At 40.5% G+C, this 57,671-nt stretch carries 62 protein-coding genes, 1 pseudogene and 2 riboswitches (1 of these 65 running past the window's edge); of the genes and pseudogenes, 18 read left to right on the top strand and 45 right to left on the bottom strand.

Annotated elements, in window-relative coordinates; all coding sequences use genetic code 11:
• A protein-coding gene (locus tag FGG79_RS19425; protein ID WP_138781395.1) for a CBO0543 family protein crosses the window boundary here: on the top strand, window positions 1–443 show its 3' portion. The gene continues 70 nt to the left of window position 1, outside the view; 443 of the gene's 513 nt are visible here — the last part of the coding sequence; its start codon lies off the left edge, out of view; it ends in the stop codon at window positions 441–443.
• A gap of 496 nt (window positions 444–939) precedes the next feature.
• Here FGG79_RS19425 and FGG79_RS19415 read toward each other — a convergent pair whose 3' ends face one another.
• The 6 genes from FGG79_RS19415 to FGG79_RS19390 all read right to left on the bottom strand — a co-directional run bounded on the left by FGG79_RS19415 (window position 940) and on the right by FGG79_RS19390 (window position 8,753).
• Window positions 940–3,057, bottom strand: coding sequence for an ATP-dependent Clp protease ATP-binding subunit (locus tag FGG79_RS19415; RefSeq protein ID WP_138781393.1), 2,118 nt, complete (start codon window positions 3,055–3,057; stop codon window positions 940–942).
• A 716-nt stretch (window positions 3,058–3,773) separates the two neighbouring features.
• The gene (locus tag FGG79_RS19410) at window positions 3,774–5,825 is read right to left on the bottom strand and encodes a catalase (protein WP_138781391.1); all 2,052 of its coding nucleotides are present in this window, start codon (window positions 5,823–5,825) and stop codon (window positions 3,774–3,776) included.
• 241 nt (window positions 5,826–6,066) lie between these two features.
• On the bottom strand, window positions 6,067–6,771 hold the full coding sequence (locus FGG79_RS19405; RefSeq protein ID WP_138781389.1) for a hypothetical protein: 705 nt from the start codon (window positions 6,769–6,771) through the stop codon (window positions 6,067–6,069).
• On the bottom strand, window positions 6,768–7,505 hold the full coding sequence (locus FGG79_RS19400; protein ID WP_138781387.1) for a hypothetical protein: 738 nt from the start codon (window positions 7,503–7,505) through the stop codon (window positions 6,768–6,770). The genes FGG79_RS19405 and FGG79_RS19400 overlap by 4 nt, the downstream gene beginning before the upstream one ends.
• Window positions 7,492–8,367 carry an ABC transporter ATP-binding protein gene (locus FGG79_RS19395; protein ID WP_346764097.1) on the bottom strand — a complete coding sequence of 292 codons (876 nt, stop codon included), beginning with the start codon at window positions 8,365–8,367 and terminating at the stop codon, window positions 7,492–7,494. The genes FGG79_RS19400 and FGG79_RS19395 overlap by 14 nt, the downstream gene beginning before the upstream one ends.
• Window positions 8,368–8,372: 5 nt before the next feature.
• A complete protein-coding gene (locus FGG79_RS19390; protein ID WP_138781383.1) occupies window positions 8,373–8,753 on the bottom strand; it encodes a GntR family transcriptional regulator in 381 nt (126 codons plus the stop codon).
• Between the two features lie 198 nt (window positions 8,754–8,951).
• On the opposite strand from FGG79_RS19390, the gene FGG79_RS19385 reads away from it, so the two are divergent.
• The 4 genes from FGG79_RS19385 (at window position 8,952) to FGG79_RS19370 (ending at window position 13,177) form a co-directional block, all read left to right on the top strand.
• On the top strand, window positions 8,952–9,587 hold the full coding sequence (locus tag FGG79_RS19385; RefSeq protein WP_171051010.1) for a DUF4004 family protein: 636 nt from the start codon (window positions 8,952–8,954) through the stop codon (window positions 9,585–9,587).
• 25 nt (window positions 9,588–9,612) lie between these two features.
• Window positions 9,613–10,404, top strand: coding sequence for a polymer-forming cytoskeletal protein (locus FGG79_RS19380; RefSeq protein ID WP_138781379.1), 792 nt, complete (start codon window positions 9,613–9,615; stop codon window positions 10,402–10,404).
• 168 nt (window positions 10,405–10,572) lie between these two features.
• Window positions 10,573–11,871 (top strand): alkaline phosphatase family protein, encoded by a 1,299-nt coding sequence (locus tag FGG79_RS19375; protein WP_138781377.1) that lies wholly within the window; start codon window positions 10,573–10,575, stop codon window positions 11,869–11,871.
• 31 nt (window positions 11,872–11,902) lie between these two features.
• Window positions 11,903–13,177 (top strand): MFS transporter, encoded by a 1,275-nt coding sequence (locus FGG79_RS19370; protein ID WP_138781374.1) that lies wholly within the window; start codon window positions 11,903–11,905, stop codon window positions 13,175–13,177.
• A gap of 41 nt (window positions 13,178–13,218) precedes the next feature.
• Here the strand turns inward: FGG79_RS19370 and FGG79_RS19365 are convergent, their stop codons facing one another.
• The 5 genes from FGG79_RS19365 to FGG79_RS19350 form a co-directional block, all read right to left on the bottom strand.
• Window positions 13,219–13,854, bottom strand: a complete 636-nt coding sequence (locus tag FGG79_RS19365) for an FMN-dependent NADH-azoreductase (protein WP_138781372.1) — start codon at window positions 13,852–13,854, stop codon at window positions 13,219–13,221.
• 125 nt (window positions 13,855–13,979) lie between these two features.
• Window positions 13,980–14,123 (bottom strand): hypothetical protein, encoded by a 144-nt coding sequence (locus FGG79_RS21935; RefSeq protein WP_171051009.1) that lies wholly within the window; start codon window positions 14,121–14,123, stop codon window positions 13,980–13,982.
• A 110-nt stretch (window positions 14,124–14,233) separates the two neighbouring features.
• A complete protein-coding gene (locus FGG79_RS19360; protein WP_138781370.1) occupies window positions 14,234–14,770 on the bottom strand; it encodes a DUF3189 family protein in 537 nt (178 codons plus the stop codon).
• A 134-nt stretch (window positions 14,771–14,904) separates the two neighbouring features.
• On the bottom strand, window positions 14,905–15,423 hold the full coding sequence (locus tag FGG79_RS19355) for a ferritin (RefSeq protein ID WP_138781368.1): 519 nt from the start codon (window positions 15,421–15,423) through the stop codon (window positions 14,905–14,907).
• A gap of 84 nt (window positions 15,424–15,507) precedes the next feature.
• Window positions 15,508–16,446, bottom strand: a complete 939-nt coding sequence (locus FGG79_RS19350) for a DMT family transporter (protein ID WP_138781366.1) — start codon at window positions 16,444–16,446, stop codon at window positions 15,508–15,510.
• Window positions 16,447–16,766: 320 nt separating this feature from the next.
• Here FGG79_RS19350 and FGG79_RS19345 point away from each other — a divergent pair, with 320 nt between their 5' ends.
• Both FGG79_RS19345 and FGG79_RS19340 read left to right on the top strand, forming a co-directional pair.
• A complete protein-coding gene (locus tag FGG79_RS19345; protein WP_138781364.1) occupies window positions 16,767–17,105 on the top strand; it encodes an ASCH domain-containing protein in 339 nt (112 codons plus the stop codon).
• Window positions 17,106–17,115: 10 nt separating this feature from the next.
• Window positions 17,116–17,562 carry a hypothetical protein gene (locus FGG79_RS19340; protein ID WP_138781363.1) on the top strand — a complete coding sequence of 149 codons (447 nt, stop codon included), beginning with the start codon at window positions 17,116–17,118 and terminating at the stop codon, window positions 17,560–17,562.
• Window positions 17,563–17,869: 307 nt separating this feature from the next.
• Here FGG79_RS19340 and FGG79_RS19335 read toward each other — a convergent pair whose 3' ends face one another.
• A complete protein-coding gene (locus FGG79_RS19335; RefSeq protein ID WP_138781361.1) occupies window positions 17,870–18,271 on the bottom strand; it encodes a potassium channel family protein in 402 nt (133 codons plus the stop codon).
• A gap of 255 nt (window positions 18,272–18,526) precedes the next feature.
• Here FGG79_RS19335 and FGG79_RS19330 point away from each other — a divergent pair, with 255 nt between their 5' ends.
• Entirely contained in the window at window positions 18,527–18,808 is a 282-nt protein-coding gene (locus FGG79_RS19330; RefSeq protein WP_240794338.1) for a hypothetical protein, read from the top strand.
• Between the two features lie 54 nt (window positions 18,809–18,862).
• On the opposite strand, the gene FGG79_RS19325 is transcribed toward FGG79_RS19330, so the two are convergent.
• The gene (locus tag FGG79_RS19325) at window positions 18,863–19,237 is read right to left on the bottom strand and encodes a glyoxalase superfamily protein (RefSeq protein ID WP_240794337.1); all 375 of its coding nucleotides are present in this window, start codon (window positions 19,235–19,237) and stop codon (window positions 18,863–18,865) included.
• Between the two features lie 159 nt (window positions 19,238–19,396).
• Here FGG79_RS19325 and FGG79_RS19320 point away from each other — a divergent pair, with 159 nt between their 5' ends.
• Window positions 19,397–20,122 (top strand): TerC family protein, encoded by a 726-nt coding sequence (locus FGG79_RS19320; RefSeq protein WP_138781359.1) that lies wholly within the window; start codon window positions 19,397–19,399, stop codon window positions 20,120–20,122.
• A gap of 97 nt (window positions 20,123–20,219) precedes the next feature.
• Window positions 20,220–20,924, top strand: coding sequence for a DUF421 domain-containing protein (locus FGG79_RS19315; RefSeq protein ID WP_138781357.1), 705 nt, complete (start codon window positions 20,220–20,222; stop codon window positions 20,922–20,924).
• Window positions 20,925–20,961: 37 nt separating this feature from the next.
• Here the strand turns inward: FGG79_RS19315 and FGG79_RS19310 are convergent, their stop codons facing one another.
• The gene (locus tag FGG79_RS19310) at window positions 20,962–22,011 is read right to left on the bottom strand and encodes an NAD(P)/FAD-dependent oxidoreductase (protein WP_138781355.1); all 1,050 of its coding nucleotides are present in this window, start codon (window positions 22,009–22,011) and stop codon (window positions 20,962–20,964) included.
• A 182-nt stretch (window positions 22,012–22,193) separates the two neighbouring features.
• Here FGG79_RS19310 and FGG79_RS19305 point away from each other — a divergent pair, with 182 nt between their 5' ends.
• From FGG79_RS19305 to FGG79_RS19290, 4 genes are all read left to right on the top strand, one after another.
• Window positions 22,194–23,039, top strand: coding sequence for an ABC transporter ATP-binding protein (locus FGG79_RS19305; protein ID WP_138781353.1), 846 nt, complete (start codon window positions 22,194–22,196; stop codon window positions 23,037–23,039).
• Entirely contained in the window at window positions 22,990–23,916 is a 927-nt protein-coding gene (locus FGG79_RS19300; RefSeq protein WP_138781351.1) for an iron-hydroxamate ABC transporter substrate-binding protein, read from the top strand. Before FGG79_RS19305 ends, FGG79_RS19300 begins: the two co-directional genes overlap by 50 nt.
• Window positions 23,917–23,982: 66 nt before the next feature.
• Entirely contained in the window at window positions 23,983–24,990 is a 1,008-nt protein-coding gene (locus tag FGG79_RS19295) for a FecCD family ABC transporter permease (protein WP_138781481.1), read from the top strand.
• Window positions 24,987–25,994, top strand: coding sequence for a FecCD family ABC transporter permease (locus FGG79_RS19290; protein WP_138781349.1), 1,008 nt, complete (start codon window positions 24,987–24,989; stop codon window positions 25,992–25,994). Before FGG79_RS19295 ends, FGG79_RS19290 begins: the two co-directional genes overlap by 4 nt.
• Window positions 25,995–26,126: 132 nt before the next feature.
• Here the strand turns inward: FGG79_RS19290 and FGG79_RS19285 are convergent, their stop codons facing one another.
• The 5 genes from FGG79_RS19285 to FGG79_RS19265 form a co-directional block, all read right to left on the bottom strand.
• Entirely contained in the window at window positions 26,127–27,110 is a 984-nt protein-coding gene (locus FGG79_RS19285) for a bile acid:sodium symporter family protein (protein ID WP_138781347.1), read from the bottom strand.
• The gene (locus FGG79_RS19280; RefSeq protein ID WP_138781346.1) at window positions 27,107–28,504 is read right to left on the bottom strand and encodes an FAD-binding oxidoreductase; all 1,398 of its coding nucleotides are present in this window, start codon (window positions 28,502–28,504) and stop codon (window positions 27,107–27,109) included. The genes FGG79_RS19285 and FGG79_RS19280 overlap by 4 nt, the downstream gene beginning before the upstream one ends.
• Before the next feature lie 224 nt (window positions 28,505–28,728).
• A complete protein-coding gene (locus tag FGG79_RS19275; RefSeq protein WP_138781344.1) occupies window positions 28,729–29,829 on the bottom strand; it encodes a threonine aldolase family protein in 1,101 nt (366 codons plus the stop codon).
• Between the two features lie 72 nt (window positions 29,830–29,901).
• Entirely contained in the window at window positions 29,902–31,290 is a 1,389-nt protein-coding gene (locus FGG79_RS19270; protein ID WP_138781342.1) for a bifunctional metallophosphatase/5'-nucleotidase, read from the bottom strand.
• A gap of 127 nt (window positions 31,291–31,417) precedes the next feature.
• Entirely contained in the window at window positions 31,418–31,888 is a 471-nt protein-coding gene (locus tag FGG79_RS19265) for a DinB family protein (protein WP_138781340.1), read from the bottom strand.
• A gap of 102 nt (window positions 31,889–31,990) precedes the next feature.
• Window positions 31,991–32,092, top strand: a riboswitch (purine riboswitch).
• A 76-nt stretch (window positions 32,093–32,168) separates the two neighbouring features.
• Between FGG79_RS19265 and ade the strand changes: the two genes are divergently transcribed.
• Window positions 32,169–33,911, top strand: a complete 1,743-nt coding sequence (ade, locus tag FGG79_RS19260; protein ID WP_138781338.1) for an adenine deaminase — start codon at window positions 32,169–32,171, stop codon at window positions 33,909–33,911.
• Window positions 33,912–34,072: 161 nt separating this feature from the next.
• Here the strand turns inward: ade and FGG79_RS19255 are convergent, their stop codons facing one another.
• The 4 genes from FGG79_RS19255 to FGG79_RS19240 all read right to left on the bottom strand — a co-directional run bounded on the left by FGG79_RS19255 (window position 34,073) and on the right by FGG79_RS19240 (window position 37,371).
• Entirely contained in the window at window positions 34,073–35,587 is a 1,515-nt protein-coding gene (locus FGG79_RS19255) for a flotillin family protein (RefSeq protein ID WP_171051008.1), read from the bottom strand.
• 184 nt (window positions 35,588–35,771) lie between these two features.
• Window positions 35,772–36,140, bottom strand: a complete 369-nt coding sequence (locus FGG79_RS19250; RefSeq protein ID WP_138781336.1) for a DUF1761 domain-containing protein — start codon at window positions 36,138–36,140, stop codon at window positions 35,772–35,774.
• Between the two features lie 13 nt (window positions 36,141–36,153).
• Window positions 36,154–37,092, bottom strand: coding sequence for an AraC family transcriptional regulator (locus FGG79_RS19245; protein ID WP_138781334.1), 939 nt, complete (start codon window positions 37,090–37,092; stop codon window positions 36,154–36,156).
• A 24-nt stretch (window positions 37,093–37,116) separates the two neighbouring features.
• On the bottom strand, window positions 37,117–37,371 hold the full coding sequence (locus FGG79_RS19240; protein ID WP_138781332.1) for a zinc ribbon domain-containing protein: 255 nt from the start codon (window positions 37,369–37,371) through the stop codon (window positions 37,117–37,119).
• Between the two features lie 83 nt (window positions 37,372–37,454).
• Window positions 37,455–37,645: riboswitch (cobalamin riboswitch) on the top strand.
• Window positions 37,646–37,796: 151 nt separating this feature from the next.
• Between FGG79_RS19240 and FGG79_RS19235 the strand changes: the two genes are divergently transcribed.
• Window positions 37,797–38,270, top strand: coding sequence for an acyl-CoA thioesterase (locus tag FGG79_RS19235; RefSeq protein WP_138781330.1), 474 nt, complete (start codon window positions 37,797–37,799; stop codon window positions 38,268–38,270).
• Window positions 38,271–38,537: 267 nt separating this feature from the next.
• On the opposite strand, the gene FGG79_RS19230 is transcribed toward FGG79_RS19235, so the two are convergent.
• The gene (locus tag FGG79_RS19230) at window positions 38,538–40,508 is read right to left on the bottom strand and encodes a beta-propeller fold lactonase family protein (protein WP_138781328.1); all 1,971 of its coding nucleotides are present in this window, start codon (window positions 40,506–40,508) and stop codon (window positions 38,538–38,540) included.
• A 12-nt stretch (window positions 40,509–40,520) separates the two neighbouring features.
• On the bottom strand, window positions 40,521–42,596 hold the full coding sequence (locus FGG79_RS19225) for a hypothetical protein (protein WP_138781325.1): 2,076 nt from the start codon (window positions 42,594–42,596) through the stop codon (window positions 40,521–40,523).
• Window positions 42,597–42,856: 260 nt separating this feature from the next.
• Here FGG79_RS19225 and FGG79_RS19220 point away from each other — a divergent pair, with 260 nt between their 5' ends.
• Both FGG79_RS19220 and FGG79_RS19215 read left to right on the top strand, forming a co-directional pair.
• The gene (locus FGG79_RS19220; protein ID WP_138781323.1) at window positions 42,857–43,519 is read left to right on the top strand and encodes a VC0807 family protein; all 663 of its coding nucleotides are present in this window, start codon (window positions 42,857–42,859) and stop codon (window positions 43,517–43,519) included.
• 131 nt (window positions 43,520–43,650) lie between these two features.
• A complete protein-coding gene (locus FGG79_RS19215; protein ID WP_138781321.1) occupies window positions 43,651–43,836 on the top strand; it encodes a hypothetical protein in 186 nt (61 codons plus the stop codon).
• Between the two features lie 411 nt (window positions 43,837–44,247).
• Here the strand turns inward: FGG79_RS19215 and FGG79_RS19210 are convergent, their stop codons facing one another.
• The 20 genes and pseudogenes from FGG79_RS19210 to FGG79_RS19115 form a co-directional block, all read right to left on the bottom strand.
• Window positions 44,248–44,595, bottom strand: a complete 348-nt coding sequence (locus tag FGG79_RS19210) for a VOC family protein (protein WP_138781477.1) — start codon at window positions 44,593–44,595, stop codon at window positions 44,248–44,250.
• 157 nt (window positions 44,596–44,752) lie between these two features.
• Entirely contained in the window at window positions 44,753–45,388 is a 636-nt protein-coding gene (locus FGG79_RS19205) for a hypothetical protein (RefSeq protein WP_138781319.1), read from the bottom strand.
• Between the two features lie 106 nt (window positions 45,389–45,494).
• Window positions 45,495–46,136: a serine hydrolase domain-containing protein gene (locus FGG79_RS19200; RefSeq protein WP_240794336.1), complete on the bottom strand. Its 642-nt coding sequence runs from the start codon at window positions 46,134–46,136 to the stop codon at window positions 45,495–45,497.
• A gap of 495 nt (window positions 46,137–46,631) precedes the next feature.
• A complete protein-coding gene (locus FGG79_RS19195) occupies window positions 46,632–47,123 on the bottom strand; it encodes a hypothetical protein (protein WP_138781317.1) in 492 nt (163 codons plus the stop codon).
• A 165-nt stretch (window positions 47,124–47,288) separates the two neighbouring features.
• Window positions 47,289–47,822 carry an HAD-IIIA family hydrolase gene (locus FGG79_RS19190; RefSeq protein WP_138781314.1) on the bottom strand — a complete coding sequence of 178 codons (534 nt, stop codon included), beginning with the start codon at window positions 47,820–47,822 and terminating at the stop codon, window positions 47,289–47,291.
• A 26-nt stretch (window positions 47,823–47,848) separates the two neighbouring features.
• Window positions 47,849–47,944 (bottom strand): annotated as a pseudogene (locus FGG79_RS19185) (PadR family transcriptional regulator); the annotation flags it as partial.
• Between the two features lie 146 nt (window positions 47,945–48,090).
• A complete protein-coding gene (locus FGG79_RS19180; protein ID WP_138781312.1) occupies window positions 48,091–48,462 on the bottom strand; it encodes a VOC family protein in 372 nt (123 codons plus the stop codon).
• Entirely contained in the window at window positions 48,459–48,698 is a 240-nt protein-coding gene (locus FGG79_RS19175; protein WP_138781310.1) for a hypothetical protein, read from the bottom strand. The genes FGG79_RS19180 and FGG79_RS19175 overlap by 4 nt, the downstream gene beginning before the upstream one ends.
• 24 nt (window positions 48,699–48,722) lie before the next feature.
• Window positions 48,723–49,622, bottom strand: a complete 900-nt coding sequence (locus FGG79_RS19170) for a hypothetical protein (RefSeq protein WP_171051007.1) — start codon at window positions 49,620–49,622, stop codon at window positions 48,723–48,725.
• A 109-nt stretch (window positions 49,623–49,731) separates the two neighbouring features.
• Window positions 49,732–50,169 (bottom strand): VOC family protein, encoded by a 438-nt coding sequence (locus tag FGG79_RS19165; RefSeq protein WP_138781306.1) that lies wholly within the window; start codon window positions 50,167–50,169, stop codon window positions 49,732–49,734.
• A 181-nt stretch (window positions 50,170–50,350) separates the two neighbouring features.
• Window positions 50,351–50,779, bottom strand: a complete 429-nt coding sequence (locus tag FGG79_RS19160) for a nucleoside kinase (RefSeq protein WP_138781304.1) — start codon at window positions 50,777–50,779, stop codon at window positions 50,351–50,353.
• A gap of 241 nt (window positions 50,780–51,020) precedes the next feature.
• The gene (locus tag FGG79_RS19155; protein ID WP_138781302.1) at window positions 51,021–51,548 is read right to left on the bottom strand and encodes a hypothetical protein; all 528 of its coding nucleotides are present in this window, start codon (window positions 51,546–51,548) and stop codon (window positions 51,021–51,023) included.
• Window positions 51,549–51,717: 169 nt separating this feature from the next.
• Entirely contained in the window at window positions 51,718–52,005 is a 288-nt protein-coding gene (locus FGG79_RS19150; RefSeq protein ID WP_138781300.1) for a hypothetical protein, read from the bottom strand.
• Window positions 52,006–52,234: 229 nt separating this feature from the next.
• Complete coding sequence (locus FGG79_RS19145) at window positions 52,235–52,774, bottom strand: GNAT family N-acetyltransferase (RefSeq protein ID WP_138781473.1); 540 nt, start codon at window positions 52,772–52,774, stop codon at window positions 52,235–52,237.
• Between the two features lie 146 nt (window positions 52,775–52,920).
• The gene (locus tag FGG79_RS19140; RefSeq protein ID WP_138781298.1) at window positions 52,921–53,724 is read right to left on the bottom strand and encodes a hypothetical protein; all 804 of its coding nucleotides are present in this window, start codon (window positions 53,722–53,724) and stop codon (window positions 52,921–52,923) included.
• Between the two features lie 180 nt (window positions 53,725–53,904).
• A complete protein-coding gene (locus FGG79_RS19135) occupies window positions 53,905–54,705 on the bottom strand; it encodes an alpha/beta fold hydrolase (RefSeq protein ID WP_138781296.1) in 801 nt (266 codons plus the stop codon).
• Window positions 54,706–54,881: 176 nt separating this feature from the next.
• The gene (locus tag FGG79_RS19130) at window positions 54,882–55,115 is read right to left on the bottom strand and encodes a YczI family protein (protein ID WP_138781294.1); all 234 of its coding nucleotides are present in this window, start codon (window positions 55,113–55,115) and stop codon (window positions 54,882–54,884) included.
• Between the two features lie 193 nt (window positions 55,116–55,308).
• Window positions 55,309–55,812 carry an amino acid oxidase gene (locus FGG79_RS19125; RefSeq protein WP_138781292.1) on the bottom strand — a complete coding sequence of 168 codons (504 nt, stop codon included), beginning with the start codon at window positions 55,810–55,812 and terminating at the stop codon, window positions 55,309–55,311.
• Window positions 55,813–55,960: 148 nt separating this feature from the next.
• Entirely contained in the window at window positions 55,961–57,208 is a 1,248-nt protein-coding gene (locus FGG79_RS19120) for an MFS transporter (RefSeq protein ID WP_138781290.1), read from the bottom strand.
• Window positions 57,205–57,468: a hypothetical protein gene (locus tag FGG79_RS19115; RefSeq protein ID WP_138781288.1), complete on the bottom strand. Its 264-nt coding sequence runs from the start codon at window positions 57,466–57,468 to the stop codon at window positions 57,205–57,207. Before FGG79_RS19115 ends, FGG79_RS19120 begins: the two co-directional genes overlap by 4 nt.
• Window positions 57,469–57,671 lie beyond the last annotated feature (203 nt).

The following is a 57,671-nucleotide window of genomic DNA, read 5'->3' as shown; positions in this document are numbered from 1 at the left end:
AAGATTTCTACCCAACGATCCAATTTTATATCATTTGTAATCTCCTATATAACGTAATTTTTTATAAACATACATTATGGGAATATAAGGCGGTGACGGTAGACTGGTTGAATCATACGTTGATTGACCTGGTCTTCACCTTTTTCATCATTCCGGTGGTTATTATGATATTTCTTCGTTTCTATCCCTATGGGAAAAAGAAATTCCTTTACATTTCATGCTGGATAATCTATTTTACCTTCCTGGAATATTTATTTTTGAAAAAAGGGCTGTTCCTCTATGAAAATGGATGGACGATAGGATGGTCGGCCATATTCAATATCATCATGTTTTCAATTTTGGGATTGCATCATAAAAAACCGCTTTTTGCACTCATACTATCGGTTCCAATCATCGCCATGCTACTATGGATCTTCCATCCATCTTTTCATGATTTAAAGTGAGGGTGTTTCTATGAATTCTTTCTCTGCACCTGAATTTATTTTCCTGGTTTCAGCTGTGTATGCAACCATGGCTATTTATCTCATGATCTTGAAACGGAAAAAGTAAAGCATGTTGATAGATCCTAAAAGAGGCAATATAAAGGGGCTGAGACATAACCAAATCAATATAATCGAAAGACGAACAATCAGGATATAAGACCATGTTAGGGTTTCTTGTGACACCGCTGTTGATTTCCGTGCAAGACTTCGCTTTCCTCGGGGCGGAAGGCGAGCCTCCTCGTCGCTGACGCTCCTGCGGGGCCTCACCTATACCGCTTTTCCCGCAGGAGTCTTCGTCTTGCACTCCAATCAACAGCTAGAACCAGTTAAATACACTGTGTATGCTTTTAAAATAACATTAAAAAATCCGAACGTTTTCGATTTTCATGAAAGAATATCGAATAATCGTTCGGATTTTTCTTCGGCTAAAACCCTTTTGTCCCAGCCTCTTTATATGTTATTTCACAATGATCTCACCATTTTCCACTGCCACAGCTATATCGGTCACCCCTTCTTCATCAAGAAGTAAATCGGCAATCTTATCTTCCAATCTTTCCTGAATCACACGACGTAATGGACGCGCGCCAAATTCAGGGTGATAGCCAAGTTCAACAAGTTTGTGCTTCGCTGCTTCATCGACGGTCAGGTGAATCTCTTGTTCCTTAAGTTCGATCTGCAATTCATTCAGCATGAGCTCAAGAATCTGGAGGAGTTCATCTTTTTCCAGAGATTGAAATTCAATGATACTGTCGAAACGATTCAGGAACTCAGGTTTAAAGTAAGCTCCGAGTGATTGTAGAATAGTTGTTTCCTTTATCGCATCTGTGCCTCCAGTGTTAAACCCGACGACTGCTTCCTTCTTGTCTGTCACCCCTGCATTACTTGTCATGATGATCACAGTCTCTTTAAAGCTGACCGTTCTCCCTTGACTGTCAGTAAGACGTCCATCCTCAAGTATTTGCAGGAACATATGCTGAACATCTGGATGTGCTTTCTCAATCTCATCTAATAAAATGATGGAGTAAGGATTTCTTCTCACCTTCTCCGTGAGTTGACCGGATTCCTCATGACCTACATAACCTGGAGGGGAACCAATCAGTTTAGAAACAGAGTGCTTTTCCATGTACTCACTCATATCTAATCGAAGCATTGAATCCTTAGATCCAAACATTTCTTCAGCCAGAGTTTTCGTTAATTCTGTTTTCCCTACCCCGGTTGGTCCGACGAATAGGAACGTCCCGATTGGACGATGCTTCGCTTTAAGTCCTGCACGACTCCGGCGGATTGCTTTTGCCACTTTCTTCACCGCTTCTTCCTGTCCAATCACCTTATGGGACAAGTTATCTTCCAGTGTTTTCATTCGGGTTCGATCGTCACTTTGCAGTTTTCCAACAGGAATGCCTGTTTTCGATTCGATGATGGTTTGGATCAGTTCTTTTTCAACAACCGCTTTGGAATCAGAAGAACCTTCACCGATTTGTTTTTCAATGTCTGTTTCCTGATCACGAAGGATGGCTGCTTGCTCGTAATTCTCCTCTTTCGTTGCTTGTTCTTTTTTCACCCGTACTTCATTTAGTTTCTTATGCAGAGCCGTCTGATCTTTTCCTTCTGAAAGCAGGTTGACTTTTGATCCTGCTTCATCCATTAAATCAATGGCTTTATCCGGTAAGAATCGATCTTGAATATATCTGTCGGAAAGTTTCACACAAGCCTCCAATGCTTCTTCTGTAAAATTCACTCCATGATAATCTTCATATCGATCTTTCAATCCTTTCAATATTTCAATGGCTTCAAGAGGGGTCGGCTCGTTCACCATCACAGGTTGGAACCGGCGTTCGAGTGCCGCATCTTTTTCAATTTGACGGTACTCCTTCAGCGTCGTAGCACCAATAACTTGCAGTTCCCCACGGGCAAGAGACGGCTTTAGAATATTTCCGGCATCCATTGAGCCTTCTGCAGATCCGGCACCTACTAATTGATGGATTTCATCAATAAAGAGCATGACGTTTTTTCGGTTTTGGAGTTCGCTGATGATGGTTTTCAATCGTTCCTCGAATGAACCGCGTACGCCTGTACCTGCTGTCAATGATGCAACATCTATCACGTAAACTTCTTTATCTAATAGTTTGGACGGAACATCACCTGCTACTATTTTACGTGCCAATCCTTCTGCAATGGCTGTTTTCCCGACACCGGGCTCACCGATCAGTACCGGGTTATTTTTATTTCTGCGATTTAGAATCTCAATGACACGGTCCACTTCTTTGTCCCGACCAATAACGGGGTCGATCAGACCTGCTTTGGCAGCCCCTGTCACATTTCGACCAAACTGATCAAGAATTCCGTTGTTCCCATTTCCACTTTGGGTGTGGGAAGTAGGTTGACTATGCTCAGCACTCGCTCCCATATTCATATCTTTAAATAATTCATCAAAGGGGAAACCACCGTGCATTCCAGAAGGTGCCTGCTGCTTTTGAAAGCAAGTTGAACACATCTTGATACTGGACTTCTTCCCATTTACTTGTGAATATACTTCTACAGTTGCTTGATTATGTTGACATACTTGGCATTTCATTAAACATGACCTCCTAAATTTCATTTATATAAATTCATTTATAAATTGAATAATTAATATGGTCCTCAGTCCAATCTTCACTTTGACTTTCTTTGACCTTATACATATAGTATACTTTGACCTTTTTTGACTTTCAATCTTTTTGCTTATGGGAACTTTTAGCTTTATGTAGAATTCTCTTTCACTTGTTGTTTGAAGAGTATAGTAGGAACAGGCGGTTGAATTCAAGTGATTGATTTGGTCAAATAAAAAAAAGCTGGCTTTTACCCAGCTTTCTCTTCTTAGTACCAGTGCTCCCAGTTTTCTTTGTAACAATGATGCTTTTTATAGCAAGTACACTTTTTAATTTGTTTCAATTCGTATAAAATCTCTTCCAGTAATTTTTCGATATCTTTTCGTCCATTTTGATGATTGTCTTTTTCATCGCAATTTTTATAACTCATACGTTGATTCACCACCTTTTCTAAATTTGGTCAATTAATAAAACCAATAGCAAGCTAAAAAAAGCAAATTGGTCATGTGAATGACTGGTACTATACAGTACTTGTAAAGCACTTAACATATAGTTATCATATGAAAGCAATGCTAGTTTCGTATGATAGAAACGTCTATTCTTAGCAAAAAGGGCTCAAAAGACCAAAAAAAGTGCTAGGCCTGAATGATCAGGTCTAGCACTTTTTCTATTTAATCTACTACATTCAGTCTCAAACAAACATTTATACTAACTCGCGCTCCCAATGACGATGGGCCGCGACGGCTGCTGCAAATTCTTTGGCAAATGACTGCATGTCATTCCCCGTTACGACACCAGCGCCGCTAATAGATGCTTCTTCCAACCACTTCATGCCTTCATGGGTCGCACCAATAGGTTTAAAGTGAGAATAGGCTTCTTTCACAAAGTATGTCGTGTCTTGAGAGAACTTTCTATCAACATTCTCTCCACCGACAACGTAAAGGCTATCAAATAATACTGATTCTCCCGTTAAGAATGTATGATCTACCTCAAGCTCGCTACCGTCATCCCCTTTTCGCATTCCCAACTTGTCACTAATGACCTCAGGCTGGATACCCTCTTCTTTAAGTGTAGATAGAACCGTATTCACTTCTTCACCCTTAAAGCCGTTACCGACAATGACACCGACCTTACGGGTAGTCGGTTTCTTAATCGTATTTTCCTGACTTAAGGCTGGAGATGATTTCGTTATCTTCGAATCTTCTCGATCTGGAACTTCTACATTGATCGCTTCAGCAAAGCCTTTTGCCAGATCCATGCTGACGTTGGCAAACATATCGACAACCTGTTTCTGCACTGATTTGCTTTTCACTTTACCAAGTTCAAAGCTGAAGGCTTGCACGATATGTTCTTTCTCAGGCTCACTCATGCTATTCCAGAATAGCGTAGCTTGGGAGAAATGATCCTTAAAGCTTTCACTTCTGGCACGGACCTTTCGTCCTTCCATTTTCTCCTGGTAGTGAGTATAGCCTCCCTCTTCCTTGGAAGCAGGGGCCGGTGTATTATGGGCAAGTGAGTTGTTGTGATAGCTCACCTGGCCTTTATTGATTGTATGACGACCATGTCCATCTCGTTGGTTATTGTGGAATGGGCACACCGGACGGTTGACCGGAAGCTCATGGAAGTTCGGTCCTCCAAGGCGAATCAATTGTGTATCCGTATAGGAGAATAAACGTCCTTGTAATAACGGATCATTGGAGAAGTCGATTCCAGGTACTACAGATCCTGGATGGAAAGCCGCTTGTTCCGTTTCTGCAAATACATTATCCACATTTCGGTTCAAAGTCATCTTCCCGACGATCTTCACGGGAACTTCTTCTTCAGGCCATAGCTTCGTTGGATCAAGGAGATCAAAGTCAAAATTAAACTCATCTTCTTCTTTAATCAGTTGAACTCCAAGCTCGTACTCCGGGTAATCTCCATTTTCAATGGATTCATAGAGATCTCGGCGATGGAAATCAGGATCTTTCCCGTTGATCTTCTGGGCTTCATCCCACACCAGTGAGTGAGTACCCAGTACAGGCTTCCAATGGAATTTCACAAAATGAGCCTTGCCTTCCTCGTTCACCAGGCGGAATGTATGAACGCCGAAGCCTTCCATCATGCGCAGGCTTCGTGGGATGGCACGGTCTGACATAGCCCACATGACCATATGAGCAGACTCCTGGTTGTTCCCTACAAAATCCCAGAACGTATCATGGGCTGAAGCCGCTTGAGGCATTTCATTATGTGGTTCCGGTTTAAGTGCATGTACCAAATCAGGGAACTTGATCGCATCCTGAATGAAGAACACCGGGATATTGTTCCCGACGAGGTCATAATTGCCCTCTTCTGTATAGAATTTCGTTGCAAATCCACGTGCATCACGTACTGCCTCTGCAGAGCCCTTGGATCCCGCTACAGTGGAAAAGCGGACAAAGACAGGGGTTTTCGTTGAAGGATCCTGAAGAAATTTCGCTCGGGTATATTTTTTCATAGAATCATAGAGTTCGAATTCACCATGTGCCGCGAAACCTCGTGCATGGACAATTCGCTCAGGAATACGTTCATGGTCAAAGTGGGTCATTTTCTCACGAAAGTGGAAATCTTCCATAAGGGTAGGTCCCCGGTCTCCTGCTTTCAAGGAGAACTCATCCTCTGATACCTTCAGCCCCTGATTCGTGGTAAGATGCTTTCCTTCGTCCTCTACTCTGTACTGTTCAAGCTGTTCATCCTTGCTCTTGCCATTCACACTTGTACGACGATCGTCTCCCATTCTTTCATCCCTCTCTATGGATATTAATGTTTATTATGTAAAACATTCCTGTTTCATTAGTACCCGTGGTAATACCTTTTAAACATTTTTTGGATAGTTTGGAATTGGTGATGAAAGAAGATCTTCAGGAGGGATATTCGCTTCAAAGTAAAGAGAGCCAAACCCAGGAAAAGGTTTAGCTCTCTAGTTTCAGTGCTGCGAATGGGAAACAACATCTTTACCAGGTTTAGATGCAATTCCTTTAATTGCTGTCTTCAATGAATTCTACAGGCCCGGTAATGTCTACACCTTCAGGTATCCGAAGATAAAGAATGTCGCTTCCGATTAGATTTTCATACTCACTATCCCACACCTTTTCGCCTTTGAATTGTCGGGTTGTGAAACCATTTGTATAGAAAGAAAAATTCATTTCCACTGGATCTGGAGATTTGAGGTATAGTGAATCTCCCTCTAGTTCTAATTCTGGTGAGGGCATTTTCCCTGTCACGTCTAATCCGCTAAGAATGGTTCTTGTTACGTAGTGCTCTACTTTCAAAACAGTGCCTTTTTTCGTTCTTTCTGCCAGGATAAATGGCTCCCCATGGAACTTTCCAAATGTGCCACTTTCAATCGAAATGCGCATATCCGTATCCTTTAATGGAAACTCCCATTCTTTTTTTAAAACACCTTCAGGACTTTGATCAATCTTTCCTTTATTTGCTGCATCAAAGAAAGACATCTCTGCATCAGACTCATCCTGAATCGAAACATCCACTCCATCTATAGAATGATCAGCAGGAAGGAAATAGTACAGAACAACTGAAAAGAGAAGGAGACTGAAGTACCCTGCGAAGATCCATTGAAACCCTATGATCTTTCTCATCCTTGAGAATGGTTTGAAAACAATGAAACATGTAACCAGAACCGCCCAAAAAAGGATGGGTAAAATAGCTCCAAGTACACTCATGTTCTTACCTCCAGTCTATTTGTGATGAACGTCACAATTGAGAATAATGGGACGACTGTCAGTACGATCTTTGCGAAAAAGAAGATAAAGGATGATTCTTGTAAAAATGTACTTCCTATTTCAACTAGTGTTACCGGTTCCCCTAATAAGTAAGAACTAATAATAGAAGTGCCGAATAACATAGTCGGGATCAAAATAATGAAGATCCTGTTGATTTGAACCAGCATTCCGCATACATATCCGAATGAACAAAACAGGAAAAGATAAAGGATGATCCCCATGACCCCGAATAAAGAAGGGGTAGAGTCGGTAAAAACATACTCCGATTTGCTTATGAAGAAAAGAATATCCTTTACAAGATAGTCAGCTAGAAATGATGTGATTCCCCCCACCATACTTGCAAACAGTAAGAAGAGGATTGTTGATATCTGACTGGTGAAGCGATTTGACACAAAAGTGAAATCATCGTACCTGTATGCTTTCGTCGTCACGATGATGGAAATGATAAATGCCCATATCATCATAAACGCAATAATCATACTGTTGGAATACGTATGGATCTCATAGGTAAGAGTCCTTGAACTACCGCCGCCCATACCCGTACCATTTAATGAAAATAATATGGCAAGGAGCTGAATGACCATCAATGATGAATAAACGCCCCTATAGGCTTTCATTTTGTAGAAAAATTGTTTTATCACAATCTCCCGCCTATTCAATTCAGCTAAATACATCGTCAATCCCTCCTGTTGTTTGATTTGTTAAATACACGCATAAATCTTCTGTTGAGACGGAGGATATCTGAAATTCCCCCATCCATTCCGGCTCATGGGATTCATTCTTTACAACGGCATAAGTAGAATCCATTCCGACCTCTTTCCTATAGAGTATCGACTCCTCGGGGACATACTGTTTCAGCAAATCCGTTTTCCCAGTCAACCCTACAGCATAGTGTTGTAAATCAACTAGTGGCAGGTGGAGACATTTTCCTCCTTCTTTAATAAGAAGTACATCTTCCAATAAGTCCTCTATTTCAGTAAGTAAATGACTTGATAATATGATTGTACGGGGATAGGCGATGTAATCTTTCAGGAGGGCACGGTAAAAATCTTTCCTAACCGCTGCGTCCATTCCTGTTGTCGGCTCATCCAATATGGTAAGGGGACACCTGGCTGCTAGACCTACGATCATATTAAAGGTACTTTTCATCCCTTTTGATAGAGAAGCATGATGTTGATTCGGATTAAAAGCGAAATAGGAGAACAATCGCTTGGCAATGTCCTTATCCCAATTTTGATAAAAAGAACCCATTACATCTAAAATTTCACCTAGATTCAAATATGGAGAGAAACTCATCTCGTCATCAATGTAAATCGTATTGGCTGAAACCTTCAGGCTATTAAAAGGCTTTTCCGACAACACCCGGATCTCCCCTGATGTTTCACGGATGAAGCCGGCCATGATTTTTAATAAAGTCGTTTTCCCGGCCCCATTCCTTCCTATCAATCCAGTAATCTTATTTTCTCCTAACGAAATGGACAGGTCATTCAATGCTTTTTGGCGACCATACGTTTTCACAAGACCCTTGCATTCCATTACACTCACTTCGAATCCCCCGCTTTCATCTCTTCTTGAATCATAGAAATCAATTCTTTATTTGATACATTCAAGTGGGCCGCTTCTTTCACTATTTCTTTCACAAGTGTTGATAACGTTTGATTCTTTCGTTTCATCTGGATGATGCTTCTCGCATTAGATGAGACAAACATGCCAAGCCCCCTTTTTTTGTATAATACCTCTTCATCCACTAGGACGGTTAACCCCTTTGCAGCTGTTGCAGGATTGATATTATACATTTCGGCCAGCTGATATTGGGAATATACTTTATCTTCAGGTAGAAAGTTTTGTGCCAGAATTTCCGTTTCCAACCATTCTGAAATTTGGATATAAATCGGTTTCATACTACTCGAATCGAGAATCAAACGAACACCTCCTCACTGAACAACCATAGTACATTACTGTTGTAATGTACTATATATTAATTGGATGAAAATAACAATGGTAATATGCCTATTTTTAGAAAAAATTTCAAATCTTCTTTACGAACGTAACATTGTTCTGTTACACTAACCTTAAAGTAACGTAACAATGTTTTGTTACGAAAAGAGGTGACCCTCTCGTTGGAAACAGATCTGATATCCAAGAAGGAAGTATTGGAACTGACCGGTATTTCGTACGGGCAACTATATCGCTGGAAACGAAAGAACATCATCCCTGAAGAATGGTTTATCAAGAAATCCAGCTATACAGGTCAAGAAACGTTCTTTCCAAGGGATAAAATGCTTTCAAGAATTGACACCATCAAAGAGATGAAAGACGGGTACTCACTCGATGAGCTTTCAGATTTCTTCTCTCCCAATCCTACAAAGATTGAAATTGGGGAAGGTGAATTACGCTCATCTACAATTCTTTCAGAGCATACCCTTTCTCTCTGTACATCCCTATTACCTGAGCAAGACACTTTCGAGTTTCCGGAACTATTAAATATGATGATTATTGATAAAACTCAAGTGTTACATGTTCCAAGAGAAGATCAGCAAACCTTATTTCTTTTTCTTCATGAGAAGTTTACTCCACTGAAAGAATCTTCACTTGAGTTGGTTGGAATTCGTAAAGGTGGGACCTATATATGGATGCTCCTCCCTCTTCATTCCAACTTTCAAGCAGACCGTTTAGCTCAAGTTGTGTTGAGATTCGATTTACAACAAATGATGGAAGAATTGAAAATCATATTATCTAATACAAAAGGGATGTAAAGTCCCTAAATAGGAGGAAACAAGGATGAACACAGTGGACAAAAAAGAATTGCATGACTTGAAGATAAGCGGATCGGGAACGTCTGGTGGAGGACAATTTGATGCCGTGAAAATCAGTGGAAGCGGAAAAATCGCTGGTGATATCGACTGCCACGAACTGAAAATTTCAGGTTCCGGCACCATTACTGGAGACGTAAAAGCGGGATACATCAAGACGAGCGGGTCTTCTACCTTCAAAGGGGACACAAAGGCAGAAAAGATTACCACAAGTGGAAGCTCAAAATACAATGGTTCTGTGATGGCAGCCGAGATGAACACAAGTGGATCGACCAAGGTGGAAAAAGACCTTGTCTTTAAGAGCTTCAAGGTGAGCGGGTCCTGTAAGGTCGGTGGAAAGATCCAAGGTGGAATGATTAAAACGAGCGGGTCTTTACGGGTAGCAAAGGATTGTGAAGTGGAATCCTTCACCTCTTCAGGTTCTGTTCACATCGAAGGATTGCTGAACGCTGACAAGGTGCAAATTGAAATCAATCATGAATCCTCTATTAAAGAAATAGGTGGCGAAACGATTTCAGTGACACATCACAATTCCAACAGGTTGATCAAGCAAGTGGTCAACTTCTTCCTACAAAAAGAAGATTATTTATTTTCCGAGCTGATCGAAGGTGACGAAGTATACCTTGAAAACACGAAGGCCAAACTCGTCCGGGGCAAAAACGTTGTGATCGGAGAAAATTGCAACATTGATTCCGTTGAATATTCTGGAAAACTCGATGTAAAAAAAGATAGTCGTATCGGAAATAAAGTAAAGATTTAATTCGCGATTAAAAAACAGGGATGGACGCTCCTATCCCTGTTTTTTCATGTTCTCCATTCGTATTTACGGATTCTTAACTCCTCCATCATCGAAATTTCATATTTTTATTCTGAATAGTCTGCTATATTAATAGGTATATAGTACAATCTTTCGAGAAAGCTGGGGACCATTATGGAACGTTTGACCGATCATTTGATTATCATTTCTTTCGATTGTTTATCTGCTTTGGATTACCCGCTCCTTAAGGAACTTCCCCACTTCCAGGAACTACTTACTCATGGATCCTTTTGCAAAAAGGTTGAAACCGTCTACCCCTCTGTGACCTATCCTTGTCACGCAACCATTGTTACCGGGAAGTACCCTAACCGCCACGGTGTCGTGAATAATACACTCCTTCAGCCAGGATCTGACTCTCCCGACTGGCACTGGCACCGGCAATCGATCAAAGGGACTACCTTATATGACGAAGCCAGGAAATCGGGGATGACCACTGCCGCCCTGCTTTGGCCTGTAACAGCCAAAGCGGATATTGATTACAATATGCCGGAGATCTTTGCTAATCGCCCTTGGCATAATCAAATCCTTGTTTCCCTTCTAAATGGCAGTCCTCTCTACCAATTGCAGATGAATCGCCTCTTTGGACATATCCGGAATGGCCTGAACCAGCCTGAGCTGGATGATTTCGTTCTCGAATCCACGATTGAAACGATCCAAAAGAAGCCCGACCTATTGCTTGTTCACTTTACCGATCTGGATACACAACGTCATTATCATGGATTTTCTTCTGAAGAAGCATATGCGGCTTTACGTCGCCATGATGCCCGGTTGGGGAGAATCCTGAAAGCGTTAAAGGAAAACGGCATTTATGACAAATCGACAATTGTCGCCTTGGGTGACCATAGTGCCCTTGATGAAACAAAGGCCGTTCAACTTAACGTTATCCTAAAAGAAAAAGGGTTGATTACCTTAACCGACCGGGGGAAAGTAGCTGACTGGAAAGCGTATTGCAAGGGATGCGATGGTTCAGCATATGTGTATACAAAGGACAAGGAAACTGCACAAGCTGTTAAGTCCCTTCTGTTGCAATTACAGGAGGATCCTGAAAACGGTATCGAAACCATACTTACTGGTGAAGAAGCGGGAAGAAAAGGAGCAGATGGACATTGTTCGTTTATGCTCGAAGCCCGACTCGGTTTCTACTTTAAGGATGCCATTGAAGGTGATTTCATCCATACGATTACCCCGGAGGATGTGAAGGAGAAGCGTTATACTTATGGATCCCATGGCTATTCACCAGAAAAAGAGAACTATTCAACCATCTTCATGGCAGCAGGCAACGGAATCCGCTCACAATTTGAAATTCCATATATGCGCCTCATAGATGAAGGACCAACCTTCGCTCGATTACTCGGTCTCAGCTTAATAGATATAGACGGAAAACTCATCGAAGACCTACTGGAGGTTTAAAGAAGATTTTGTTTCCTTAGGGGGAAAAACTATGAAACGTTTTTCGAAAGAAGAAAACAGCTGGATTTTTTATGATTGGGCAAATTCTGCGTATTCCATTATTATTTCAACCGCTGTCTTTCCACTTTTTTATAAAGCTGCCGCAACAAACGCTGGAGTCAGAGCCTCTGATTCAACTGCCTATTTAGGGTATACGATTGCCATCGCTACATTTATCCTCGCCATGATCGGTCCGATATTGGGGACAATCGCCGATTATGAAGGCTACAAGAAGAAGTTCTTTACGTTCTTCTTTGCCTTAGGGGTCACCTTCACAGCCATCCTGGCTTTCGTTCCGAGCGATCAGTGGCTACTGCTCTTGATCTTTTATACTGTAGCAGCCGTCGGGTCAGCCGGTTCGAACGTCTTTTATGATGCCTTCTTGACAGACGTTACGACTGAAGAACGAATGAACCGTGTATCGTCCCGGGGATTTGGATTTGGATATATTGGAAGCACGATTCCGTTTATCATCAGTATCGCCATCATCATCCTGTCTCAAAACGGAATTCTCCCCTTCTCTGTAACAATAGCCAGTAAAATTGCCTTTGTGATTACCGCAATATGGTGGGGGCTCTTCTCTATACCGCTATTAAAAAATGTGCACCAACGCTACTTTATCCAACGTGAAAAGAGCCCTGTGGCAAATAGCTTTAAGCGCCTTGGAAAAACGATAAAAGAAATCAGGAAATACCGGGCATTATTTTTATTCCTTCTTGCCTATTTCTTTTATATCGACGGAGTTGGAACGATCATTACCATGTCTACCGCCTATGGAAGCGACCTTGGCATCACTTCCACCAACCTCTTGATTATTCTGTTTGTAACTCAGGTTGTGGCTGGACCTTTTGCTATGCTATATGGCAGGCTAGCTGAGAAATTCACAGGTAAAAAGATGCTATATGTAGGGATTTGCGTATATATTATCGTTTGCATCTACGCTTATTTCCTGAAAACGACCATGGATTTCTGGATCTTAGCAATGCTTGTCGCTTCTTCACAAGGAGGAATTCAGGCATTGAGTCGAGCGTATTTCGCTAAGCTGATACCCAAGAAAAACGCCAATGAATTCTTCGGGTTTTACAACATCTTTGGTAAATTCGCTTCAATTCTTGGACCATTGTTAGTGGCCGTTACCGCACAAGTTACAGGTGAGTCCAACAGTGGAGTATTCAGCCTTGTCATCCTGTTTATTGTTGGCCTCGTGATTCTTGCTTTCGTTCCTGAACCGAAAGGAAATGAAATTGAAAAGCCTACCATTGTTTAAAAAGAAAGCCTGAAGTCAATGACTTCAGGCTTTCTCTTTCATTAAAATGTATGTGCTGCATTCTTAGCCCGGTCAATCGCGTCTCTCTTGATTTCATCGGCTTTATCGGGCATGGCGGCGTGCCCTTCTACAAATACCCCATCGAAGGAAGGTACACCAAAAAACTGCATCACGATGCTTAAATAACGATGGCCCATTTCCATGCCGGCTGCTGGCCCTTCAGAGTAAATGCCTCCCCTGGCTTGAATATGGATGGCTTTCTTGTCCGTTAATAATCCTACCGGACCTTGCTCTGTATACTTAAATGATTTCCCTGCCACGGCAACAGAATCAATATACGCTTTCATCACCGGTGGAAATGAGAAATTCCATAGGGGAGTGACAAACACATATTTATCTGCACTGATGAACTGGTCTGATAACTCATTAAGGCGATTCACTTTCTTCTGTTCTTCCGGAGAAAGTTCCTCAAACCCTTTCCCTGATTGAAGCTTTCCCCACCCACTGAAGACATCGGCATCAATATGGGGAATATGTTCACGATACAAATCAATATGAACCACTTCATGGTCAGGATTCACTTCTTTGTATGTATCAATGAATGCTCTCGCCGCCGCCATGCTGTATGATTGGGTATCATCATGGGGATGGGCCGTAATATATAACACTTGTACCATTATTCATCCATCCTTTTCTTTGTTATGTCGACCATGGTATTTTGTGAAGATGCGGATGGAATTATCCTCGTTCAAACAAAAAAAGAATGCTGTCTGCTCTAGACAACATTCTTTTTTAATGGTATTTACTCTTCTTCCGGTAGTGATTCAAATGGGTTTCCCCCGATATTCTTTCTCATCTCGTCAGTTAGTTCAAATGGTGGATTCTCTTGCATTTCCCCTTTTACAAATTGGTGACTTCCATCAAAATGACATGGTTTACCTTCCAATATGGACACCTCCGTTTTCCTGTAGTATGACCTATGTGTAAGGCGATATTCAGATTAAAGGTACCAGAATAAGCCTTTTTTCTAGTAGTATTTACTCATTATAGTATTCTTCATTTCCATGGTTTATCCTCTTTTCCGATCTTAAATTGATATTTTTTATTTTCTAATACAACAACTTGATCAGGTGATGCCTTTGCCACTTGTTTTGTTTCCTGAACGAGATGATAAATGATTTCATGGCATTGGAGAGCTCCTTTTACAAGTAGAGGAACGCCGATCCAGTCGATACCCAATTCCCGGGAGAAGAAACCTCCCGCTGTCATAAGGGGTGGAACCGTAGGGGAGGTGTTGGAAATAATGATTTTTTCCCTTTCTCCATATCGGTTAAGCAGGATGGTACTTAAATCGGTTAATGCAGGAACAACATATTTAGAAGATCTTCTTCCAATCGTATACACCGGGTTATTTTCATCGTCCGTTCCATGAAAAAGTATGTGACCAGCTTCTTTTTTCGTAAGTTGGTTAAAATAAGGGACGAGGAGGATATCACTCTTGGTAAGACTTGTTAGCCTGAGTATATGTAAATGATAAGCCGCTGCAATGGACGTGGTATGAGTCCCTCCGAAATCATTATAAATATAAATCATTGGACTCTCTCCTTTTAAGAAAAAAAATGTTCTCTTCAGTATGAACTCAATGAGTAAAGTGTATCCCTTCTCGTTTCCACTCATGAAAAAAATCCTGCCCCCGGAACGTGGGAGCAGGATTTTCTACTTCAGGATCAGCCACCAGCAGGAGCGGCCCCTGCTGCTGGTGCTGCGGTTCTCTGCCCTAGTTCTTGATCCAGTACTAATAGAGCTGCAGGATTGTCCCGGGCAATTTTCATCCGGTCCACAATCGTCTGAGCCTGAGCTTCTTCATCAATTTGTTCCCTTAAAAATTCCTGAATGATCACGGCTGTTTGCTGATCACTTTGTGCCGCATAATCATATGCTTGCTGGTACGATTTTGTAACAAACTGCTCGTGCTCCAACACTTTTTGGAAGGTTTCAAGCGGTGACCCATACTCCTTAGGCTGTGAAGGGAGCTGTTGAAGATCAACCATTCCTCCTCTGTCGGTCATATAATCGATCAACTTTAGCATGTGCATACGTTCTTCCTCCGACTGAAGCCTCAGCCAGCTTGCCATTCCCGTATAATTTTGGTTAGCCATATAGGCAGACATGGCAAGATACAAGGTAGTCGACACATGCTCAATTTGAATTAAGTTATTTACAAGCTTTTGGATTTGATCGTTCATCATAATCGTCCTCCTATCATTATATTGACCATTTATTTTATTAATAAAATTCCATAAATATGTTACATAGAAAAACAGAGACATCTACATCTGATGTCTCTGTTTTTCTTCGAGGAAGCGCTTTTGTTTTCTTCTCATGACGAATTCTTCAAGGGTACCAGACCCACACACAACTCCAATGACGATGAAAACCAATCCAACCAGGTGATACAATGTCACCATTTCATTAAGGAATATAGCCGCTCCTATCAAAGAGAAAAAAGTATTGAGGTTAAGGAATATCGAGGTTTCAGCGGCCCCGATTTTTCCAATGGAGTGGTTGTAAATCATATGTCCCACTGCTGTTGCCAATATGGCAGAAGCAAAGAACAGAAGCCAAATCGAACCTGGTGCATTCCCTAATTGTTTCAAACCATTCGGCTCTGTGATGAGACTGATGGCAAACAGAACAATTGAACCGAACACAAGCATATATCCCGTCAGCAACCGGGGATCTAACGTTTTCGCTGCCCGGCTGATGATGATGAAGCTGAGCGCCTGAGAAAATATGGAGATAAAGATGAACAAATCCCCCTCCTTCAATCCACCAATCCCCTCTCCTCCTGACAACACTATGATCGTCACTCCCACACTGCCTGAAAGGAATCCAATGACCTTAATCACGGTCGGACGGTTACGAAGGATGACCGTCGCCATCAACGCCGTCAACAACGGCCCTGTTCCAAGAATTAGTCCCCCGTTTGTAGAAGACGTTCCTGTTAACCCAACAGATAAAAAATAGTGGTGACTGACAACATTCAATAGTCCTCCCGCAATGATGAAAGAGAGCTCCTTAGCAGTCGGTCTTCTGATCTTCCCCATAAAACCTAGGACAATGAATACCGTGATGCCTGCGGTGAAAATGCGAAGAGAAGTGATCGTTACCGGCGTAAACTCACTTACCAGCGTTTTCAATGCAGGTACATTAAATCCCCAAATCAACATAATAAACACTAAAGTCAAATACGTTTGCCATTTTTTCAAAACGCCGAAGCCTTCTTTCTAATTCGTATAGTCACCCAATCATAGCACCCTCAGTCATGCCCCGCTAGAAAAAAAAGAATCATTTTCTGAAACAAAATAGAAATTTCTTTCATTAAATATGTAGAAACCAAAGGAGAACCTTATTGATGGAAAACTATATGAAAGTACCGATGAGACCTGCAATGAATAGTAGAGGATGCTATGTTCGTACATAATTCGGTTTACTCTCTATTAGACACACATAGAGAAACCATTTTTCAAGCCACATCATTCCTTGCCCGCGACTATGCTATAGTATAGATTGAAAGGAGTTTTTTATAATGACAAATCAAGAACTGCCACCAAAAACGTGTACTATCGAACGTCTTGTTACGAAGAAAGAGGACGTTAAAAAAGTGATGCAAGGTACGAAAACAGCGACTCGCAGAAATGGTCGATACGCTGATATTGGAGAAATCATGGAGCTTGAAGGGGAGAAATACATAGTGAATAGCGTTTATTCACAATCACTTGGTGAACTGACAGACGATCACGCCAAACAAGAGGGCTTTCAAACCGTTGAAGAATATAAAGACACCATCCTCTCCTATCATCCTGGAATGCCTTGGCACCCAAGCATGAGAGTGTGGGTTCACGAATTTAGTTTAGTGACAGAGTAGGTCATTTCTCATGGAGACTCTACTTTATAGAACACTGATCTACCTTCATGTGATTAGTGTCGTGGCCTCGATTGGGCCATTTTTCATTTTATTGCCGATGATTAAGAAGTTACGAACAGCTTCTCTGGCCATACTACCTTCGTACTTAGATACGTTTCGATTTACCGTCCAGCTCTCCAAGCATTCCGGGCATGTACTAGTCGGGACTGGCATTCTTCTAGTCCTACTCGGACCTTGGACATGGACGACACCGTGGATCATCATGACCCTCTTTATCATGTTCTGCTCCCTGTTCTTTCTCGCACGGGCATTTTCACCGACCCTCAGGAAATTCGGGGAGGACGACGGAGACCGTGAATCGCTGGTTCGGAAATTGAAACGGACCGTATGGATTTATCTCATACTGTTACTTTCGATGCTTTGGTTTATGGTCGTGAAGCCTAGTTTGTGGTTGTAAAGGGGATTGATTGTAGCGTGAGCCTGGTGCGTATATCTGGTTCACGCTTTTTCAATCCTTTTGTACTTTACTAAATAGCATCAACTATATACCCTCAAGTGTATTAATAGGGTTTCTTATGTCTTATTGAGCCACTTTTGTGGTTTATTGGGCCACTTTCGGTTGTAATCGGGCCACTTTAGCGATTAATTGGGCCAGTCTTAGGAAAAATTGTGCCAAATTGTGAACAGGACACCGTTTTCAGTACTGCATACCCTCCTCATTCTGCAATCCTATGTCAACTAGCCCTCCTTTTCAGTGAAAACTTCTACTCGTTCTTCCCTTTAGAATCTAGAACCTTCATAAAATATGCTGTCGGCAACAGCAACCCAATGGCAGCTTCAAATAATGCAAAGAATCTAAGATGACCAGTTGGGATATAGTCACCGTACCCGACCGATAAGATCGTCACACCGCTATAATAGAGGTAATTGAGAAACGAATGGTCGACAGGCTTTCCACTTGGTGAACTAACCTTGAGCATAGGATCATGGAAGGACAAAGCATAATAAAGTACAGCAAATGCGATCATGATACTGAAAAGCACAAAGAACAGCTTATAAAATAACGGCGTACTGAAATAACTGTACTTGAAATGCTTATCTTTAAAGAAATAAATTAAGTTTACTAGGATAAATAGAATAACTCCTAATGTAACGATACTAGCCAAAACGTTGTGAATCCTCCTCTTAAAATATGCTAAGTTTTATATACCACGTGCTTTATGTTTAAAACTCACTTTTGGATCATTTTCTTCGTTCGATACTGGTTCCTTTTTCATCAATCATTTCTCTTACTTACACATTACATAACGTTTATATGACTTACTCCTGTCCACCTCACCAGCTAAAATTTTCTATTCCATTTCAAAAAAAATCACATATGATAAACCAACTTCCTTATTTTGAGAAAGGTGAGAATAATAGTGAAACAACCATTCAGTATGTATAGACCGGCACATGGCGGTGGAGGGCATGCAGGTTGGGGCAATGGGCATGGGCATGCTTCCTGGGGTCACGGATCAAGTTGGAATCATGGAGGAAATTGGAACCATGGTGGGAACTGGAATCACGGCTTTGGATACCCTGGTTTTGCAGCAGGGACTGTCACAGGTTTAGCCGTCGGCGCAGCCGTATCACCTGGTCCATATCCGGTACCGGTGCCTGCTTATCCTTACCCGTACCCTTATCCATATCCACAATATTAATGAAAACAAGAAAATCCCCGACTCTCTTGTATAGAGCCGGGGATTTCTTTATCGTTAAATTCCTTCATAAAATATCAGCTTATTCCCAAACGGGTCGATGATTCCAAACTCTTTTGTTTGCCAAGGGGTCTGTTCGATTTCGGGTTTGACAAACCTGTATTTCTTCTTCATGATCATGGACTGCAGTTTCTCAATTCCATCTACTTCCATTCTAATCGCTGCTCCCGGACTACAATCCCCATGGTGTTCTGAAAGATGCAGGATGCAATCCCCTTTTGACACCTGAATGTATAGGGGAAGAGATTCGTCAAAGGAGTGCTCCCAATCAATCACGAACTCGAGAATCTTTATGTAAAACTCTTTTGCCTTATCAACATCGAAGATTCTAAGGATGGGAATCGGGTTTTTTATATGGATATTCTCTTTCAATTTTGCCACTCCCTCTCATATTATTATTTCTTCTTTATTCACCATGAAATTCCTCCTAAGGATATAGAAAAAGTTCCAAAAACGTTTATAAATCTACCATTTGTGGTAGTATACATTAGTTAGTATTTTGGAGTTTAGTATCATCAAGGAGGAACTAATATGGATTTCTTATTTCCACTTGGACTTTCCATTTCAACAGGTGCGATCATCGCCCTTTTAAAAATAGTGGCCATCGATATTATTTTATCTGGAGATAATGCGATTGTCATTGCCATGGCAACAAGAAGATTACCGAAAGACCTTCAAAATAGAGCTATTTTCTGGGGAACGGCAGGTGCCGTAATCCTGCGTATATTCCTCGCCGCCATTATTGTATATTTACTGCAAATTCCGTATGTGCACCTCATGGGAGGAATCCTATTATTATGGATTGCCTATCAAGTACTCGTTGAAGGTGACGAAGAAGCGAATATCAAATCACACAGTGGACTAAGACAAGCTATCACGACCATCATCATTGCAGATGCCGCGATGAGCCTTGATAATGTTGTCGCAGTCGCAGGTGCAGCACATGGACATATCGGAATGATCGCCCTTGGCGTATTCATCTCGATTCCAATCATGATTTTCGGATCCAAAGCCATTGTGAAAATATTGGAGAGATACCGCTGGATTGCGTATCTTGGAGCAGGGATCCTTGCCTACACAGCAGGTGATATGATCGTATCAGATGAAAAATTCTTAAACCTGATCAATATTGAGCATGGTGTGATTACCACATGCATCACAATCTTTCTGACTGCAGCCATCCTTCTTTTCGGCTTCCTGGTAAATAAACGCTCTGGATCAACTCATAATGAAAACGTGGAACAATATAATGCTTAACGATAAACGATGCTTACAATTGTAAGCATCGTTTGTTTTGTGAAAGAACTTTTGGGAAAGACTAATTGACAGTTACCAAGAGGGAGGGCGTGCTTTTTTGGATTTCTTCATGAGTCATGAATCACTAACTGCTCTAGAATGGATTTTTCGCGCTACCATTGGATTTATCTTTTTACTAATCATAGCGAAATTAATGGGGCAAAGATCCATTTCGCAGTTACGATTCCTTGATTTTGTTATGGCGCTATTAATAGGGAATATTATGGCCCACCCATTGTCTGATGAAGGATTGGGAATGAAAGGATCTATGCTTACTATGGGTACATTGGTCTTACTCTATCTAATTGGGGTTTACCTCAGTCTGCATTCAACCTTCATACGAAAAATACTCGACCCTTCCCCTATCTTATTAATAAACAACGGAGAAATCTTCTATAAAAATCTTAAGAAAGCAAGGATTCCTTTAGACAGCCTGTTATCTGAATTAAGGAAGCAGCAGATCGAAGAAGTTCAGAAAGTGGCTATAGCCCTGTGGGAACCTGGAGGGGAAATCTCATTCTTCCTCAAATCTCAGTATCAACCTGTTACCCACCAGGATTTCGCACTCCCATCCAATCCATTTGACCTTCCCACCCCCATTATTGAAGATGGCAGAATCAACCTTTCAGAATTATTGAAACTAAATAAAAACGAATTGTGGCTACACAATCAATTGAAAAACTATTATCATGTGACTGTGCAAGACGTCTTACTGGCAACGATAGACAAGCAAGACCAAATAAATATCTATTTGTATAAATGAAAGCTCCCTATATCTGTTGAGGGAGCTTTTAACATGATTATTTCATCATCTGCTTGACCAACTCTTTATTCTTCTTCTTGAATACTTCATTGTGGGAAGATACCATGGCGTACTCATTTGCATCCGGCTGAATAAATTGCTTCGCCTTGTTGACCGCGTTTGCAGCATCCTGAAAAGCACCGGCAATCAAGTTCACTTTCCCAACATGCTTCAGGATATCTCCCGCTGCGTATAGTCCTTCAATTGAAGATTCACTGTTGGTTGAGCCTGCGATATAATACTGGTCGATCATATCGATGTTTAGTTTACTATTCTTAAGAAGAGATGTATCTATTTCATATCCATGATTGATGATCACTTCATCGATTGGTAAATAGGATACCTCGCCTGTCTGATGATTGGTCAACTCGACCTTTTCAATGGATTCATGATTGGTGGCGGCAATCAATTTGGAAATGGAGGTATTAAGTAAGCAAGTGGCCGAACTGTCCATTAACTGTGCACACTGTGCTTCGTGACCTTTAAGAGCCTCTTTTCGATAAGTAATATAGACTTTCTTTGCTACTGGTTCTAATTCATTTGCCCAATCAATCGCCGAATTCCCTCCACCGGAGATGATGACTGTTTTACCTATAAACCTTTTTAAAGACTTCACTGTGTAGTTTAAATTGGAGACTTCAAACCGCTCTGCCCCTTCGATGTCCAGCTTTTGAGGGTTAATGATCCCACTGCCGACTGCAATGATGACCGTTTTCGAGTAGTGCTTTTGACCTGAAGAACCTTCTAATACGAATATTCCTTCTTCACTGCGTGTGATCGATTCAACTTTTTCATTTAGAACGACCGTCGGATCGAATGTTAACCCTTGCTGAACGAGTTGTTCGATAAGTGTCGCTCCTGGTACTGGAGTAAGTCCCCCTACATCCCATATCATTTTCTCAGGATATACATGTATCTTCCCGCCCAATGTTGGTTGAAATTCAATAATCTTTGTTTTCATTTCTCTTAAACCACTATAAAAAGCAGAGTAAAGGCCTGCAGGTCCGCCTCCAATTACCGTTACATCAAATAGTTCATGATGATCCATTTCCGTTCACTCCTCAACAACCAAATTTTAATTGATTATCATTCTCAATTAAATCCTACAACTTTTTTTCACTAATGACAATACAAAAATTCATTGACAATAGTAAAAAAGAATTATAGTATGGAAATTGTTCGAGAATGAGAATCATTATCAATTTAGTTTTTATAAACGGAGGTATTAATATGGTTCGCCTCTTTACGAATGATTTAAACATCGGCTACGGTGATCGCTTGATTGTGAAAGATCTCAGTGTCAGCATTCCTGATAAAAAAATCACCACTATCATCGGATCCAATGGCTGTGGGAAATCCACATTACTGAAAGCCATTACTCGCCTCATCCCCCATCACTCGGGTAACGTCTTGCTAGATGGAGAAGACATTTCAAAAGGCCATACGAAAGTATTAGCCAAAAAAATGGCTATTCTCCCCCAATCGCCGGATAGTGCCAGTGGCCTAACGGTTGGTGAATTGGTTTCATATGGCCGATTCCCCCATCAAAAAGGGATGGGTCGATTAACAAAAAAGGATTACGATGTCATCAATTGGGCACTTGAAGTCACTGGAACGCTGGAATTTAAATTCAGAGAAGTCGATGCATTATCTGGAGGTCAGCGACAACGGGTGTGGATTGCCATGGCTCTTGCCCAGGAAACGGAAATTATCTTCCTCGATGAACCTACTACATATTTAGACATGGCCCATCAGCTTGAAGTATTGGAGCTCCTTCAAAAGTTGAACAAGGAACAGGAACGTACCATCGTAATGGTGCTGCATGATTTAAATCAGGCTGCACGATTTGCCGACTATATCGTTGCCTTAAAAGAAGGGGAAATGGTGAAATCAGGTAGTTGCGAAGAAGTCATAACCCACGAGGTCCTAAAGAAAGTATTCCAAATCGATGCCGAGATAGGAAGAGATCCTCGAACAGGCAAACCAATGTGCATTACATACAATCTACTAAAAGGAGAAGATCATTATGAAAAAATGGATAATACCGTTTACTCTACTATTGGTGCTACTTGTTAGTGCCTGTAGCAACAGCTCTACATCAGAAGAAGGTTCGGATTCGGCGAAGAAGGAAAACAAATCAGATACCATTACCTATCAATCCGAGAATGGTCCGGTTGAAGTACCAGCCGATCCGCAGCGTGTTGTCGTTCTATCATCCTTTGCTGGAAACGTCATGGCATTGGATGTGGATCTTGTCGGTGTCGATTCCTGGTCCAAAATGAATCCCCGTTGGGAGAAAGACTTGAAAGACGTGGAAGAAGTAACAGATGAGAATCTGGAGAAAATCATCGAGCTTGATCCTGATTTAATCATCGGTCTTTCCAACATTAAAAATGTGGATAAATTAAATGAAATTGCCCCTACCGTTACATACACATATGGGAAAGTAGATTATTTAACGCAACATATCGAAATTGGGAAACTATTAAACAAAGAAAAAGAAGCTCAAGAATGGGTGGATGACTTTAAGAAGCGTGCCCAAGCTACTGGCGATGATATCAAAGCAAAAATTGGTGAAGATTCAACCGTCTCCGTGATTGAAAGCTTCAATAAACAATTGTACGTATATGGAAACAACTGGGGTCGAGGTACAGAGATCCTTTATCAGGAAATGGACCTGAAGATGCCTGAAAAAGTAAAAGAACAAGCCTTGGAACCTGGATATTTCGCTCTCTCTACAGAAGTGATGCCTGAGTATGCGGGAGATTATCTGATCTTAAGCAAAGATCCAAAAGCAGATAACTCCTTCATGGCAACAGACACATTCAAAAACATTCCTGCTGTGAAGAACGATCATGTGTATGAAGTGAATATGATGGAATTCTACTTTAATGATCCGCTTACACTGGATTACCAGTTAGACTTCTTCAAAGAGAAATTTCTAGGCAATTAATTTTTAAAAGGGAATTCTTATGACAAGAATTCCCTTTTCTATACTATCAAAGAAAAGATGATTGATATGACAAACGAAACCCAGCGAATTCCATTTATCTATAAATTGATCGGTGCATCCCTCCTATTTGTTGTTGCCTTTCTTATTTCGGTCGTGTACGGGGCTGCAGAGACAACAGTGAAGGACGTATGGCAAGCCCTGACTTTCACAGGTGAAGGAGATAGAAACAACATTCTACAAGAAATTCGCTTCCCTCGTGAAGTTGCAGCTATTGTGGTTGGAGCTTCTTTAGCAGTATCGGGAGCCATCATGCAGGGGATGACGCGAAACCCTTTAGCCGATCCAGGTTTACTCGGACTGACAGCTGGAGCTAACGCCGCACTGGCCATTGCTCTCGCGTTTATCCCATCAATTAGCTATTACGGAATCATGGTTGCTTGCTTCATCGGCTCTGCTGTAGGAGCCCTTATGGTATTCGGGATCAGTTCAATGAAACGGGGAGGCTTCTCACCGTTTAGAATCGTTCTGGCAGGAGCCGCTGTTTCCGCTTTTCTATTTGCCATTTCAGAAGGTGTCGGTCTATTTTTCAAGCTATCGAAAGATGTATCGATGTGGACGGCAGGAGGGATGATCGGGACAACATGGAATCAGCTACAGGTGATTGTTCCGATTATTTTGATTGGGCTGTTGGTGTCTTTATTTTTATCCAGACAGCTGACGATTTTAAGTTTGAATGAGGAAGTAGCCATAGGATTGGGACAACGTACGGCTTTTGTCAAAACCGTTCTGTTCATTGTGATTGTCCTGGAAGCAGGTGCAGCAGTAGCCCTAGTCGGAAATATGGTATTCATCGGATTAATGATTCCCCATATGGTCCGGGCTATTGTAGGGACAGACTACCGTTTCATCATTCCCGTCTCAACCCTGATTGGAGCAGCCTTCATGCTACTCGCAGATACGCTAGGTCGCACCATAAATGCTCCATATGAAACACCTGTGGCAGCGATTGTTGCGATTATGGGCTTACCCTTCTTCCTATTTATCGTACACAAAGGAGGAAAAGGTTTTTCATGATACATCCAGATTTGATTAAAAAACAACGCTTGCTCCTTATAGCATTCATCATACTTATCGCAGCAACAGCATTTATAAGCATTGGATTGGGATATTCTTCGGTCTCCTATAATCGACTCCTTCCCACTCTTTTGGGTGAAGGATCATTTAAAGAAGAGTTTATCCTATTTTCCATCCGGTTGCCGCGAATCATCATCACGATCCTCGCCGGGATGGCCCTTGCCTTATCCGGGTCAATCCTACAAGGCATTACCCGAAATGACCTGGCTGATCCTGGCATCATCGGAATTAACGCTGGGGCAGGCGTATCGATCGCCATCTTTTTTTTATTTTTCCCGATCGACGCCGGTTCCTTTGCCTATTTATTGCCATTAGTCGCATTTGGCGGGGCACTTCTTACCGCCTGCTTCATCTATTTGTTCTCATATAATAAGCGCACTGGGATTCAACCTGTTCGACTCGTACTTGTCGGGGTAGGATTTTCCATGGCATTATCCGGACTCATGATCATCCTCATTTCAAGTGCTGAACGGGCAAAAGTCGATTTCATTGCTAAGTGGCTTGCTGGGAACGTATGGGGAACAGACTGGCCATTCATTTGGGCGATCCTTCCATGGCTAGTCATCTTGATTCCACTGGCACTCTATAAATCTCACATGTTGAATATACTGGGATTGAGTGAGCAGGTATCCGTAGGGGTAGGGGTCTCTATTAACCGGGAGCGCTTCATCATGCTATTAGTTGCAGTAGCCCTTGCCGCCTCTGCCGTTTCGGTTACAGGAGGCATCGCCTTTATCGGATTGATGGCTCCCCATATGGCCAAAGCATTAGTCGGCCCGCGGAATCAACTGTTCATTCCCATCGCCATACTGCTTGGAGGATGGCTTCTACTCCTTGCCGATACAATCGGGCGGAACATCCTCGAACCCGACGGCATCCCAGCCGGTATCATGATCGCCCTAATCGGTGCCCCCTACTTTATGTATCTGCTATTGAAGAAGTAGACGTGAGGGACGGACCTCTGATATTAGAGAAGAATGTTATTGGGACGGGATTTATATGTGATTATTGAGGTCCGTCCCTCAATAATCAATGAAGAACGGTACCGGTGATCTTTCCCGGTACCGTTCTTTTCATTACCTCACAGTCGTACTTGCTCCATTCCCGACAAACTCGGCCTCCTTTCCCCTATTCTTAACAGGCTTTTTACTCCAAAACGTTGCAAGAATTGGTCCTGAGATATTATGCCACACCGCTGCAATCACACTCGGCAATGCAGCTAGGGGACCAAAGTGGGCAGACGCCAATGCCACTCCCAGTCCAGAGTTCTGCATTCCTACTTCAATCGAAATGGCTCGCCTGGTCCCCTCATCCAATTTCATAATAATCCCTGTTCCATACCCGAGACCAAGTCCGAATAAATTATGAAGGATCACAGCTGAGAAAATGATCGTTCCAGAGGTTGCGATATTCTCAACGTTTGCCGATACCACTGCTGACACGATGATCATAATTGCCAATACTGAAATGAGCGGAACCACGTGTAAACTTTTTTCTACGGTATTAGGAAATAGTTTTCGAATGACCAACCCAAGTGTGATCGGAAGGATGATCACTTGAACGATCGAAAGGAACATGGCAATCGGATCCACTGGCAACCACTGCCCTGCTAAAGCTAGTAGAATCAGCGGGGTCAGAATCGGAGCAAGTAGCGTAGACAGGGAAGTCATTGCAACAGATAATGCCAGATTTCCTTTCGCTAAATACACCATGACATTGGATGCCGTTCCCCCTGGAACCGAACCAAGCAAAACCAATCCGGCAGCCAATTCATTCGGCAGATTAAGAAGATATGCAATCAAAAAGGCGCCTAATGGCATGAAGATGAACTGAGCCATTACTCCCGTGATGACAGGAAGCGGTTTTTTAAGTACCAATTGAAAATCAACGGGCTTTAACGTCAGCCCCATCCCGAACATCACGACTCCAAGTAGAATCGTAATATAGCCACCTAATGATAAGAATGGAGCAGGAACTAAATAGGCTACTGCTGCTACCAGTATGACCCAAACGGCAAAATACTTTCCAGCTAGATTACTGATCGTTTCGAGTAATTTCACTTATGTTCCTCCTTCTTTTTATGTACGAGTTTATGAGGATTGAAGATCTCATTCGGATCAATTGCCTGCTTAATTTTCTCCATGACCTGTAGGGCACCGCCGTGTTCCCTTTGTTGATACTTCATCTTGCCAACCCCTACTCCATGTTCACCGGTACATGTCCCGTTTCGTTCAAGAGCATACTCTACGATTTCTTCGTTGTATTTTTCCGCCCTCTTCACTTCTTCCGGATCGTGTAAATCGATCATGAGTGAGGTATGGTAATTTCCATCACCCACATGGCCAAGAATACCTCCAATCAGTTCTAACTCTTCAAGCCTTTTCCGTGCGTACTGAATCGCACCGGATAGTTCTGATATAGGTACGCACACATCTGTCACCATAAGCTTTCTTCCTGGATTTCCATGAACATAGGCATAAGCAAGATTATGCCTTGCTTCCCAAAGTTTGTTTCTCGCTGCAGTATCTTCTTCAAAAATGATCTCTTCACAATGGTGATCAGCCACGATTTCCTTCGTGAATTCAACATCCTGCTCTAGTCCCGCTTGATTCCCGTGAAACTCCAGGAACAGAGTAGGTTTCTCTTTATAATCGGTATCACTGAATACATTCACCTGTACCATGGAAGGCTCATCCACAAGCTCCACTCTCGCAATCGGAATGCCGGCCTGTAATATAGACACAACCGCTTCCACCGCATCATCAATTTGATTGAACGACGCACGGGCCGCCACAATATGTTCTGGAATGCCATATACACGGAGAGTCAGCTCAGTGATACACCCCAACGTCCCTTCAGACCCGACAAACAAACTGTTGAGGTTATAACCAGATGACGATTTTTGCGCCATGTTTCCTGTGTGAATCACTTCTCCATCAGGGAGAACCACTTCTAAATCACGAACCTGATCGCGCATGACACCATATTTAACAGATGTCGTCCCACTTGCATTCGTGGCAGCCATTCCCCCGAGAGTTGCATCTGCCCCTGGATCAACCGAGAAAAAGAGACCATACTTCTTCAATTCTTTGTTCAATTGAGTGCGGGTAACCCCAGGTTGAACCTTCACAAGAAAATCTTTCTCCCTTACCTCTAGGATTTTGTTCATCTGAGAAAAATCAATCGTGATCCCTTTATCATACGGAATCACATGCCCTTCAAGACTGGTACCGAGTCCAAAGGGAATGATGGGGGTACGATGGGCTGTTGCGACTTTCACAATCCCACTCACCTCCCTAGCACTCTCAGGGAACACAACCACATCAGGAGAACTTGGAATATGATACGATTCATCCCTCCCATGCTGTTCTAAAACCGTTTCATTCACCGTCACCTGATGACTGTCAACCACTTCCCTCAAATCCTCTACCAATCGACCATCCTTCAAACTCATTGGTCCACTCCCCTTCAAAAAAATGTATAATGTATCGAATTATACATAATAATCAGAATATTTCAATAGTAAAATCGTTATAAATTGAGGGACGGACCTCTAATCAAGTTGTTTCCGAGCAGATAAATGCTGTAATGACGCGAATTCGGAACAAAATGAAGAGGTCCGTCCCTCAAAAAAACATATAAAAAGTATCGGATCAGGTCCGATACTTTTTTGGTTTCTTATTTATGCGAGAGGTTCTGCAAATTCTCATTGAGCAGGGTAAAGAAATTCTCTATTTCTTCTTTTGGCACGTTAGGATATTGGTCCCCTACACTTACTTCATACGCACATTCGTTTTCGCTTACTTCCTTTATGTACCCCGTCAGGCCTATCCCGGTCACTTCATATAAATCGATTAACAACGATTCCACTCTTTTTTGAGGATAGTGGAAGAAGACGTGAAACATGTTGGACACAGGGATTTCCGGAAGTGTCGTGATTCCCTCGCAGTGACGGAAATAGGCTGCTAGCTCCTTTGCCCCTTCATAATATTCACCCATTTTATTGATCCGTTGATCAAAATAGTAATCAGCACTTAGAATATATGGATAAAGACTGATTAAATCGCCGCCATGGCGTCTTTTCCAAACCTTGGATTCTTCCGTGAAGCCCTCGTCCCCTGCCAGGATCGCTCCTGCAAGCCCCCCGATTCCTTTGTAAAAAGAAATATAAACACTATCAAACAGGGAGCATATCTCTTCTGCCGATTTTCCGTAGTGGGGAAGGATTTCATAGAGTCTGGCACCATCCAAATGAAGCTTGATTCCCTTATCACGACAATAGCGAGATATCGATTCAAGAGTTTCGTATGTTGGCAGTTGCCCCCCTATTTCCCGTTGCGGTAGTTCCAATAATAAGCAAGCAACTTCTTCATCAAGACCAACCACGTCATCAAGACTGATCACCCGATCTTTTTCCGCCAGTAACACCGGCTCGATGCCATGCAATTTCTTCAGGCCATCCTCTTCATGAATTTCCAGATGGCATAACGGATGGTACGCGACTTTGTGCACGTCTAGCTGATCACACCAGATGCGCAAGGCAATCTGCTGGGACATCGTTCCGCTTGGGAAGAATACAGCACGCTCTTTCCCAAGGTAGTCTGCCATTTTCTTCTGGAAGTCTTCAATTATTTTCCCTGAACCGTAAATATCGCTATCCATCTCACCGCTCATAGGTTCTAACGCCTCTTTCAAAACGTCAAGATTTCTCTTCCCATGTCCTTGTAACGGATGCGCAGCTTTTTTATATGCTTCAACTAACGTTTTTGCTTCCATCATCCTGCCCCTTTTCTTTTCCTCTTCTTGTGAACGGCCACTTTTAAGCATTGTGTTCCATTTAGTAGTCAGAATCTATGCCAAAACGTTACTATTTTTCTTCCACCTTTTCATCTGAGCTTTTTCGATAAACTCTCGTCTGTCCCCATAGATTCGAATCACATCACGGATCTCCTCAGCCAGGTATTGTTCATTCCGGGCATGAGCGAGCGATTCATACCCTGATCCCCGCTGTAAATAATCAGAAGAAGCAACGGAATACCAAGTCTCATCTTCTAATGGGACATTTCCAATTAGTATTTCTGAAACATGTTTCCCATCATGAATAACTTCCGCTCCGGAAACATGAAGTCTCCCGACGAATTTCCCACGGAATCCAGGACCCCTGCCATCGGCCAAACAAATTTGGCTATCCAGGGAATCCCCGATCGCCTTTTTGATGTGTTTTCCCTGAATTTCAAAAGATGTCGGGTTCAACGGTGAGGGACAAATTTCAATGAGTTTTTGATTGCTGATGAAATGAAATGCTCCTGCATTCACAATTCCACTATTAATCAAACCGAGGTCGCATTTCAACATGTCTTGAAGTCCATCTGCAATCAAGTTCGTGATTGGATTCTCTTCGATTACATCATGCCAAAGGGGCTTGTGCAATGTGTATAGCGGTCGACTTAACACGTCAATCGCTGTTTCTTTATTTCTTTCTAAAATCTTAACGATCTCAGGATCCACCTGTGAGGATTGAGTGGAGATTGTCTCTCCACGGAGCAGTTCAACCCCATCCTTCGTGACGTTCACTTCAATCAGGCCAATGTGTTCTCCATAGCAGCCGGCACTGTTCATCACTGTCCCATTCAAAACCTTGGCTTGTGGATAGAGCTCGTGATCGTGAGCAGAAAGGATGATATCGATCCCTTCCACCTCATTCACAAGCTCCTCATCGGCAAAGGTGCCGACATGATTGAGGAGAATACAAACATCATACTGTCCTCGATGCCGTTCTATCTCGACCTCAATGGCTTTTTTGTAATCCTTTATATGCACACCCAGCCCAACATTGAAACCCTGTAAGTCCGGAGATGCACCGGTAATGAAAATGCGCATACCATTTTTCTCGAGAATGACGCTCGGGTTTACCCCTTTGACCTGCGTTTTATCTTTGCTTAAGAGGTTGTTACTTATAAAAGGGACAGGACTATTGCCTGCCATATACTCCAGGGTATCGAACCCATTGAACATTTCGTTATTTCCGATGGTCAACGCATCGTATCCTACAGCTTGAAGGAGTTCAATCGCAGCCATTCCTTTAGTTCCTTGAAGCTCGATACTTCTGAAATCAGCGAAGTCTCCTCCATCAAGAATGATGGTATTCTCATCTTTATGCTCCTTGATTAAAGATGCTGCTCTTGAAAATGCTGCAAAGTGGCTGTGTAAATCATTCGTATGTAGAATTTTTAGTTTCATCATAACCTCCAGGATTTTTTCAGAAAACTCTCACTTTTAATAGTATAGGAAATGAAGAAGGTGTAAAGGGCTTTTATGGAAAAAAGAGAGATTCGTTCCATTTTACAGGAGATAAACTCTTCATATATTATTCAAACATCGGCACACATGGATCCATATCATAACAGTGAACAAGCATCGCATGAAGCTGTCCCCGATGATGATATAGATGGGCGGCGATTTCCACCAGCCATTCGAATCTAGTATAGGTCACTCCCCAATAGGCCGTGGTTTCAACTTCAAGCATGTCGTCAGTCATCCCGGAAACCTCTTCTTTTAATAGGCTGAAATTGCTGATAAGTTCTTCTCGCATTTCTCCAAGGGTATTCAAGCTTTTACTTGAATAATAGGTATTCATTTCTTCTTTACTTGCTCCTCCCGCAATAAGGGCATCCGCCCTACAGATGAGAGTCATATGGGAAATCAATTCCCCGATCGAATGCTTTGATGCGGTAGGTCTATTATGTATGTCTTCCTCTGTGAGACCGTCGATGATGTCCATGATGGACGTGATGACCACCTCGATCTGATGCAGCACGCTTCGACTATATGAGTTCATATACAATCCCCCTAACTAACCATTTATCATCCATTATACAAGGAGAGTTCCATTGACACATGCCATCAGCTGCATATAAAATGTGAAATAATCATCTTGAAGAAATAAATTCATCTATATACTCGTATAATATTGGAAATATGGTCCAAACGTTTCTACCAAACTACCGTAAATGGTTTGACTACGAGAGAGAGCAGCGACAGAAGTCCCTGCTCTTCTCTCTCTATGTCAAACCCTGGGTGCATCCCGGGGTTTTTTTATTCGATAAGGAGAGGATCTCATGAGTACACAGAAAGAAACACTAAAACAACGAATTGCAGCTGCAAATAGAAGCATCCCCGCAGACCTGGTCATTAAAAACGCAAAAATTATCGATGTCTTCAACCTCTCAATCATCGAAGGCGATGTAGCTATTTCAGGTGGAGTGTTCGTTGGAATCGGTGAATATGAAGGGAAACATGTGGTGGATGGGAAAGGAAAATATATAAGTCCGTCCTTCATTGATGCCCACGTCCATATTGAATCCTCTATGGTACCACCTTCGGAATTCGCCAAAGTCGTACTTCCCCATGGAGTCACGACGGTCATCACGGATCCTCATGAAATTGGAAACGTGGCGGGAGAAGAGGGAATTCAGTTTATGCTGGACGATTCTGAGAACATTCCATTAGATGTGTTCACTATGCTCCCCTCCTGTGTTCCTGCAACTCCTTTTGAAAATTCAGGGGCTACATTAACCGCCCATTCGTTGCAACCTTTCTATCAACATAAACGAGTCCTTGGGCTTGCGGAAGTTATGGACTATCCTTCCCTCCAAAAAGGGGCAGATTCGATTGTGGATAAAATCATCGCCACCACCCCATTCACTCCCCACATGGACGGGCATTTAGCAGGATTAGATGCGTCTGCCATCAATGTGTATAAAGCGGCTGGAATTCGAACCGACCATGAGTGCACCACCGTTTCGGGAGCATTGGAACGCTTGCAGCGGGGGATGTACCTATTGATTCGGGAGGGATCTGTTGCAAAGGATTTGAGGTCACTCATCGGCGTCGTAAACGAAAGAAATGCCCGCCGTTGTCTTTTCTGTACAGATGATAAGCATCTGGATGATTTAATCGAAGAAGGCAGTATCGATCACAATATCCGCTTAGCGATCCGAGAAGGTCTCGATCCAATATTGGCGATTTCCATGGCATCCCTGAATGCAGCTGAATGCTACGGTTTACATCAAAAAGGAGCCATCGCACCCGGATACGATGCTGATTTCATTCTCCTTGATGACCTTGATACAATCGCAATATCCGAAGTGTACAAAGCAGGGAAACCAGTTGCCATCCATGGTCAATTTATCGGGGGTGAGAGAGACAAACATGTTCCAAAACCAGCTCTAACCTCAACCGTGCACATTCCGGACATCACTGAGAGAGATTTACAAATTCCAATTGGAAACAACCAAAAAGCTCATATCATTGAAATCATTCCAAACCAACTCAGAACGAACAAACGAATTGAAACGGTACAAGTGGAAAATGGATCTTTCACTCCTTCCGCTAATGATCATCTTAAAATGGTGGTCGTTGAACGACATAAACTCACAGGTAACATTGGCCTTGGTATCGTAAAAGGGTTCGGGCTGAAAAAAGGAGCCATAGCCACCACCATTGGACACGACTCCCATAACATCGTGGCTACCGGCACAAATGACGGAGATATTCTAAAAGCCATCCATGTGCTAAATGAAATGAACGGTGGTCTAGTGATGGTGAAGAGTGGTAAGGTCATTGCCTCCCTTCCTTTACCGATTGCAGGCTTAATGTCTGATGGGGGATATAAAGAAGTGGCTGCGGGACTTCATCTGTTGAATGACGCATTCACCAAATTGGGATTCTCCGGGGACTTCAATCCATTTTTAACACTCTCCTTTCTGACCTTGCCTGTCATTCCGGAACTTAAGCTGACCGATATAGGCTTATTTGATGTGAAGGAAGCCCGTCATATTGAGGTTGGGGTAGAGGAGTGATGATTGGCGTGGTTGACAGGTGAATTGCTCCTGTATTTTAACAGCTGAAATACTTGCTCTTTTCTCCCGATGAAACTCCCCGATTATTCAGCAGTTAAAGCAAAATGTGTAACACAACAAAAAGAGATGCCTCTACACTAAGGCACCTCTTTTCTTTCCCCTTATTTACTACCCTGACCTGCTTCATTCAGCTCTTTGTCTTGGTTTTCATTTGTGACCGCGACTTCCTTGTCTGCTGACTCGGAGATTGTTGGCTGATAAGGTCTTTCGTGAGCTCTGCCGGCATACGATTTCAGTAATTCTCCTACATCGATGCCTGTCATTTCACGTAATGGTTCTTGCATATCAAGCATCGTTCTGGTGATACTTTTTCCAAAGGAAGGCACTCCTTGCCCATTCCCGGAATCGATGATCTTGACCGAATCAATGTTGTTAAGCGGCTGAGCAATCTTCTCTGCGAAGACTGGCAGCATTTCGATGAGTTTCTCTGTGATAATGACATCGCCATGCTTTTCCATCGCTTCTGCAAGGAGCTTGCGTGATTCGGCTTCCGCTTTACCACGTTCACGGATTACATCGGCTTCTGCTGAACCTTCTTCTCTGCGTATCTTCGCTTTTGCTTCTCCGTCGATTTCAGATTTTCTGGCTTCGGCTTCTGCTTTACGGGTCGTTTCGTAGTAATCTGAATCTGCTTTCGTTTTACGGACCTTGGATTCTTCCGCTTCGAGCTTAACGGCTCGCTCACGCTCAAGGAATTGAAGGGTTAATTCTTCTTCTTTTACTTCCTTGGCAAGTTTGGCTCTTTCCAGCTCGTAGGATTGTTCTGATTTTGCTCTGGCACGTTCTGTTTCTTCTTTAAATGCAGCGTCTTTGATGTCCTTTTCTTTTTTCGACTCTGCAATTGTGATTTGCCGTTTGTATTCTTCTTCCTTCGCTTCCTGATCGGTTTGCGCTCGGTGAATACGGGTTTCTCGTTCTGTGTTCGCTTCCGCAATTTCAGCTTGTTTGCGAACCTCTGCGATACGTGGACGACCAAGATTTTCTAAGTATCCATTCTCTTCGTCGGCATCCCTTATGTCTGTCAGTCCAAGTGACGTGATTTTAAAGCCCATTAAATCAAGCTGTTTTTGGGCAATTTCTGACACATCGGCATTGAATTTTTCACGATTACTGTTAATGTCTTCAACAGTCATTTTTGATAAAATCGCGCGCAGATTACTTCCGAGCACCTCTATGATTTCATCTTCAATTTCTTTTTGATCTTTACCAAGGAACTGCTCGGCGTAGTTAGCAATCCCGTTCAAGGTATCGGCAACCTTTACCATGGCCACTGCTTGGGCGACGATCGGTACCCCACCATTTGTATAAACTCTTGGTGTAGATAATTTTAATTGGAAGGAGGTAAGATTCACAGGAGTTGAAGTTTGGAAACGTCTTAATCTGTACCCTCCACCACGGATGATCTTCATGGAACGGCCTTCCTGGTCAGTGAAAATATTCGATTCCTTTTCAGGATCCCCGAGTTTTGGTCCGGTAATAATCAATGCCTGATTGGACCGTGCCGTTCGATAGCGGAACCTCATCCAGAAATAATATGCGATTCCAACAATAGCCGCAATGACCAGTACAGGAATCATGAAAACGAAAAACCCAATCACACTTAATGATCCTAGCATTCTGACAACCCCTCTCAACAATTTGTTTAAATCAGAATCGAAACTGATTTAATTCTTAAATAAAAGTGCTAGCTACACCAGTATATACGGAACAGATAACGAAAAAGTTTCAATATATTAGGCGAATCTCCTAAATTTATATATAAAAAAAAGCCCGAACCTGTAAAAGGTTCAGACATACAATCTATCGGAACAATCCGTATATGGCCCCAAGCAGGGTGAATATGACGAGATGATCACCTATCGCGATAAGAAACATACGTTTTGACAGTAATCCAAATAAAGCATTTTTCAAGTAAACAAGGGATATGAGAATTCCAATGATTCCACCAATCAATGCCCCTCCTGCTATACCACTTACTCCGGTCGTTTGAACGAGAATGCCTACCAAGAGCGAGCTGATGAATGCTACCAACACCGCCACTACATATTTAACCGGTCCCACGTTGTCCTGATCTTTCTTCCCAAGTAAAATCGAATAATATATTCCCCCGTACACCATATACAACACCGCTCCAGCTACTAGTGCTGGCAAATTCACATCTAATGTCATCCCTATTCCTCCATTAATTCGGTTCGATGGCTAAAGCGATCCCTTTAATACTGCATTTAATTTCGAGTGTTCCTTGTAGGATGTCAAAGTCTATGAGTTCAACCGGGTTACCAAGGTATCTGTAACCACTTTGTGGCAGCCAGTAGCTATAAAGCTCTGAATAGCACTCGATTAACTTACCTCTTTCCCGGTAATTGACTGGTTCATCGAATTCATATACTACATGCTTACCACCGCGGAAATGAATAAGGTCTTCTCCTTCTTCTACGCAGTCAACATGATTGACTGCTACGCGACAATCATACCTGTTCTTTTCAGGAGGTGTAATATAAGGATTGCTCTTAGGCACTCCTACTATTAAAGGGCTTTCCTCAATTAGATTTCTTGCATTCCCAAAACGGTAAAGGTCTTGCCACTTTTCCGGGATACCTTCAATATAGGAACCCCGATGATACCGATTGACGGTCTGACACTCTGGAAAATAGGCAGTTCTCACTTTTGATAAATCAAGCCATGTAAACTCATTATAGGATTTATCCTGATGGAATTCTTTCGCTTTTGTGCTGAAAGATTTAGATTTCTTGCTATTTAGATATTCACGGGGGAACCGTTCTAAATAAGCTCCTTCCCTCCAGTTTTTTGGACTGGCTTTGAAATAAGCATTAAATGAATAGGTAAAATAAGATAAGGAGGAAAAACCACATCTCAAAGCAATTTCCGTTACGGGAATCTGCGGTTCATAAATCAGCATATGAGCAGCTTGCTCCAAACGGATTCTTTTCACATATCCTGCCGGCGTTTCTCCGATAATCCCTTTAAACAACCGTTGAAAATGGTACGGTGAATAGGTAGAGACACTCGCTAACCGATTTAATGAAAGATCCTCATCAAGATGATGGTCTATGTAGTGGACTACTCTGTTGATTTGTCTATGTTGATCACTATGCGTCATTCAATTCCACACTCCCCGAGGCTTTTACTTCCATCTTTCAAGTTTGTGGATATTCTTCACAAACATACCTGATAGAAAAGACGGAACTCCCATTTCAATGCATTTCCCTTTGACGAACCCTTTCATTTCATCCACCGACAGGTCTTTTTGTGTGAACTCGCCTTCTCGATAACAATGCTTACAATACATCGTACTAGTTTCAAGGTTGGCTTCCGTTCCACGAACTTCCGTTTTCTTTAAGGGCATCCCACAACTCTGACATTTTTTATATTGTTTCATATCAGCTGCCTCCATTTTTTCTTCATTTTACCATAATGGTTGATTCCGATCTGAACTTCTATGATAAAATAAGAGCGTTCACAATTTAATACTTACTCATTGGTGAAAATGATTGAATATCATTTTCTTAAAAGGGAAGTTGGTGAAAATCCAGCGCGGTCCCGCCACTGTAAGGCTGAGATTTCATATGGATCCACTGTTTCATAAAGGAATGGGAAGGAATATGAGATCGATGAAGCTGAGCCAGGAGACCTGCCAATTTGAGAAGAACACAGTAGTTCCTACGGGAGATAGGAGGGTGTTGCGCTAGTGGAACGTCAATCGGGAAATCACACGATTCTGGACACTTCCTTGGAATAGCCGCATCTTCTTTTTTCAAGGAAGATGCTTTTTTTATTTCTATTAAACAATCAGGAGATGAGGAAATGGAACAAGCCTATTCAGTAGAACGTTCACGAACCGTCCAAACTAAATTGGTACTGCCGCCGGATACCAATCATATGCAAACCATCTTTGGTGGGAAGATACTATCCTATATCGATGAAATCGCCGCACTATCCGCCATGAAGCATTCAAGCTCTGTCGTTGTGACAGCATCAATCGATTCCGTCGACTTTTTATCTTCTGCCACGGTCGGAGATGCTTTGAGCCTTGAAGCATATGTCACTTCTACAGGAAGAACATCCATGGAAGTCTATGTGAAGGTGTACTCAACGAACCTGCTGACGAGTGTCAAAACCTTAACGACCGAATCATTTCTGACGATGGTAGCCGTTGATGATAAAGGAAAACCGAAGCCGGTTCCAAAAGTCATTCCACAATCGGAAGAAGAAACAAGACTGTTCAAAACCGCCCCGCTTCGGAAAGAACATAGGCAGAATCGGGCACTCATTCTTTAACAATCCAGACACAAAAATTCCCCACTCTCAGTCTGAGAGTGGGGAAAAAGGGGTGTTCGCCGATAAAATTGAGAGTTCGCCGTTAAATCCTGGATTTCGCCGTTAAATTTGAAATTCCGCCGATATATCCTGGATATCGCCGTTAAATTTCTAATTTCGCCGATATAGTCATTGAAGCCTTCAAAAAGGCAGTCTGCTCAGCTTCTAAAGAATCCTACAGCAAAGCCTGAGGAATCCTCAGGCTTTGCTACAAATCAATATCTGACATTAATCAAGTGAACGGACGTAATCGGCAATCTTAGACATTTCGATTTTACTGAGCTCTGCTTTATCATCATATTGGTGCCGGTCAATTGAATCTTCAATCGTTTCAGCACTTCCATCATGGAAATAAGGAGCGGTCGCCCAAACACCTACGAGACTTGGCGTATCAAAGCTCAAGCCATCCCGGGGATTTGTAAACTTCGCTCGATCGTCCCCTTTTGAAGAGACATCGTATTGGTTTGCCGTACCAATATCATGAAGGTAATTGGTTATGTCTGTCGTAAGATCCCCATTAGCATCGACCGCCTTTACACTATCGGTAAACTGACTGCCGCTATGACACGTTATACAGGAAGCTTTTCCTTCAAATAGAACTTTCCCATCCTTCGCTGAACTTGTTAATTCCCCGTCTTTCTTATAAGGACTTTCAGGTACAGGGAAAGAACTAGGCTCCTTCAAAAAGGCAAATAGGTCATCATACATCTTTTCCACATCGTCAGGCAGTTTTTCACCTGGTTCATACTTCATCATTCCGCCCATTTCCCCTTGGACCGTTAACAGGTAATCCGTAAAGTCATCTCTGCTTCCATCCCATAGAAAGAGACCAGTCTCAGAGGTTCGGGTGTTCGTAGGAACATTCCGTTGCCCCTTCCCGGTCATAAGTGTCAAGCCATCGATTTCTCCATCACTATGACAAGACGCACAGCTCATCCAATTGTTCCCTGTGATATCCGCTTCAAACTCGTCACTGTTGGCGCTGTAGAAAATCGTCTTTCCTTTGCGCACGTCAGGATCGAGTGGATCTTTTTTGATCAAGGAAATATTGTCGTGCAATTTTTTCGCCCTTGAGTGAGTGGAGGCACCCCCTGAATCGATGGTCGCAATATCATGGCTCATGGCGTTATGGACATAAAGAGTTTCTCCACCTTTGCCTAATAAGATTCCACGAGGATTGTCGCCTTCGATTCTTCGTAAGATTTGAGTAGCATTCCCACCACGTTTCAGATCAAAGATGACTAGATCCTCACTTCCTGACATCACCACGTATCCTTTTGATCCATCCTTTTGGAACGCCACATCATAAGGATTCGATACGATCATCGTTTCATTTTTAGAATCAAGCACATTGATTTCATCAAAAAGTTCTTTTCTCTGCTCCACTAATTCTTCATCTTTTTCAAGATCTACGACTGAAATGGCTGGAAATATTGTTTCCTCAAATTGAATGGCCGTGTCTACATTTGTCACCAAATGAGGGACCCAAGCCGTTTTCCCATCAGGAGCAATCACAAATTGTTCGAGGGTATTCGGGATTCCCTGACTCTTCTTTCGATCAGAAGTATCAGGGGAATTTGCTAATTTAATTGTTTTAATAACCTTCTTTTTTTCTGTATCCAAAATAGAGATTTCACCGGATAAATAATGAGGAACGTATAATTTCTTTCCGTCAGCTGTAAGAGCCATCGTTCTTGGTCGATCATGCACGGGAATCGTATCTGTCACTTCCCCGTTCTCTACGTCAACGAGCATAACCGTGCTCTCCCGATAATTGGATACATACAACGTCTTCCCGTCCTGACTCGTCGTCAGTCCAAAGGGTTCGGACCCCACTTCAAAGGAATCGATTACATTCCCTTCTTTTAGGGAGATTACATCAATTTGGTTTTCATACCGGCACGACACATAAAGCCGATCTTCATCTGGTGATAGCGCCACTTGTACAGGCTCTTTCCCCACAGGAATTTCCTTTTTCACCTTCTGTGTCGACTGATTCACAATGGATACTGTATTTGCATCGAGATTCGCTACATAAAGCTCAGTACCTTCTTTATTCTGAATGATATTATCGCTATTCACAGCTTCTTTTCGGATAGAATCAAAGCTCGGGTTATCGTTGGTTGTGGTTTGAATGGAACATGCAACAAGCGTTCCTACTATGAGAAACGCCGCCGCATATCCTATCATCTTTTTCATAGGATCCCTTCTTTATCGTTTTTCGACTGTGACAGGAAGTAAAACAGGTGCGATACCATTTTCACCATGCCCAGCTTGAATTTGTGGAACATTGTCTCCATCTGTATTTCCAGATGAGTCCTTGCTGTCATAATAGTCCCCAGTATCCCAGAATTCACTCGCCTGCATTCCTTCTTCTAGGGACGGACCATCAATGACCGTATCATAGAAATCACTGTATCGTGATGTAATCGTGTCTATTTCCAAACTTTCAGGGGTTTCAGTATCAGACTCTTTATTGCTTAAGTTTTGCAGAGCAACACGGTACGTTGCAGAAAGTGCGCCTGCTGTATATGGAGTGTAGTCCATTTTCCCTTTAGCTGTCTCATAGGCTTTCACATCTTTGTCCCATAGTTGTGAATCCATGGCGTCATAGATTGTACGGGCTGCTTCCCGATACTTCTCATCATCGGTTGCTAAGTAAGCCGCGGTCAATCCTCTGATTGCACCTAATTGAGCATCTAATGTAATTTCATTGTCGGCACCATTTTCCATATCAAAGCCTTTGGCTACAAGGCCTGAATCCATTATTAGGTTGTCAATCATGAAGTCTGCCTGCTTACGGATCATTTCCAATGCACGTTTTCCTTCTGCTGTCTTCAATCCTTCAGCAGACTCCCCTGATGCATATCCAACAGGCAGACCATCTATGGCACGTTGGAAAATTCTCATGGATTCCATCGTGTATCCTGCCTGGAACGTGTCCATATATGTTCCTTGTTGTTGTCCATCATTTTCTGTGACAAAAATGCCTTTATCATTATTGAAATGCATGGAATCTATATTTTTGAACACATGTAGCATCACATTTTGATTGGCAGTGAATGGATCTGTTCCGTTCACATCGTTAGCCGATGAATCATCTGTATTTTCTTTAGGTGCTGATGGATACGGGGCACCGTCAAATAAAGCCTGGAATGAAGGTGTCTTGTTTGGATTGCTTTCTCTTTGATCGGTCATTCCGAAGAATTCTGAACTTGGCCAAAGCATCATCCACTGATCTTGAAGAACACTGTTTGAATCTTTGACAGCTAACGACTTTGCCTTTGGTGCCTGCTTACCGTCTTCTGCCACTTCCACACTATGTGGTAAGTACACAAATCCTTTTTCAGGATCATATTGACTTCCTAATCCGGCAGCCGTCAATTCCCCAGTCGAGCCGTCAACAAACAGTTCATTCGAAATATAATTCACTTTATTCCATATTTCTTCTGTCAGTACCGCTCCCTGGAAGCCATCTGCTGAGCTGACTCCGATTGCAACATTTTGATCATCGTCATCCTTTGACGTTTCACCTGCAAGCTCTTCGTCCCCATCAACCGTATGGAAGCCGCCCATGAAGTCGCCGGCCCAAAGTGCCTGCTTGAGGAACGTTCCTCCATATGCTGAAGGCACAAGGGTCTTCTCCATTTTATCACGGTCCCACCGGAGTGATTCGAAGTTTACTTGATACATAGGTACATAGCTGCCATCATCATTTGATGCGTACTCACTTGTATCTACTTTGTTCTTATAGTGGGGATCTCCGGCAGAGTATTCAATAAATGTCGGATACATGTTCCTGAATATTTCATCTTGGGGATATCCGACAGCATCGGCCAACTCGTAAAAACGGTTTCCTAATTTTTCATCGGTTGTTTTTCCATTTTGAAGAGTCTCAACAGCAGGACCATTTATCAAGTGTAAGCCCAGTCCCGATTTTTCGACTACTTCATACATGGCTTCCTCAGAGTATTCATACGATTCAACACCTGCAGTATAATCAAACGGTGTTGGCTCATCGATTGTATTAATATCCAATATATCTAAATCCAGGCCCAGGCTTTCTGCAAGCGGCTCACCTGATAACTCAAACTCTGCATAAGCAAACATATTTCCAGCTGTATCAAAGGAATAATCAGATACACTAACTTTGCTTGCTCCCTTGCTTGTTTCTTCTGCTTTATGTTCATCTTTTTTTGTGCCTTCTTCTTTGTCATTAAAACAACCTGCAAGCATCAGTGATGAAGCAAGTACAGATGCAGAAAGTACTTTCCATGGTCTATTCATTCTATGTAACCCCTCTCAACAATCGGAACCATCCGAGAATGATTCTCATTACTATTTACTAGTATAGTGTAATTGAGAAGGTATCTCAATAAGAAGTTTAATAAGAAGACAAATAGTTTACGAGAATGTTAAATCTTCGTTGACAGACAGCAGATACTTTATCACAAATAACATTTCTGGATAAAAAAAACATCTTTTTGAAACCTCAACCTCTTCCATTCGTATCCATAGTAACAAGATAACAGGGAAGGCTGATTGTATTGAAGAAAAATATTGTCCTATTGGATCTAATGATTTATGTAGCACTCCCACTCTTGATGTGGAATGTGATGAGGGATTATACCGGGGATTATTATGCTATGCTCCTTTCTTCTGTTCCAGGAATCATTTATACCATCTACCGCTTTATTGAAATGAAAAAAGTGAATACCTTTGGCCTGTTTATTTTGCTCACTTTGATTATCGGTACCTTGATTGATGTACTCGCCGGTTCGTCCTTACAGCTCCTTTGGAATAATGTCTATTATGCCGCTGCACTAAGCTTGTTTTTCTTATTCACCATGATCATCAGAAAACCCATTCCCCTTTACTTTGGACTCGATTTCGCCGAGCTTCAAGGGTACGACCGCACATTCAGTAAGCGCCTCTATTATAAGAAGCCCGTTTATCGCGTCTTTCAATTGATCACCCTCTGTTTCGCTTTAAGAAGTGGGATTTTTGCCATCTTCAAAACATGGCTGATTTTAGAATACGGGGTTGAAGCCTTTGATAAAGGAATCCTTCTACGTCAGGCGTTCAGCTGGATCATGACTGGGATCACAGTGGCTGGTTTCATTTATATAGGGAAGATCATCAAGGATTCTCCACAAATGGTGAAGGAAGTCCAGGAAGAAATGGATGGGGATCTGAGAAAGATGGTTTAGTCCTTCAAAATCTCATAGCCTGATAGACTCTGATCCAAGGAGCTTCGTTTCAGCCGACAGTTATTTTTTTCCTTGAGCATCATCTTCTCCTCCCTTCATACATATAATACCTTGAGAGGAGGAATGACAAAATGGATCGTTTTATTCTTTTATTACTTGCGGGTATTCTTTCCGGTTTCGCCTTATTGAAGCTTCCATTAGCTGGAACGTTCTTAGAAAGCGTTTCCCCGGTCACAGACATCATCGGCATTTTAGCAATTCTTATATTCTCTCTCTTCCTTATCTTTAAAGGCATCATGGCCATACTTGGTAAGTAAGCGTGTAGGGGCTGTCTAAATCGTCCGTTTTCCTGCTAAATGAGCACAAATTAAAAAGCCAAGAATGTTGATTTATCAGCATTTTTGGCTTTCAATTTTATTAGAGAAATGTTTAAAAAATCACTTTTCGGACACGGCTTTATTGATATTTATTCTTCGAAGTTGATTTGTTTGTTATTTACATACTCAAGGTATTCTCTCACTGCGAGGAATTCACTTTGTGATTCAGGTGGTAACTCTTTTACATTTACTCCGTTAGAGGTATCAACCCCGATGTTAATTCTTGATACTCTTCTTTATCCAAATCCGCTTTTGATTGAGCAATCTTAGAAACCATTATACCCTAACTAAAAAACAGTTTTCACTTTGTTTAACTGCCATTAACAGGGAAAATAAAATAACTACAATCCTTTATTTCTCCCATAACTCAATCAATCTACCTTCCGGATCTTTAATCCAAATAAACTTACCAAATTCACCAACCTCTTTTTCCTTTGCAAGAGATACACCCATTTGTTCAAGATGTTCAATCATCTCGTTTAGATTATAAACCTGAAAATTTAACATTACTTGCTGTTCAGTTGGGAAGTAGGTGTCATCTTCTGAAAAGAAAGACAAAATTGTATCATTTTCCGGATGAGATTTAATAATCGTCCCATTCCAATTTTCTATCTCAATCTTCAGCACATCACTGTACCATTTTTTTATCTCATCTAGATTTTTAGTCCTCCAAAATATTCCACCGAAACCTTTTATCAACATAATAAGATCGCTCCTTTTCCCCTAAATAATTTTGGTTAAATTATATATTCAAGAAAACAAAACAAACTCCTTCTTTTACCATATCAATAACGCCATAACTGAATAAAGAACCGCAAACCGATCTTCAGTTATAGCCTCCGGTTGTTGAGTAGTTTTATTTCAATGGATATACCAACTCAATACCTTCCTCCGCTTTTAGCGCTTGATAATACCAGTAATTATGGTCAGCTCCGTGAATGCAAAGAATTCTTTTATTTGGGTACTTCTTAGAAGCATTTTTAACCCGTGCAGCCATAATATAGTGTCGGGCATTCCATATAATATTTTGAACGTTGGGATTAACTGAATGTAACCAGTTATACATTTCATTTGTAATTGCATCGTATTTGAATGAGTTAAAAGGGATATTCCCTTCATTCCATGCCGATAGTTTTTTATCATTCCAACTCTCTAACTCTTTCTCTAACTTACTCTTTGTATCTGCATCATACATATCAAAAGGACCCTCTTTAAATACATCTTCTTCAAACCAATTCACTGGAACAAACTTAATATCCTTTTCATGACATAAGGGGAATATCAGATTAGGATACTCAATTTGTGTCTCTCCTAGAATGCCAAATGATTCACCTTTATTTAAGTAGAGCTCCCAGCTTAATGGATGAACTTCTCCACAAATTACATCAGGCTTAAATTCTACTATTAATTCTTTCAATAGGGACAACGGAAAATTATACTTTTTTTGCATTTCTTCATCATGAGTCATTCCTAGAATACCTACAACTGACATAGTTACACATCCTTTATAATAGTAGTGCATGAAACTCTTATTCCATTAACCGATTGTTGAATAAGCTTGTAACTGCAGTAACATGAGGTCAATGGATGTTCTTCCGTTATTGTTGTAATTTAATTTCCTTTACAACCAAGTTTCCAAACGTTTGTATATCCTGTATGTAATCAAAATTTTTATTCTCATATGTGTATAAACTGTTATACATCCTTACAGCAACAACATTAAATTGAGGAATGACAAGACAAGCACAACCAGAAGCCCCAAGTATTTGATTAACTGTTTTTCCGGTAGCTTGCTTGACGATTTTAGCTAATAAGTCAGGACGTTTCCCTTCAATGTTGGTTCCTAAATCAAATACCCTTTGAACCTGTTCATTCTTAATCTTTAAACCAGTACACCTGGTAATCAGATGTCTAACCGTCGTCTCACCTAAAACTTCTTTATCCAATTCATTAAAATAGTCACTGATTTTATCCTCAAGATTTAAGCATCCTTCAAACACAGCTATTGCAGCTGCCAAACCTACATATGTAACCCTAGTTGAATATACGTTAAATTGTGAGGAACGATCTATGTTCCTAGCTCCCATTTCAAAATGATGGGTACCAGAATACCACTCGTATACGATTTTGTTTTCCTTCATAATGACTAACCCTGCCCCAGACGCGTGCATCTTCTCTTTCATTTCTTCAGTATATTTAGTTATATTTTTAAAGGCCTGCTTATTGGACAATCCATTCAAAATTTCCACCCACTTATTTTTTATCGTCTCTAAAATGAGCTACTTAACTAACTATTCAACAAAAAGAGGCGTAACCCTGTTTTAGGTTATGCCTTATTAATCCAGTATTTTTTCAGTTAGACTGCCCCTATAATTGAATATGGACAATAGCCTGTGATCAATTAGCTGATCTTCAGCTATTGTCCCCTTATATGGAATAAGAGCTACATAATTTCTTATTAATTGAAAATTGACGTTAAATAGTCTGCGTGACCTCTTATTAGTTCAACTTCTTCATCAGATGATACCCAAAAGAATTGAAAGGTAAGTCCTTTTTCTCTTCCTCCACCTGTTGGATTGTGTTCCCAATCATCAGCAATTTCATTACAAATTATCTTTTTCTAGAAATCAATTAATGAGAACCCAATAAAGGACAAGAGATATAAAAAGAACATTTTGAAACTCAATTTATAAACACCTCCTGCTTGTGTTCCAGCCCTCTTTAAATGAACAAGTTTATTTTACTGTGATTAATGAATCAGCCATCATTTTAAGTTCTTCATTAGTCACTTTAGTCTCCCTAAACATTACTGCCAATTGTTGAACATCTCCATCGTCAGCCCACTCTAATACTTTTAATTCTTCCTCATCTTTTTTCAAAATTGCTTTTTCCCCATTACTTAACTCGATAGATTCATAACTCTTTGGTGAATCAATTTTATCATTATAATATGTAGTAAAGATAAGATTCACCTTATCACTCAATTCACCATCCACAGGTTCGTACTCCACCGAAGCATAAACAGGGGTAATGGAGAACCTAAAAAATGCAACATTGAAAGGGAACTTTGTTGGCACCTTCATCTTATCTCGAATATCTTCTGGCAACTTGCTTACTTCTTCTTGGAATGATTGAGGATACTTTGTGATTGGTAATTCATATGCACTATGATTGGAACAGGCCACCAGAATGAATATAAGTACTAGGATGAAAATTTTCTTTTCCATATTATCCTCCCCTCATTTAGTTATATGGTAAAAAGAAACAAAAAAGTTTTATTTTCTGAAATATAAACACGTAAAATTTCTTCTCCATTAACCTCCCCAATGAAGGGTTTTCAGAATCAATTAGTTATTCTACCCTTATTGCCCCGTTTGTTGTGCATTTACATATTATTCTTTACTTTTACCTATGAACCATTTAACAGCATCTAAAAGGTTTTCAGCAACATAATCCGGTTCAATCTCTGCCCAGTTGTCCCTGTATTGATTTAGAGAACCATATCCCCATCCTGTAAGCACTAAAACCTTCATGGCTCCAACAGAATGAGCTGCCAACATTTCAGTTGAACCAACGTCACCGATAAATACAGTTTTTGTTAAATCTAACTTATATTTTTGTGATGCTTCCAAAAGCATTCCTGGTTTTGGCTTATGACAATGGCAATCATCATCTGAACGATGAGGACAAATAAATGCATCATCAAATTCAAATGATTGAAATTCCTTATAAAAATCAACGAGAGTAGCTTCTCCTCTACTAATTCTATGTTGATTCGTACAGGCAAAAGATTTAATATTATGATCCTTTAAAATTTGTAATGCAGCTCTACTGAACGAATATAGTGAGAAATCTTTCGGGTGAATAAAGTGTCCAGTACCCCCAATCGTTCCATCACGGTCAACGAAAACTGCTTCAATATTCATTTGTTTGGTATTCCCCCTTATAACGAAATCTTCTGCATGACGGCGTAGCCATGGAGCGGCTCACGCAGAGCTAATAAAATATAATGCATGGTTTCAGACAACGGTAATAATTTATGTTTCATACTCTCACCCTTTATACAGTTCAACTATATAGTTTAGCTTAATAACAATTTATTACAGTTTAACTGAATAGCCAATAGTATTTCTAAAATTCAATTAAAAAAGCCGATTTCCGTTACGTTCGGAAATCGGCTTTCTGAATGCCATATTACCAGTGGGCTTGCAGCTTATTACCATCTGGATCATAAAAGTGGAAAAAGGCATGACCGTTATCTTCTTTTATCTCTTCAACCTTAACTTGATAAGCCATTAAGTGTTGATGAAAATTTTCAAGATCAGAACTTGTAAACCCTATGCCAAATTCTTGTTCTTGATTAACTGTAAAATGGGAAAAGGTTACATCTTCCGTTGGGATGAGGATCAGTAAGAAAGGTCCTTCATTTACTTTGATAGCCGCAAGTTCCTCATTCTGATTTACTAACTGAAGCCCTAACACATCTGTGTACCATTTGGCTGAACGTGCTAGATCTTTCACAGGAATTCTAATGTAATGGACCTGTTCAATGAATGATTTATTCATATGCTTCTCTCCCTTTCAATCTCAAATTCGCGAAATTTATTTATTAGCTTTTTTCTACCATCCAATTTTCTTGAACTGTAAAAACACAATAAACCAATAGCTATAATAATCAGAATTGGAATGATGGCATATTCAGGCATAATAATCGTCCAATAAAGGAGATAAGCACTTATGGCAAATAGAAACCAGCTGATGATTAGTATAAAACTTGAGGTCAGTTCTTTGAATGTATTCATTGGTAGCTCCTCCCTATGAATTCTTTACTTAATCGAAACTGCCTTCCGAAAGATCTTCATACTATATCGGCCCCAATCTTCTTTTAGATCATCAAGATGCACAATACTCCAAGCATTAAAAAAGGTTTGTCCGCGTTTGTTAAAGAAGAAGTGATCGTCTATGCAAAAAGATGCGTGTAGAATGATCCCGTCTGAATTTTCCCAAGTAACCACATCGCCTGCTCTCAAACCCTGAGATGAGATGACGCGATAATGTTCAAGTTCTAATCGTTGAAGAAACGTTTGAGGATGGACCCATTCATGTACGATCCATTCCTGTTGGGTAATGGCGAACAGGGTGGCCGATAAACAATTACTTCCTGCTCTGGATGGAAAGGTGTTTGCAAACGTTATTAAGTGTGGTGGTGTTTTGATTGGATAATCATAGCAAGTCCAATCCTCCCATTGTTGGGCAATATCTTTCATGAGGTCTTCCTTACAACTATAAGAGAGGTCTTCCCACATCGCTTTATGAAGGACTAGATACTCCTCACCCTTCACTTCTATCATATTTCCACTGAGGGATGATGTGTCTACAGAGAAGTCAGAGACTGGATGGATCAATCCCCGACCCACTGCCACTTGAATATGAAAGAGTTCGTTTTTCTTTTCAGCTGGTAGATGATCCACCCAGCCTGGAGGTGTCACAAGTACATAGGCAACTTCCTTTGATAGATTCCAATACTCATAGCTATTTGCAAGTTGTACCTGTTTATAAGATGAATGATTCATGAATTCTTCGTGAGGAATGACCAAGGCATTCCTTACGTATTCTTTAAAACTAGCAAGGTTGGTCTCTGGGAGGAAAAAGAGATCTTTATCTGGTATATACGTTTTTATCCATTCTTTCATAGTATCTGGTGTTGGTTGGATATTTCTTTTCAATTTAAATCACCTATAAAGTCTGGAGTAATGTATGGGCACGATCCTAAAGTAAAAAAGCTAACTTCAGTTAATGCCTCTCGTTTATTGAAATTAAAAAATCCATCCATATTTATCTGATTTCCTCCGCCAGCTCTAAAATAATCCCCTCCGGACCACGAACGGAGCATAATTTATAACTTTCTTCATACTGCTGTATCTCATTAAAGATCTCCGTACCCTTCATTTTCAAATGGGCAACCATGGTTTCAAGATCTTCAACAGCAAAGCAAATATGTCGGATACCCAATGTGTTGGGAAACGTTTTCTGAATACCTTTATCATCTGCCGGTGTACGATAATTGACGAGCTCTATCCATGTCTGACCGTCCGGCATGCCCATCCCTACACATGACGTTTTTACATCTTTAAGGCCAACGACCCTGTCCAACAATTCTCCATCCATCTCCCATTCCGCTTTCACTTCAAGTCCTAAATCAATAAAAAATTCTTTAGCCTTTGAAAGATCATTTACGTTTATACTTACATGATCCATTCTATTGATTTTCATCCTTTACCTCCTATATTCCTGGCAGTTTCAATACCTGTAATTGGTTGTTGAAACTTGCTTATAACTGAATAGGCTTATCTTCTACAAACTGCCCTGATTATTGCTGAATGGCACTAGCCGCTAATGCTGAACAGTTGCCCCCATTCAGTAGGTTGCCATCCATTGTTGCGCATTTCTTAAGCTATTCTTCTTCGATTTGACGGACGATCGCATCGACTACGTGCTCAATCGGTGCAGTTGCATCAATGATCGTTCCATTTTGAGGAATGTCTTCTTTCGTATGATGCAAACGAGCAATTAGCTCCCGTTCCGACTTCTTCCCTCCAAATTCATTTTCCGGTCGCTCGTCCAGTCGTCGGCTTAATGTTTCACTATCAACCTCGAGAACAAACACACCATCAAATAGATCGATAAATTTCGAGAAGTTTCGAGACCCACCGCAGAAAAATGTTACTGGCTCATTCTTGTTATCGACCAACTCTTTTACCTTATCCACGTCCCATATGTGGTTCTCGTGCGAGGCAGTATCGGTCTTTTCACCCGTTTCCGAATCGCCTTGATAGGCCAATTCACGGTCACCATGAATCGCTTGATAACCGCGCCGCTGCAATTCATTACAGACAGTTGTTTTGCCTGTGCAGGAACCCCTTCAATCAAATGATTTCTAACGCCCATTGCTAAACCCACCTTTTTATTTAAAAGACATTGTTCAATAAGTCCTCCAGCTGTGGTATCACAAATTCAAGCACATCTCACCATAATGTTATCATTTTCCCTTTTGAATAAGCCTTTCAAGTTATTTTTAATGAAAAACTTTGGGAGCCCCAGCGATAATATTATTTCCTTTACCTTTATAAACTTTTGGAATCGATTGTTTTAAAAATCCTAGAGTAAACATCTAAAATGTTCGTTTCGTTGACTGTATTATTATAAAGACCATATCCCCAATATGTACCATCCTCACCAGATTGGTAGTATCCAGTAGCATAATCTCCTGATTTTGTAGCAGGAAATTCTTCATAGTCGGTTTCTTCATCTACGAAAGGTACAAAGGATTTTTTCGATTCAATAAAGAAAAATGGGATACCCGATTCCTTGTAAATTTTTGCAAAAGGGGCTTTAGCTGCCTCAGATAAATGATTTTTCATAATAAATATTGCACAATATTCTTCAGAAAGATTCTCTTGGTTTAAATCCTCTAATATGATGTTTTTAAATATTATATTTTTCTCGCGAACATTCGGAGCCTCTCCCACGACACCAATTGTCAATTCTTTCCCTTCATATAGAGGACTATTCTTTATTTCATTTTGATCATCACTACATGCCGTTAAAATTGATAAAACAAGTAATAAAAAGTATATAATCTTTTTCTTCATCCCGTCCTCCTAAAATATTCAAATTTTGAAAGCCGGCATTAATTATCTGATTATTGGTCAATATGTATTTACGCTAATCGTTCTACCTTTCCCTTCACAATTCACGACACCTTTTCTGAAAAGGCTTTCATTTTTCCGTTAACCTATCCAATCATTGAAGAGGCTTCCCTTAACCTCCAAATGTATAACCAAACAAAAAGAACAAGAAAAAAACCGCAAAAATAATACTGATAATTAAGGTAATTATTGATATTGTTTTACCTATGCCAGTTTCTCTTTTAGTCCCTAACAAACCAAATATCAAACCTAAAATTGCGGTTATCGGGGCAAATCGAAGAAAATTCACAATTGCTCCAAAACCATTATTAGAAAATATAGATACCACAAAGAAAATAAACTCGATTACAAAAACCAATAAAATTATAGCTGCAAGTTTGCTTGATAATGTTTTAAACATGTTATCCCCTTTCCCTTGACCTTGCTATTAAAAACCTGATTAAAGTTACACTCTAGATTTTTAGTCCAGTGGTATATATTATTTAGACGTTAGCTGCTCACTTAATGTTTCGAAACAGACCAACTTCCCAATTGAAGAAGGGAAATAGCCGTTGATCAATTAGGTGATGTTCAGTTATTTCTAAATGATTGCCCCCTATGGACTGTCCCCTCTTAATTAGTAAATATAATTATCCTTGGAACTCTTCTGCAAAGATTGAATAGAGCTTTAAGTCTTGGTACTCTCCTTTAGCGAACATTCCTTTTCTAATTAATCCTTCAAAAGACATACCAACTTTCTCCATTACTCTTTGAGAGCCTATGTTTTCAACAAAACATCTGGCTTGGATACGGACCAATCCTAGTTCTGTAAAACCAACTTCAACTATTTTTTGTGTAGCTTCTGTGGTGAGCCCATTACCCCAGTAGTCCTCAGACAGTACATATCCAAGCTCCGCATTATTGTGTTTATGATTAATAGTTACAAAATCAATCGTTCCGATAATCTTTCCAGTAGACTTCAACTCCATACCCCAAAGAGCTTTATTATTTTGACTATAACCTTCAAGTACTGCATCAATAAATCGCTCAGTATCTTCTTTTGATTTATGTGTCTCCCAGCTTACTCTTTTAGAGACATTAGGATTGGAACCATAATAAAAAATATCCTCAATATCTTGTCTATTTATTTTTCGAAGTGTTAAGTGCTTAGTCTCTAATTTCGACAACATTTCAAATTCTTTTAGCAAACTAATCTCCTCCAAAGATTCATGTCTAGATTTACTTGGCATTATTATTCCTCTGTAAACCTGCCCAATAATTGAAGAGGGGCAATAGCCGAATCAACTAGCTGATCTTCGGTTATTGCCCCATTAGTTCAATAAGTACACAATTCTATATAATCAATAATTGGTTTAAATAAACTATACTGTTCAATAAATCTATTCACATTGTTTCCCGAGAAAATAGCTTCAACAGCTAATCGGAACACTACAGCTCTAATAATCATTTCTTTATAAAATTCATTATTAGAAAGAACATCTATCTCAGAAACTTTACTCCCTTGCCAAGCAATACAATCACATACTAATATAGCTTCTGCATATTCAACTGGTGCTACAGTTGGAGAGAAATCAATGACTAAAGGTGGCAAAACTTCCTCAAAAAGAATGTTTCCTGATAAATCCGCATGAACAATTTGTACTTTATAATGTTCGTTTAAGCTTACTTTTAGAAGCAAATCATTGATTATTTTTCTTGTTTTATTAGGTAGCTCTTTCGATATCTCTTCCGTTTGCCATGCTATTCGATGAGCCTTAGCCCAGCGATTATCAACTTGTACCATGTCTTTGACGTTGATATTAGATAAGTCATGGTGAAATAATCTTGCTACCTGAAGTTTCTCTTTGATACGACCGTTTTCTTCCTCACCGCATTCAAACTGAGTACAAATCCAACCTCCACTCACAAATGTACCTTTATTGCTTCTAACAGGCTTCGATAGCCTATAACCTTGAGGATTAAACCTTTCAATAATAGTTAACAACCACTCATAATGCAGAACTTCTTCTACTGGTTTTAATACAGCGTCATTCACTCTTACCGATGTATTCTGTCCACCCAATAGAGGGACAATTTCACCATTTAAATTAAATGAATGAACTGTCTCTTCAGACAGCACCATTTATTCACCTTCATTTCCAGAGTATATTTGAAATTCTAAAACGTAATTTTTATTTATTTTACTCACTCTAGGCTTGTTCAACTATCCTGCTCTTTAACGGATGAAGAAAAAATAGCTGAAGAGTCAGCTGCCGGATCTTCAGCTATTGCCCCCTATACCGGACAAGAATGAATTCGCTTATACTAACCAATCTCTAATTAGTTGTTGTACAATGTCGCGTTTTTCAATAGTGAGCATATGTCCTGCTTTATCTAAAATAACAAAAGTTGAATTAGGAAACTTGTTGAAGAGAAAATCATAATCTTCATACCCGCAAATACTATCTTGTTTACCAAGAATAATTAATGCTGGTTGCTTCAAATCTGAAACACCTAGAAACGGTTCTTCTGTAAAAAAGTATCCCTTTTCTTTCCAATTTGATGTTAAGAACTCTCTGTTAGCTAACAACCGCCCTGGTTGGATTTCCCTAAGAAAACAATCAAGGTTTTCTTTATTTTGGTAAACAAATAGAGTTTCAAAAGTACTTTTTATATCCGAATCCAATGTACTAAGTATTCCTTCATCCTTTTCTAAGATTACTTTGTCAGGTAAATTTCTCTCTTTTAGATGAAGTGCGCTAGCTAGCAAGCATATACTCCTTACTTGTTTTTGTCTAAAATGTAATATTCCTTGAGCTAAATACCCACCAAAAGAAAAACCTAATAAAGAAAAGGTCTCATCAGGAAATACACTATCTATAAAATCTAATATATTCATAAGAATATCATCTGTTGAATTAAGTTTTTCATCAACATCACTATGTCCGTGTGCAGGAATATCTATGTAAATTCTTCGATATCCATTAATATCTTTAAAGACAGGTTCTATCCAAGCCATCATAGCTCGGTGATCTGTTCCCATAGAATGAAGGATTAATAGTGGGGTACCTTCACCTCTATCTTCATAATGAATACTCCCCATCCTAACTTTACAATTCATAATGCTCTTCTCCTATCTCTACACGATCAAATAAAAAATCATTTATATTATGCTGGTGCCGCCAAGTGTATCTTTCAATCTTCATTGTCTAGTTTTCTACTTACATTCTCCAAATCCTTAGTTGATTTTGATCAATAGCCGGAGATCAATCAGCTGTTGTTCAGTTGTTGCCCCCTTTACTTCAATAAGAAACTTTCGATTGATACAAATAAGATAAATATAGATACAACTATACTTAGCCAGCCGTAACCTTTTTGTCCCTTTTGAAATTCCCTTAATCCCATTACCAACATTGTTAAACTTAAAAACAACATCATATATGGTTGAAATTTAAAATTCCCAGTAATCAATCCGTACCCTGCAAGTGAAATAACTGATATTGATAAAATAATGTGCAAAATCTTTAACAATTTATCACCACCTTTTTCTTGTTATCACTTATTACTGCTTGATTGTTCAACTATCCTTCTCGTTAACAGATGAAGAAAAAATAGCTGAAGAGTCAGCTGCCGGATCTTCAGCTATTGCCCCCTTTAATTGAAGTAATAATCCTTTCCCACACTTTGATTAACTCTTGTTACGATATAAGGAATCATTCTATTCCTATAACTCCTCAATCTTTTTAAAAATATCTTTATATAGTACATCTACGTTATTTTTATCATCTAAATAAAAAAACCAAGCATCCTCTTTGTTCGTATTTACATCATTTATGTAAATTGTTGTATGGGAGCCATTATCTAAAGAGTCAAAATTAGCAGTTTCATAAGTAACTCCTTCACTTACAAATGGAAAATGCCTTTTATTCGAATCAAAAAATATAATTGGGGTTTCTAATCCTTTATATGTCTTTACAAACTTATCATCTGATGCTTCCTCAAATACTGATGGTGTTATCATAATTGCATTATAGTTAGAACGAAAATTTGATGTATCCTCATTTAACTCTTTTAATGAAAATAATTCAAAATGGATATTTTCATTTTTTAATTCTGGGATATCACCAATTACTGCAATATTTAATGGAGCTCCTTCGTATTGCACTTCTTCATTCGAACAAGCAACTAAAAATAATAACAAACTGAAAAATAAAATAACCTTTCTCAAACCCTATTCCCTCCTTGCTGAATCTTTCACTAACCTGCCCTTAACTTAATACCAATTATTTCAAAATCGTGGAGCTCATTCAAGAAAAACCTTCCAAAACAAGGGTATATTTTTTAGGGACAAAACCTTGTTGTCTTATTAAACTAGTTTAAATCTCTTCTTTAACAATTTGAGTAGGAGTTACACTATGCTTTTGTCTTGTGTATGAGACTATCGTTAATAAACATAAGAAACCGGCCATAAAGGCAATAACCAGTGTAGTACCAATCACAAGATTTTTGACACCAACTGCTTCACTTAAAAAACCGGCAGATAATATCAATACAATTAGTAACGAACTCTGGAATAAACTCAATGTAGTACCAATCCGCGCCATTTGATGTGACGGTATGCTCTTTTGAATAAATGTTTGAAATCCAGTATTAGCAAATGATGAGAAGAAACCTAGTATGACAAAACCTAAGCTTGCTACAAAAAATGTGGTAGAAAAGGCATAGATAATATATCCTGCACTAAACAGGATAGAACCAAGACCAATCAAATATGAGATGGTAATCTTGCTTGCAAATACAGACATAATTAGAGATCCTACAAGATAGCCGATACCTGTTATGCTCATTAGCAAGCTAAACTGGGTTTCTGTTAGGCCAATTACTTTTTGTGTAAAAATAACTTCCTGTGAATCCAATGCTATCGCTAAGGTCATAATGAATTGAAATAATATATAAACTGCTAAGAAGTAAAGGTTTTTCTTTAGAAAGTTAAATACTATTCTCAAATCATTTAATATGATACTAAAGTATTTCATTTTTCTTTCAATGAATTCAGATTCTAAATGTAAGTTTGGTAAAAACAATATTATGAGCCCTGAAATGAAGAAGGATAAGGCATTACACCAAATTGCAGCTTGATATGAACTAATTTGCACTAATGCACCTGCAATGGCAGGACCGACTACTAATGATCCTGTTATTAGAATTGAACTTATTGAATTGTATCGTAACAATTTATCTTTCGGTACAAGTTGTACTGTATAAGCAGACGATGCAGGCTTAAAAAAAGAACTACACAAGCTAATAACAAATAATAAAAGATATATGGACCACAACTCAGACAAAAATGGGATGATGGCTACAAGACATCCTCTAATTATATCCGTTATGATCATAATGTATTTTTTGTATAATCGATCTACTAAGCTACCTGCCCAAAACCCAGTAATAATACCTGCAATAGGCCCAATGATCCAAAGTCCAGCTACAGCAGCTACAGAATCGGTTTTAGCAAAAATAAACAAATTTAAAGCGACAAGATAAATAAAATCACCAATAAAGGATATACCAACAGCACTCAATAGAAGTCCAGACAATTTCCATTCCCTTAATGATCCCTTCATGACTCTTTAACCACTTCAAATGCACATGACACTTTATATTCCTGTTTATTTCCACTGCTTTTTAATTGACTTTCCCACCTTACGATTAATTGTTCTAGTTCTAGCAGGAATTGTTCTCTTTCTTCTTGGTTTAACATGAGATTGGTTGAAATAGAAGAAGCAGCACTAGAATCTTCTTCTTGAATCACAAATCGAGTAGCTTTTGATTTATAATATTTTTCAAGTATCCCCCCATTTTTCTTTTCTTTGACTAGTTCCAATATTCCTCCCTTATACAATAATTGAATATGGTAATGCACACTTCCAACTGATTTTTCTAATTGCTTCGCGACTTCCTGTGAACGCTAAACTAAAGTTAACACTTTTTGCTCATTAAAAATGAACACATTATATCACCTTCACTAGACCTTCGGTATACTACTATTATTGGAGCATCTAGGGAGGCCAACGGAGTGAAAAAGTG

Source organism: Bacillus sp. BHET2 (assembly GCF_005938125.1).
Taxonomy (GTDB): Bacteria; Bacillota; Bacilli; order Bacillales; family Bacillaceae_B; genus Rossellomorea.
This window is presented reverse-complemented; position numbering and strand designations above follow the sequence as displayed.

Coding starts and splice junctions, on each gene's coding strand:
- FGG79_RS19415 (WP_138781393.1), bottom strand. CDS start 3,057: ATGAAATGCCAAGTATGTCAACATAATCAAGCAACTGTAGAAGTATAT.
- FGG79_RS19410 (WP_138781391.1), bottom strand. CDS start 5,825: ATGGGAGACGATCGTCGTACAAGTGTGAATGGCAAGAGCAAGGATGAA.
- FGG79_RS19405 (WP_138781389.1), bottom strand. CDS start 6,771: ATGAGTGTACTTGGAGCTATTTTACCCATCCTTTTTTGGGCGGTTCTG.
- FGG79_RS19400 (WP_138781387.1), bottom strand. CDS start 7,505: ATGTATTTAGCTGAATTGAATAGGCGGGAGATTGTGATAAAACAATTT.
- FGG79_RS19395 (WP_346764097.1), bottom strand. CDS start 8,367: ATGGAATGCAAGGGTCTTGTGAAAACGTATGGTCGCCAAAAAGCATTG.
- FGG79_RS19380 (WP_138781379.1), top strand. CDS start 9,613: ATGAACACAGTGGACAAAAAAGAATTGCATGACTTGAAGATAAGCGGA.
- FGG79_RS19370 (WP_138781374.1), top strand. CDS start 11,903: ATGAAACGTTTTTCGAAAGAAGAAAACAGCTGGATTTTTTATGATTGG.
- FGG79_RS19365 (WP_138781372.1), bottom strand. CDS start 13,854: ATGGTACAAGTGTTATATATTACGGCCCATCCCCATGATGATACCCAA.
- FGG79_RS19360 (WP_138781370.1), bottom strand. CDS start 14,770: ATGATTTATATTTATAATGATTTCGGAGGGACTCATACCACGTCCATT.
- FGG79_RS19355 (WP_138781368.1), bottom strand. CDS start 15,423: ATGAACGATCAAATCCAAAAGCTTGTAAATAACTTAATTCAAATTGAG.
- FGG79_RS19345 (WP_138781364.1), top strand. CDS start 16,767: ATGACAAATCAAGAACTGCCACCAAAAACGTGTACTATCGAACGTCTT.
- FGG79_RS19340 (WP_138781363.1), top strand. CDS start 17,116: ATGGAGACTCTACTTTATAGAACACTGATCTACCTTCATGTGATTAGT.
- FGG79_RS19320 (WP_138781359.1), top strand. CDS start 19,397: ATGGATTTCTTATTTCCACTTGGACTTTCCATTTCAACAGGTGCGATC.
- FGG79_RS19310 (WP_138781355.1), bottom strand. CDS start 22,011: ATGGATCATCATGAACTATTTGATGTAACGGTAATTGGAGGCGGACCT.
- FGG79_RS19305 (WP_138781353.1), top strand. CDS start 22,194: ATGGTTCGCCTCTTTACGAATGATTTAAACATCGGCTACGGTGATCGC.
- FGG79_RS19300 (WP_138781351.1), top strand. CDS start 22,990: ATGAAAAAATGGATAATACCGTTTACTCTACTATTGGTGCTACTTGTT.
- FGG79_RS19295 (WP_138781481.1), top strand. CDS start 23,983: ATGACAAACGAAACCCAGCGAATTCCATTTATCTATAAATTGATCGGT.
- FGG79_RS19290 (WP_138781349.1), top strand. CDS start 24,987: ATGATACATCCAGATTTGATTAAAAAACAACGCTTGCTCCTTATAGCA.
- FGG79_RS19280 (WP_138781346.1), bottom strand. CDS start 28,504: ATGAGTTTGAAGGATGGTCGATTGGTAGAGGATTTGAGGGAAGTGGTT.
- FGG79_RS19275 (WP_138781344.1), bottom strand. CDS start 29,829: ATGATGGAAGCAAAAACGTTAGTTGAAGCATATAAAAAAGCTGCGCAT.
- FGG79_RS19270 (WP_138781342.1), bottom strand. CDS start 31,290: ATGAAACTAAAAATTCTACATACGAATGATTTACACAGCCACTTTGCA.
- FGG79_RS19265 (WP_138781340.1), bottom strand. CDS start 31,888: ATGAACTCATATAGTCGAAGCGTGCTGCATCAGATCGAGGTGGTCATC.
- ade (WP_138781338.1), top strand. CDS start 32,169: ATGAGTACACAGAAAGAAACACTAAAACAACGAATTGCAGCTGCAAAT.
- FGG79_RS19255 (WP_171051008.1), bottom strand. CDS start 35,587: ATGCTAGGATCATTAAGTGTGATTGGGTTTTTCGTTTTCATGATTCCT.
- FGG79_RS19250 (WP_138781336.1), bottom strand. CDS start 36,140: ATGACATTAGATGTGAATTTGCCAGCACTAGTAGCTGGAGCGGTGTTG.
- FGG79_RS19245 (WP_138781334.1), bottom strand. CDS start 37,092: ATGACGCATAGTGATCAACATAGACAAATCAACAGAGTAGTCCACTAC.
- FGG79_RS19240 (WP_138781332.1), bottom strand. CDS start 37,371: ATGAAACAATATAAAAAATGTCAGAGTTGTGGGATGCCCTTAAAGAAA.
- FGG79_RS19235 (WP_138781330.1), top strand. CDS start 37,797: ATGGAACAAGCCTATTCAGTAGAACGTTCACGAACCGTCCAAACTAAA.
- FGG79_RS19230 (WP_138781328.1), bottom strand. CDS start 40,508: ATGAAAAAGATGATAGGATATGCGGCGGCGTTTCTCATAGTAGGAACG.
- FGG79_RS19225 (WP_138781325.1), bottom strand. CDS start 42,596: ATGAATAGACCATGGAAAGTACTTTCTGCATCTGTACTTGCTTCATCA.
- FGG79_RS19215 (WP_138781321.1), top strand. CDS start 43,651: ATGGATCGTTTTATTCTTTTATTACTTGCGGGTATTCTTTCCGGTTTC.
- FGG79_RS19205 (WP_138781319.1), bottom strand. CDS start 45,388: ATGTCAGTTGTAGGTATTCTAGGAATGACTCATGATGAAGAAATGCAA.
- FGG79_RS19195 (WP_138781317.1), bottom strand. CDS start 47,123: ATGGAAAAGAAAATTTTCATCCTAGTACTTATATTCATTCTGGTGGCC.
- FGG79_RS19190 (WP_138781314.1), bottom strand. CDS start 47,822: ATGAATATTGAAGCAGTTTTCGTTGACCGTGATGGAACGATTGGGGGT.
- FGG79_RS19180 (WP_138781312.1), bottom strand. CDS start 48,462: ATGAATAAATCATTCATTGAACAGGTCCATTACATTAGAATTCCTGTG.
- FGG79_RS19175 (WP_138781310.1), bottom strand. CDS start 48,698: ATGAATACATTCAAAGAACTGACCTCAAGTTTTATACTAATCATCAGC.
- FGG79_RS19165 (WP_138781306.1), bottom strand. CDS start 50,169: ATGAAAATCAATAGAATGGATCATGTAAGTATAAACGTAAATGATCTT.
- FGG79_RS19155 (WP_138781302.1), bottom strand. CDS start 51,548: ATGAAGAAAAAGATTATATACTTTTTATTACTTGTTTTATCAATTTTA.
- FGG79_RS19150 (WP_138781300.1), bottom strand. CDS start 52,005: ATGTTTAAAACATTATCAAGCAAACTTGCAGCTATAATTTTATTGGTT.
- FGG79_RS19145 (WP_138781473.1), bottom strand. CDS start 52,774: ATGTTGTCGAAATTAGAGACTAAGCACTTAACACTTCGAAAAATAAAT.
- FGG79_RS19135 (WP_138781296.1), bottom strand. CDS start 54,705: ATGAATTGTAAAGTTAGGATGGGGAGTATTCATTATGAAGATAGAGGT.
- FGG79_RS19120 (WP_138781290.1), bottom strand. CDS start 57,208: ATGAAGGGATCATTAAGGGAATGGAAATTGTCTGGACTTCTATTGAGT.